The organism is Serratia sp. CoH_122_TC_1, from assembly GCF_058191755.1.
Genome location: NZ_JBXWLA010000012.1, coordinates 1 through 55612 on the forward strand (window position 1 = coordinate 1; position 55612 = coordinate 55612).

Genomic DNA, 55612 nt, shown 5'->3' on the forward strand with positions numbered 1-55612 from the left:
AAGTGAAACGCCGTAGCGCCGATGGTAGTGTGGGGTCTCCCCATGCGAGAGTAGGACACTGCCAGGCATCAATTAAAGCAACAAGCCCTACGTGAAAGCGTAGGGCTTTTTGTTTTGTCTGCGATAAATATTTGCCTAAATTCTGATCAGTTTTTATCCCAATCTTCAATACGCATCACATAAATCACGCTATATTCTTCGCCCGCTATTTGTTTTAGTTGTTAACCATGCAATAACAATTAAGTTACATTTAATCGGCGGGATGCTGACCTACGATTTATTAGGCTCGGAGAATATAAAATGACAGAAACAACCTCGGTTATTGTGGATGGGGAGGGCGCTGATCTGGTTGTCCAAGATAAAAAGAAGCGCATTTTCGCCATTGTTGGGGCATCGTCGGGAAACCTGGTGGAATGGTTTGATTTTTACGTCTATTCCTTTTGTTCTATTTACTTTGCCGCATCTTTTTTCCCAGCAGGTAATAGCACGACCCAATTACTGCAAACCGCCGGCGTATTTGCTGCTGGTTTCTTTATGCGCCCTATCGGTGGTTGGTTATTCGGTTATATCGCCGACAAGCATGGCCGTAAAAACTCGATGTTGATTTCAGTCTGCATGATGTGTGCAGGATCGCTGGTGATCGCCTGTTTACCGACTTATGAATCCATCGGTAGCTGGGCGCCCGCACTGCTGTTGATCGCACGATTATTCCAGGGATTGTCCGTCGGCGGTGAGTACGGTACCAGTGCCACCTATATGAGTGAGGTGGCAATAAAGGGGCGACGTGGATTCTATGCTTCTTTCCAATATGTGACGCTGATTGGTGGCCAATTACTGGCGCTGCTGGTTCTGGTTGCGTTACAACAAATCCTCTCTGCTGACGAACTCAAGGCGTGGGGGTGGCGTATTCCTTTTGCCATTGGGGCCGTATTGGCCGTGGTGGCGTTGTATCTGCGTCGCTCACTGAATGAAACCTCCGATGCCAAAACGCGTAATCATAAAGACGCCGGTTCACTGAAAGGATTGTGGAAAAACCGCAAAGCCTTCCTGATGGTACTGGGCTTTACTGCCGGTGGCTCGTTGAGCTTTTATACCTTTACCACCTACATGCAGAAGTATTTGGTTAACACCTCTGGAATGGATGCCAAGTTGGCCAGTGGCATCATGACTGCGGCGCTATTTATCTACATGCTGTTGCAACCGTTGGTCGGGGCATTATCGGACAAGATTGGCCGCCGCAGCTCAATGCTGATCTTCGCCTCGTTTGCGACCTTATTGACGGTGCCGATCCTGCTGACGTTGAAAAATGTCACTAATCCTTATGCCGCCTTCGGTCTGATTGTCCTGGCGCTGTTTATTGTGAGTTTCTATACCTCGATCAGCGGGCTGCTGAAAGCTGAAATGTTCCCGCCGGAAGTGCGGGCATTAGGGGTTGGACTATCCTACGCGGTCGCTAACGCAATGTTTGGTGGGTCAGCAGAATATGTGGCGTTGTCGCTGAAATCCTTCGGCGCGGAAAATGCCTTCTTCTGGTATGTTTCCGGCATGTGTCTACTGGCGTTGATCGTGTCACTTCGCTTGCATCGCAAAGGAAAAGAAATCCAACTGTGAATCAGCGAGTGGCGTGATACAGGCTATAACCGGTCGCGGCGCCCGCGACATCCCAGGCAAAGTCCTTCCAGCTCCAACCGGTGCCGCCTTCACGACTGTCATACAGTTCTTTGGCGGCACCGAGCCCAATTGAGAACATCAGGCCGAAACTACGGCTACGGGCTTCACTCCAGTTTTGATGATCGCCATACGCAGCACCGGCGGCAGCAAAGGCAGCAGAAGCAACAAAATGCTGCGCTTTGTCCTTACCGGTCCAACTGTCATTGGCCAAATGGGTGCAGCCGCTGGTGAAAAGTAAAAAGGGGAGTACGGCCAGGCTGCGGAGTGGGCGCATAATGAAAACATCCTGTTGTCATGGCATATAAAAAACCCCGACATTGGCCGGGGTCTGCGATAGCTGAATTATAGCGGGATTACAGTATACGGCTAATCAATCTGTCGATGCGGATACGGCGCAGACGACGGATCAGTTTGCGCACTTTAACCGGATACTGCTGAATGCTTTGTAATTCCAGATAGTGCCCCACCACGGTGGTGTGGGTACGGATGCATTCCAACTCTTTGTGTCGCTGCTCACGTAACTCTTGCTTAGGATCGTGAATGAGAATGGCATTCTCCAGATCCAATCGCCACGCCCGCGGGTTAAGGTTATTACCGGTAATCAACTGCCATTCATCATCTACCCACATGCCTTTCAGGTGATAGCTGTTATCGCCGTCTTTCCACAAACGAACAATCAGCTGACCGGTATCGACATAACGCTGCAGGCGACTCAGAAAGCGTCGCAGGTTGATTTCATACAGGTAAGGTAACGCACCGATAATTTTGAACGGCTGATCTTCCGGAATATAGAAGTCATTCGCGGTTTTATCGCCAACAATGATTTCTACCTGTTTGCCTTCGCGCAGCAGAGAAATGATATTGCGTACCAGTAACGCCGGGAGGTTGAAGTAAGGCGTACACAGCGTCAGTTTTTGATCGGCGCAGGACATCAGATGGTGAATCGTTTTATTCAATACGCTTTGCTTGCCCAGCCCAACCAGCGGCGTTACTGCAAGCTCGTCGTTACCTGCCTTATTGCGAAACTGATAGCCGGCGCGGCGCAGGCCAAAGCGGAAAAGGCGAGTTTCGTTTTTGATCTCAGGGCTTTTCGGACGATCGTCACGATCCAATCGTTGTACTGCACCAGCGGACAATAGGTGCTGTTTGATGTAATCGATCAGAGTATTCGCCAATTCGCCGTTGGTGATCAGCTGGTAACGGTCGTAACGGTATTTCTCATGTTGATGTAAGTAAACGTCGTTGATGCTGGCACCGCTATAAATCACGGTATCGTCAATCACAAAGCCTTTCAGGTGCAACACGCCCAAGGCTTCACGGGTATTGACGGGCACGCCATATATCGGCACGGACAGCCCTGGGTGCTGGTTTGCCATGGCGCAGTACCAGTCAGCGTTTGTATTGGCAGCCGCGGCGCCGATGCGCCCACGCTGGGCACGATGCCAGTCAACCAGAATGCAAATCTCCAGTTCCGGGCATCGCTGCTTCGCCTGATAAAGGGCGTTGAGGATATCGCGTCCGGCGTCGTCGTGCTCCAGATACAAAGCGACCAGATAAATGCGTTTGGTAGCGTGAGCGATTAAGTCCAGCAGCGTAGCGCGGTAATCAGACGGTGTGTACAAGGTACGTACATCAGCTACCGTCTGAGGGAATTTGGGCAGTTGTGCAAGGTGTTGTTGATGTTTGCTACGTTTAAATTTTGACAACATCACAGTGCGCTTCTTCTCTCATGATTAGATGGCCTGAACGCCAAATACGGAAAAACAATAAATCGAATAATCGGGCGATAATACCACTAGTTGCCCCGATTGTGCGTATGTTTTGGCGTTAAGTGGTGGATTCGTAGCGCATTGCGACATAGGTCACTGCGCATCCTCCGCTTGCAACGGCAGGGTCAAATTGACGATGCCATCCTCAAGTTGCACATCGATGCTAAAGCCCAGTCGCTGTGCCAGCCCGATCATTCCGCGGTTGTTTGGCATGGTGATCCCGGTCAGACGGGCCAGCCCGTGGGCGCGAGCATAGGCGATCATTTTCTCAAGCAGTTGGCGCCCCAAACCGAGTCCTTTCAGATCGGACCGAACCAACACGGCGAACTCCGCATCGATATTGTCTGGATCGGACAGGGCGCGCGTGACACCAATGATATGTTCATCGCGCACGGCAACAAAAGCCATCTCCCGATCGTAGTCGATCTGCGTCATGTTAGCCAAATCGTCATGGGTAAACTCGTTGATCTCGCTGAAGTAGCGATAATAGAGATCTTCTTTGGTCACACGATCGATAAAGTGTTTCAACGCCGGTTCATCCTCCGGCAAGATCGGCCTGAACAGACAGTGTGAACCGTCTTTCAATTCTATGGTTTCTTCCAGCTCGTGTGGATAAGGACGAATGGCCAGACGTGCCTGTGGATCGCCGGTAAAGGGCGCAAGTTGCATGGAGACATCGAGAAGGGTGAACTCGCTGCCGGAGGCCAATACCGGGTGGATGTCCAGCCGAGTAATTTCCGGGCAATCGAGGATCAGGTTGGACACCTGCACCAACAAGCGACTCAACCCTGGAATATCCAGCGGTCTCAGGGCACTGCGTCCGCGGATTTTGCCCCCTTTCACGGCCTGCAACACCAGATAGCGTGCCAGTGCCATATTTAATGGGGGGAGAGCTACAGAAACCTGATTTTCCTGCCGCCATTCAATCCCGCCCTCGCCAAGCATGATCAGCGGGCCAAAAATGGCATCTTGTTCTACAGCAATGCGCAGTTCCTGTGCCCCGGCACGATTCGCCATACTCTGTACCAACAGGCCGTGAATGCGGGCCTGCGGATAGGTGCGCTTCACGCGATCGAGAATGGCTTCTGCAGCCCGCTGTACTTCGGTCGCGGTGCGTAAGTAAAGCATGACGCCCTGAACTTCAGACTTATGGGGAATATCGGGTGAACGCAGTTTGAGCGCTACCGGGTAACCAATCTGTTCGGCAATATGCACTGCCTCGGCGCTGTCTTCGGCAATCCAGGTGGGTAAGGTTGTCAGATCATAGGCTTGCAGAATCGATTGTACTTCGTGGGTATCGAGCTGCGTTGCGCCTTCAGACAACGCCTGTTGAATCAGCCGGTGAGCATCTGCGGTATTGGCCGTCAGACCTATTGGCAATGCCGGGGTCTCTTTTAGCTGTTTCTGATTACGGCGATATTCCACCATGTGCATAAATGCGGTTACCGCACCTTCCGGGGTACGGTAGGTTGGAATACCGGCTTCGGTAAATAGCCGCCGGGCTTCCTGCGACGAATACTCACCACACCAGTTGGTAAGGAGTGTCATTCGTTTGCCGCGGGGGTGTTGGCGAATGGCTTCAATAATGCGTTCAGCGGTGATCGTACCTGGAGCCGCAGCGCTTGGCGCGTGGATCAGCAGTAAGGCGTCGTAGTCATGGCTGTCGAGCAGTGTTTTCACCGCAGCCAAATAACGTTGCGGTGTTGCGTCGTCGCGCAGGTCAATCGGGTTACCGGCAGGGATAAATTCGGGTAGCGCGTCGGTAAGCTGCGCCAGGGTCTCGTCTCCCAACAGTGCCAGCTTACCGTTGCGGCCCAATAATTCATCCAATGCCATCGCAGCAGGTGCGGCCCCGTTACTGACAATCATCAGCCGTTCTCCGCGCAGCGGGTGCATATGGCTCAGGGTTTCTACCGCGGAGAACAGCTCATGGGTATCCTGCACGCGCAATAACCCGGCACGTTGAATGGCCGCATCGTAGGCGGCATCTAACCCTTGCTGGCTGTTGAGCAATAACTGAGCTTGCTGACTGCGACCACTTTTGACGACCAGAATCGGCTTGTTGCGGGAAGCACTGCGGGATGCAGATAAAAAGCGACGTGCATCGCTGATGTTTTCCAGATACAGCAAGATAGCGCTGGTTTTACTGTCGCGAGCCAGAAAGTCCAGCAGGTCGTCGACGTCAATATCCAGGCTGTCGCCCAGCGCAATAAAATAGGAAAAACCGACTTCGCGCTGCTGTGCCCAGTCGAGGATAGTATTGGCCACTGCGGCGGACTGGGAAATGAACGCCAGCTTGCCCTTGAGGATCGGGACCGGCGAGAAACTGGCATTGATACCTTGCCAAGGGGCCAACAGGCCCAGACTGTTTGGTCCTAGCAGGCGCATTGAATAACGCTGAGCATAAGCCTTTAACTCGGCGAACTGCTCTGGAGGAGAAGAGAGAACAATGGCGGTTTTGCATCCGCGCTCACCCAGAGCCTGAATTAGTGCGAGGTTGCGTCGTGCATGGGTGCAAAGTATTGCCAGATCGGGGCTGATAGGCAGGCTGGCAACGTCCGGGTACGCCATTACCCCGCAGACGGCCTTGTAGCTTGGCGTGACGGGCATTACGGGCCCGTTGAATCCCCCCGCCAACAGGTTGCTCATCATCAGATTGCCGGCACGGCCAGGTTGTTGTGAAGCGCCGAGAACGGCAATCGATTTGGGACGTAAAAGCGCTTCTAACCCTCGCTGGCTCATGCACGACTCCTTGATGTCCTTCAAAATAACAGGGGGCGTTGGCTGCCGTTGCTGCTTTGTAAACTAAATGTCCTGGGGCATGTTCAGTTGTCAGCGGCCTGCATTTCGAATTATTGGCTATAGCTACGTTACTGCCTGATTCTAGACGTTTTGAGACGGCTTTGCTGTGACCGGTGCCTCCGGGCGCGTAGGTTTCCCTGCCAGATACTGTTGGCGGAAATAGCGAAAATGCTCGGCCAGCCCGTCTGCGGCGGCCGCATCACCGGCCTGTTGCAGCAGGGCAGTCGCAACTTCTGCTGTGCAGTGTTGCTCAGTACGGCTGGCTTCGCGCAGTTGGTAGTTCGACGCGGCGGTTACGTTGAGTGAGAACACCGGGAACTGATTGAGATACGGGCTTTTACGGAACATTTTGCTCGCCTCGGTCCAGGTACCGTCCAGCATAATAAACAGCGGCGGTTTGCCACCGGCAGGCAGCTCGCTGAATACCGGCCGTTCAGGCGCGGCATAAGACGCGGGGAACACCACATAAGGCTGGCGTCCGGGATCGTTAATGGCCGTCAACAGGGCTGGGTCAACCTCGGTGCGCGACCAAAGGAACGCCTGCGTTTCTGGCAGTATATCGGCGATCAAGCGGCCGGTATTGCTCGGCTTCAACGGCTCTGCACCAAACATGATTAAGCAGAAACGGCTGGTGGCGGGCTGTGGCTGAATAGTGTCGCACAGGCAGTTTTTTTGCGGCAGCAGGCAACCCTGACAACGCGATATGCGGTTGCCGCGCGCCAGAAAGGGGCGAGTAGAGCGTTCCAGGCGAAACTGGCGCAGGCGAAGTACGGCGTTGTCGGTCATAAGTATTCCGGCGAAAACCGCCATTGTAACGCAGAAAAAAGCCCGACGGGAGCGTTCGGGCTGGATTGCGTCACGGCGATGTCATCCACAATGGGCAACACCGCCTATACTTTCTGCGTTAAACTAGTTCATTGAGCCAGTTATCAAATGGCGCCTTTGGCATGGCGCCGTTGAGCATGTCGACCATTTTTCCTTTACGGAATAGCATGATGGTCGGAATGCTGCGGATGCGGAAGCGAGCGCTCAATTCTGGCTCTGCCTCGGTGTTCACTTTTACGAAGCGAACTTTGCCCGCGCGTTCTTCGGCAACGTCTTCGAAGATCGGCGCAAAACTGACGCAAGGGCCGCACCACGGTGCCCAAAAGTCGACCACGACCGGCAGATCATCCTGCAGCAGCGGGTCCAGTGTCGCGGCGGTGGCATTGATCACCTCACCGTCAAATAGCGCATGGCCGCAGCGGCCGCATTTCGCACCGTCAGCCACGCGTTCTTCAGGGACGCGGTTGGTGGCATTACAAGCTGGACAGACTGTATTCATGATGACCTCGGATACTGAGAAAGCATGACAAACCGCATTCGGGTTGCGGATATGTTTCTTTAATGCTGCTTATTATCGTTAAAAGTGCGGCAAGGAACAAAGAGGTTTGTTCAATGAATACGATAGTTGTTAGCTTTTAGCGCAAGTAGGTGGCTTAGCACCCCAACATCAGGTAATCTTCGCGCCCTGCGCGTTGGTGGAGAAGAAAATGAACGATTCATTTAGTGGCAAGAACGGTAAAGTTAAAGTGATGTACGTCCGCAGCGACGATGACAGCAGCAGCGACGACCGTAACAAGAATAAGCGTCCGGCCGGCAAAGGCCGTCCGGCAGACGGTGCGCGCTCTTCGGGCCGTACCGGTCAGGACAAACCACGTGGCAACAATGATCGCCGTGGCTCTGGTACTGATTCCCGCCGCAGTGAAAGCGATCGTCCTCGCCGTCCAGCGCGTACTGAAGACCGTGGCGGTTATGATTCGCCATGGAAAACCGTGTCACGTGGCCCGGAAGAAGAGCCGGCGTTCGATCACGGCGGTATCAGCGGTAAAAGCTTTATCGATCCGGAGCAGCTGCGTCGTCAACGTGCGGAAGAAACCCGTGTTTACGGTGAGAACGCCTGCCAGGCCCTGTTTGCCAGCCGCCCAGACGCCATCGTCCGTGCGTGGTTCGTGCAGTCGGTCACGCCACGTTTTCGTGAAGCCCTACGTTGGATGGCGGCGAACCGTAAAGCCTATCACGTCGTAGATGAAGAAGAGCTGGCTAAAGCGTCCGGCACTGAACACCATGGCGGCGTGTGCTTCCTGATCAAAAAGCGTCAGGGGCTGGATGCGCAAACCTATTTGAAAGAAGCACCGGCGAAAGACTGCGTGCTGGCATTGGAAGAAGTGGGCAACCCGCATAACCTGGGGGCTATCGTCCGTTCTTGCGCTCACTTTGGCGTTAACGGCGTGTTGCTGCAGGATCCTGCGTTGCTGGAGTCTGGTGCTGCGGTGCGTACGGCAGAGGGTGGGGCAGAGCACATCAAAGCGATTAGCGCTGATGACTTCCTGTCGGTGCTGGATACCTTCCGCAAGGCGGGTTATGCCATTGTGACCACCTCGAGCCACAAAGGTACCCCACTGGCGCAGGCTAAACTGCCGGCCAAAATGGTACTGGTACTGGGGCAAGAGCGCGACGGTCTGAGCGACAGCGCCTGGCAACAGGGGGATATGAACGTGTCTATCGGCGGTACCGGCAAGGTAGAAAGCCTGAACGTATCGGTCGCGACCGGTATTTTGCTGGCTGACTGGTGGCGTCAAAACCAGGCCTAATATACCCGTCGCCTTTCAAGCTGCAGCGTTGTTAGCTGCACTCAGTTATGTGGCCCGTCCATGGGCCACACCCCTTAGGGGCCGCTGCGGGCAGCGTTCAAATCTGCTCCCGGCAGATTTGTCACCCCAGTGACTGACTAGAGTAAGCGCCTGGGGATGAGTGAGTGGATCGCCTAGCTGCAACTTGAAATTCATAGGGTATACATAATGTTATAAAAAAACGGGCGCCCTGGGGCGCCCGTTTTGCTTTCTACTGTTTAGTGAGCGCCGCCGCCCCCGCCGCCAGAACTGAATGGCGGTTTCGCCACCCACACCAGTACCAGCAGGATCAGGAACACCCCAGCAGCCAACCAGAAAATCTCGTTGGCAGAGATGATCAACCCTTGCGCGGTGATCTCGTTGGCAATATAGGCCGACGCCTGCTGCTTGCTCATACCGATCTGTTCCAACTGTCGATACATTTCCTGCGACTGCGGACTGTATGGATTCACAAACTCCGTCAGCTGCGCGTGATGTTGCGATTCGCGCTGGGTCCACAGCGTGGTGGTGATCGACGTACCGATCGACCCCGCCAACGTACGGGTAAAGTTCGACAGGCTCGATGCCGCTGCCATACGTTCCGGCGGCAAGCCGGACAGCGTGATGGTGGTTAACGGCATAAAGAAGCAGGCGATGGCAAAGCCCTGGACAAACTGCGGCCAGGCCGAGGCACCAAAGTCCATTCCCGGCTCAAACGTATAAGCGCGCCAGTAAAAGCACACGGCATACATAATGAAGCTAAAGGTCACCAGCCTGCGCATATCGAGTCGGTTGCCGAATTTACCGATGATCGGTGACAGCAATACCGGTATCAACCCGATCGGTGCCGAAGCCAATCCTGCCCAGGTGGCGGTATAGCCATACACCTCCTGTAGCAGCTGCGGCAACAGGACGATAGCGCCGAAGTAGAGCATGTAGGCCAGACTGATGCACAGACAGCCGATGGTAAAGTTGCGTGACTTGAACAGCGACAAGTCTACCACCGGGTGGTCGTCCGTCAGTTCCCAGACCACCAGGAACAGCAGCGCCACCACCGCCACCACCGTCAGCACAATAATCTCGGTCGAGTTGAACCAGTCCAGCTCCTTACCCTGATCGAGCATCACCTGCAGCGAACCAATGCCGACAATCAGCAGCACCAGGCCAACGGTATCGATCGGTTTGATCTCGGTCTTGGTTTCTCTGCCGCGCAACGTCGACAGGGCTGCCATGATCACGAAACCGCCAATCGGAATGTTGATGAAGAAGATCCAGCCCCAGTGATAGTTATCACTGATATAACCCCCGAGGATAGGCCCGAATATTGGCGCGACGATCACCGTCATCGACCAGAGCGCCAGGGCCATCGCTCGCTTGGCGGGCGGATAGTTGTTCAGCAACAGGCTTTGTGACAGCGGGATCAAGGGCCCTGCGACCACCCCCTGGATCACGCGGAAGAAGATCAGCATGCCCAGGCTGTTGGAAATGCCACACAGCCAGGAAGCGAGCACGAACAATGCGGTGGACCAAAGGAACAACCGCACTTCACCGACGCGCTTTGCCAGCCAGCCGGTGATCGGGATGGAAATGGCGTTTGCCACGCCAAACGAGGTGATCACCCAGGTGCCCTGCGAGTTGGAAGACCCGAGGTTACCCGCAATTGTTGGGATCGCCACGTTGGCAATGGTGGAGTCCAGCACCTGCATAAAGGTCGCCATGGCGAGCGCGACCGTCATCCAGGCGAGCTGAGCGCCTTCAAGCGGTTTCTGTGCCAAGGTAGCCTCCCGCGCGCTTAGCCGGCATTCGCATGGATCACGTCAGCGATCATCTGGTTAACCGGTGCCAGATTCAACGCCAGCGCGTCGGTCTGGTACAGCGGTTTGTCTCGCACCACATCAGACAGCACGCGGCCATCCAGATTGGTGGTATCGACTTTTACCAGTGTGGATAAGCCAATGCGCAACGGATGATCGGCAATTTGTTTGGCGTCCAGCTCAATACGCACCGGCAGACGCTGAACCACTTTGATCCAGTTACCGGTAGCATTTTGTGCAGGCAGCAGCGAGAAGGCGCTACCGGTACCCATATCGATACCGACGACTTTGCCGTTATACACCACATCGTCACCGTAAATATCACTGACTACGGTAGCCGACTGTCCAATACGCATATTGGCAATTTGGGTTTCTTTAAAGTTGGCATCAACCCAGATGTGATCGGCTGGCACCACGGCCATTAGCGGGGAGCCGGCGGCGATTTGCGCGCCAACCTGTACGCTACGACGGGACACATAGCCGGTGATCGGGCTGATGATTTGAGTACGTTGCAATGCCAGCCAAGCGTCGCGTACTTGCGCGGCGGACTGTTGGATCGCGGGCTGCTGTTCCAGTGGGGTATTGAGCACCATCGCCTGATTGGCGTTGTATTGCTGTACGGCCACTTCTAACGCGGCCTTGGCGCTGTCGACCGCATCACGTGCATGTTGCAGTTCTTCACGGCCAATGGCGTCAACGCTACCCAGCACCACACGGCGCTTTAAATCACTCTCAGCTTTGCTCAAGTCAGATTTGCGCAGGGCAATATTGGCCTGATATTGCTTACTGTTAATGATGAGCTGGTGGGTTTGACGCACGCTGTTAGCCAAGCCGGTTTTGGCGCGTTCAAGCGCTTGCTCGGCATCGGTTGGATCGAGCGTGACCAGTACATCACCCTGTTTTACGTAATCTGTATTGTCGAAGTTGACGCGGTTAACGCTACCGTTCACCTGGGCCATGATCTGCACCTGGTTACCGGACACATAGGCGTCGTCCGTTTCCTGATGATGACGCAGCACCAGGAACCAATACACTAAATATGCCACCCCAATAACAACAAAAATAACCGTTAGCAACAGCAGCCAGAATTTACGCTGCTTCTTCTTACCGACCGGTTGCTGCGGGTTTTGAGTTTCCGCGCTTACACTCATGGTGTTCTCCAAGCTCTCTTTACCCTTCAGACTGAAGCGGCATCGGTATTGGCTCTGCTCACTCGCCCGATGCACTTACAGGAGTAAGTTCATGGGGCTCGTTCCCTTGCCGTCTCGATGCCGCGCCAATTATTTTGGGTCGTTTTATTATGCTTTTGAATCCGCTACGGCCGGAGCTTGATAGCCACCGCCCAGCGCACGGATCAGTCCTATCTTCGCCTGCAACAAGTTGCTGCTGGCATTCAGTTCCGCCTGCTGCTGCTGCAAGAGCTGCGTTTGGCTGGTTAACAACTGGTCGCGCCCGATAATCCCTGCCTGGTATCGAGCGTTAGCGACGCGGTACACCTGCTGCATCGATTGGGACGCGGATGCCGCCTGCAGCTGCTGTTGCGCAGTGCTTTGTTGGACGGTGATGGCATCAGCAGTTTCCTGCACGGCATTCAGGATAGTTTGGTTATAGGACTCGACGGCCTGGTCATACAGTGCAGACTCCTCACCCAGCTTGCTGCGCAGTGCGCCGGCGTGGAAGATCGGTAATGAAATCGCTGGCACCACATTCCAGGCTTGGCTGGCCGCTTCAAACAGGTTCGGGCTGGTGCCACTGGTATTGGTCGTGGTCAGGCCGGCAAAGGCTGAAATGGTCAGGCTAGGGTAAAATTCCTTACGTGCGGCGCTGACGCGTTGGCTGTAGGACTCCACCAACTGGCGCTGTGCGGCGATGTCCGGGCGTTTACCCAGCAAATCGGCAGTTAGCTCACCTTTTGGCGCCATCAAATTACTGGCAGGCAACGCGACTGGACGCAGGTGCTGCATCGCATTCGGGCCCTGGCCAGCCAGTGCGGCCAATTGGTGTCTAAGTTGTTCAATTTGCGACTGCAGTTGAAGGATCTGCTGTTTGGCGCCGTCAGCTTGTGCCTGGGTTTGTTGTGGAACATCAACACCCGTAATGCCGGCTTTATATTGCTGCTGGCGCAGGTCTGCCAGGCGTTGGTTGTTATCCACTTCCTGTTGCAGCAGTTTTTCCAGTGCAAAATTGCTTTGAAGCTGGTAATACGCCGAGGCCACGGAACTGGTCAGCGTCAGTGCCGCCTGTTCCTGTTCGGCGCGTGCCGCATCAACCTGTGCCTTGGCGGCGTTAACCTGATTGCGGTATTTGCCCCACCAGTCAAACTCATAAGCCAGATTCAGGCCCAAAGAGTTAGAGGTTTCATAGATCGGTTGGTGCGGGTAGCCCAGCCCCAGGTTAACGTTCTGTGGAATTTTCTGGCGGTTGCTGCTGGCGTTCAGATCCAGATTGGGGCCATTGGCGGCACTGGCTTCGCCTACGACACTTTGTGCTTCGCGCACGCGACCCGCTGCTTGTCTCAGCGTCGGCGAGCTTTGCAGCGTCTGGGTCATCAGGCTATCGAGCTGCGGGTCATTAAGCGAACGCCACCATTGCGGGCTGACATTCAGCGAACTGACTTTTGGCTGTGACAGTTGCAGGCTCTGCGGATCCATCAGGGTGGATTGCGGGGCAATATTATCGGTAGATGCACACCCGGCCAGCAGCAATACAGCGAACAGCGGGGTGAATCTCCAGTTAAATGGGGATCGCATAGTATGTTACCTGAACAGAAGTTATTGGGATAACTGTCCTGAAACTTCCATCTGGTCCAGACGCGTTAACAGTTTGCGCGTCAGCTTTTCAAGCTGCTGCTGTTCGTCATCGTTCAGCGTGGACCACAGGAAATGCAGACATTTGTGCTGCGGTGGCAGCAACTGGTTGAGAAATTCCTCTCCCTGCGGCGTCATGTGCAAATGCAGGCAACGACGATCATTGTCACTTTCACGGCGCTCAATCCAACCGCGCTTTTCTAACTCATCGGCAATACGTGTGGCATTAGTACGCGACGAACCTAGGGCAGAGCTTAGCTCAGAAGGCTGAATGCTGTGACTTTCCTGTGCATCCAGAGTAATCAGCGCCATAAACAATGTTTCGTTAATCCCTTGAGCTTTGAGCATTTTATTGCGGTTTTCCAGCAGCTTACTTTGCATGTGCATGCACAGACGGGTCAGCAATATCTCCTGATAAGGGAAATCTTTCTGACGTTTTGCGCGGAAATTAAGCATTTGTTCAATGGGAGTAAACGAGCTTTCCATAATTTGGGGCCTCATTAATTTCGTTCGAGATAGTAACGATAGTGATTAATAATGTAAATGTTCAGCCGTGCGAATAATTTAGCAATTCGTGTCATTTGTAAGTTGTTTGTCAATGACCCATTTTTGAGTAAGTGCTCAGAATGGGGATGACGGACAAAATCAAAGGCTGGCTGGGCCGAGAATCATAAACATTTTTAATGTGATGCCAAAGGCGACTGCGCCGATCAACGTCGACAAAATGATGCTCTTGCTGCGGTAGAAGCACAAACCCAGTGCGGCGAACCCGACCAGTGTTGGCCACAGCTTGTCGGGTTCACGCATCACCACCGGCGTGCTGGATACCACCAGCAACGCACAGATAGAGGCGATGCCGATACTGTCGAGCAGCAAGGCCGTTTTACCTCGCTTGATGCCGGGTTGGGCACGCGCTGGCGCCAGGCGTAATGGTAAGTAGCGGAACAGGTAATTAGCGCAACCCACAACCAGGCCAATGATCAGCACATCAGTGTTCATTGATAACCTCCTGCGTGGTGGGTTGGAACAGCGCGGCGATACAACCGGCACTGATACCCGCTAAAATGGCTACCGGGATGGAAAATAGCACTACGCCGAGCAGTGCACCGGCCAGAGCCGCGGCGATAGTCAGGCTTTGCGGGCGTTTGAATGCAGCAAGCAGGAAACTGAGGAACAGCGCCGGCAGCATAAAGGAGAGTGACGCCTCGATGACGGGATATTGCTCAAGAGGCCCGTTGCCGAAGAGTGCGCCAATCGCGGTGCCTGCGACCCACGACAGCCAGGAGCACAGCGAGATGCCGAGCATCCAGTTTTCGCTCCAACTGCGGTTATTGCGCATTAACTTGGCCGTAGCCGCGGCGAACACTTCATCGGTCAGGCCGAAGGCCCACAGTGCCGTTTTACCGCGCGACATGCGCGAAACGATGCGGTGTCGCAGGGCTGGGCCATACAGCAAATGCCGTATGTCCATGGCCATCACGGTTAGCGCGGAAACCCACAGTGACATACCGGCACTCAACAAGGCAGTGATCACAAACTGACTCGCCCCCGCATAGATAATGCAGGAAAAGAAGATGCTCTCTAGCGGGGAGAATCCCAGCTTAACGGCGCTCAGGCCGAATGCGAAAGCCACCGGCACATAGCCGATGACAATAGGTAAACTGTCGACGATGCCGTGGGTAAAGGTAGAGCTGACGGCAGGAGGATTGAGGTTTTCTGCAGCTTGGCTTTGCATTTTTATGAGTGTCGCAGGATATAGAGATCAATAGTTCATCTGCAGAACATTACCAGAGAGTGAGTAATGTTTATACCCTGCGGCGCTAATAAATTCCTGATATTACTATTCGCTTGCTAATCAGATTGTCGCTGGGCCTTGTGGGTCATGGTGCTTACCGTGCCACCAGGTCAGCAGGTTGAGGAGACATAAAACGCCCCCAGCAGCGGCGACGCCGGTCCAGCCTGCATGTTGGTAAGCGGTGGCTGACAGCAGTGAACCGAGTGCGCCACCGATAAAATAGCTGGTCATGTAGCCTGCCGTCAGGCGATTACGCGCTTCCGGCATGATGCGGTAAATCACGCTTTGATTGGTGACGTGTACGGCTTGCACCGCCAGGTCAAGGATCAGGATGCCGGCGATCAATGCCCATAGCGATTGTTTAGCGAAAGCGATGGGTATCCATGACAGTAACAACAGCACCAGGCCAACGGTGGTGGTTAAACCGGCTTTGCCTTGGTCCGCCATGTGCCCGGCACGTGAGGCGGCTAACGCTCCCGCAGCACCGACTAACCCGAACAGGCCGATGACGCCTTCGGAATAGCCAAAGGGCGGCGCGGCCAGCAGAAAGGCCATGGACGTCCACAGCACGCTAAAGTTGGCGAACGAGAGCGCACCCAGCACCGCACGGGTCCGCAGCAGTGGAGTCCCGCAGAACAGGGTGAAAATTGATTTCAGTAACTGGGGGTAATTCAGCCCTGAGTGCTGTTTATAACGTGGTAGTGCACGCCAGAGGATCAGCGCCATCAGGATCATTAACACACTGGCCACCCAGTAAATGGTGCGCCAACCGCCGAACGACGCAAGTGCCCCGGCGACGGTTCGTGCCAACAGAATACCGAGCAGTAAGCCACTCATGATAATGCCAACGGTTTTACCGCGTTTTTCCGGGTGTGCCAACGTAGCCGCCAACGGCACCAGGATTTGCGCCACCACCGAGAACAGCCCGGTGAGTGCCGTGCCGAGGATCATCATCGGCAAGGTTGAGGAACTGGCCGTGATCAGCATGCCCCCTGCTGCCAGCAGCGTCATAAAGACAATCAACCCGCGGCGTTCAAACATATCGCCGAGCGGCACCAGCAATAGCAGGCCTACGGCGTAGCCCAATTGAGCGGCGGTGACGATAAAACCGGCCTGATTCACTGACAGATCAAAGTTCTGGGCGATGGTTTCCAGCAATGGTTGCGCGTAATAGTTACTGGCGACCGCCAGACCGGTGGCGATGGCAATCAGTACGGTTAACGCTGGGCTTAGACCCGGCTGTGCGTGTTTTTGATTCATAGTTTTTAATCATAAGAAGAAGTGGGGCGAGTATCGTTCAGGACAGCGCGTTAAACCAATGTATAATTTTCATTTGATTAATCTCATTTTGCGATAGATGCCATGAACCTGAAACAAATCCGCTTTGCACTTGCGGTGGCTGAAGAACAGAGCTTTACGCGGGCGGCGCAGCGCTGCCATACGGTACAGTCTGCCCTTAGCCACCAGATTGCCAAACTGGAGGAAGAGCTAGGATGCACATTGTTTGAGCGTACCTCACGCCGGGTAAAATTGACGACTGCCGGCCAGGCATTTATTCAACCTGCGCAACGATTACTGGCGGCGAAACAGGCGCTGGTGGAGGAGGTGGTCGCGGCCAGCGGCACAGTGTCCGGTACCCTGACTATTGGCACCATTTCAACCATAAACGCGATTGATCTCACCGAGAAACTGGGTAATTTCCATCGTCATTATCCGGCGGTGAACATCCGGTTGTATGTGGGAATGAGCGAGGAATTGCTGGAGGATGTTCGCCAACAAAAAACCGACGTGGCGTTTGTCGGCATTTGGCCGGGGGATATCGATATGCTGCCGGTATCTCATCGGCAGCTTACCGATGAGCCGCTGGTGGCACTGGTGGCGACACAACATCCGTTAGCCAACCGCCAGCGAGTCAATCTGCAAACCTTGTCGGAAGTACCGCTGGTGGACTTTTACAGCGGTACAGGGGCCAGGCGCCAAACCGATCGCGCGTTTCAGGCTGCGGGGATTAAGCGGCACGTCAGTTTTGAAATTGATCATATTGAATGGCTGGAAAATTTGGTCCGACGCGGGCTAGCGACGGGTATCGTACCGATTTCGACGGCACAGCGTTTGAGTTCGCTGGTGTCAATTCCAATCGAGGATGGCCCACGGCGGCAGGTGTACTGCGTATGGCCGCAGTTGCTGTCCAGAACCGCCGAGCGTTTTTTGCAGTTTAGTGGGATAGATATTGTTGAATAAAGAGAGCAGGGGTGCAGTTGCCTGCACCCCTGTGTGATTATTTCTTCGCGGCCTCGGCGGCCGTTTTCACCCAGCCGTCAAAGGTGGCCTGATGCGCCTTGATCCAGCCATTAACGTGACGCTGGATATCGGCTTCAGATGCCTGACCCTCATGCATACGCAGGTTTTGCGCATTCACATCGGCAATGGGCAGCTTCATGATGGCGAACAGCTTGGCGGCAGCCGGGTTGGCTTCGGCCCACTGCTTGTTGGCGGCGATACGCATGGTGTTCACCGGGAAACCATAGTTAGCACCGTTTGGCAGCTTGGTATCCCTGTTTTTCATTTCGCCCGGCATGGCGGAAAATGGCACCTGCAACCAGACGACGTCGCGCCCCGGAACCAACACATCGCTCACCCAGTATGGCGTCCAGGTGTAGTACAACACCGGTTTGCCTTCTTTGTAGCGGGTAATGGTATCGGCAATCATTGCCGCGTAGTTGCCCTGGTTGTGCTCGACGGTCTTATCCAGACCGTAGGCCTTGATGTGGTGGTTAATGGCGGCTTCACAGCCCCAGCCCGGCGTACAACCGGTCAGATCCGCTTTGCCATCCCCGTTGGTGTCGAACAGTTTGGCGATCTTCGGATCTTTCAGCTGTTCCATGTTGGTGATGTGGTATTTATCGGCGGTTTTTTTGTCGATCAGGTAACCCTGTGCTGCGCCGTTGACGTATACCCCCTCGCGGTAAAACTTGGCGTCGCCACCGGCGGCTTTGTACTGATCGGCGTGCAGCGGATCCCAATTGACCGCAAGAAACGTCGCGTCACCGGAGGCGATTGACGTGTAGGCGACGTTATAGTCCACTTCGCGCGTGTCTTTCACGTCGTAGCCCAGTTTTTCCAACGCTTTACTGACCAGCAGCGTCTGGAAGGTTTCTTCGGAAATGGTGCTCTGCACCGGTTGCACCCTGATGCCTTTACCCGGCAAGTCCGCGGCAAAAACCGTCTGTGAGCTAATCAGTGTGGTAAGGGCAACGGCCCAGATTCCTGTAGTGCGCATAGTGAAATACCTTTTTATGTTATGAAGCCGGGATTTCCGGCACGTCGGGATTATTTCGCTGCTGCAGCAGCCGTATTGACCCAGCCATCGAAGGTGGCCTGATGGGCTTTAATCCAGCCGTCTACGTGGCGCTGTATATCGCCGGCACTGTTCTCACCGTTATGCATACGCAGGTTCTGTGCGTTCACATCTGACAATGGCAGTTTCATGACGGCGAACAGCTTGGCAGCTGCCGGGTTGGCCTGCGCCCATTGTTTGTTGGCGACAATGTGTTCGTTATTGACGAAGAAACCGTAATTTTTACCGTTCGGTAATGCGGTCTCTTTATCTTTCAATGACCCAGGGCTGGCGGAGAATGGAACGGTGAGCCAGACGACGTCGCGGCCGGGCACGAGCTCGTCGCTGACCCAATAGGGTGTCCAGGTAAAATACAGCACCGGTTTGCCCTGTTTATAGCGGGTCAGGGTATCGGCGATGATGGCGGCGTAGTTACCCTGGTTTTGAGTGACGGTGTTACTCAGGCCATAGGCCTTGATGTGGGTGTCGATCACATTGCTGCATGCCCAGCCCGGTTCGCAGCCAGCCAGATCGGCTTTGCCGTCACCGTCAGCGTCAAACAGCTTGGCCAGCTTGGGATCTTTTAGCTGGGCAATATCACTGATGTGGTATTTGTCCGCGGTTTTTTTATCGATCAGATAGCCTTGTGCCGCATTCGTGATATAGGCACCCTGGCGATAGAACGTCTTATCGCCGCCGGCGCTTTGGTACATGTCTGTTTGCAACGGATCCCAATTCACTGCCATATAGGTGGCGTCACCGGAAGCGATGGAGGTATAGGCGACGTTATAGTCCACCTCGGCGGTAGGCTTGACGTCATAGCCCAGCTGGGTCAACGCGCGGTTAACCAGTTCTGTCTGGAAGCTTTCTTCCGCAATGGGGCTTTGCACGGGGTTAACCGTGACGCCTTTGCCGGGAAGTTCGACGGCGAACGCCTGTGTGCTTAGCCATGAAGTCAGGGCAATAGCCCAAATTCCTGTCGAGCGCATAGTGGTTCCTTCGATTTTATGGGGACTGCCGATACCCCCGGCCAACGCCGGGGGAAGGCCATTAAGGCTTTTTGATGAATGGACGGGCGACTAACCCAATCGGGCCGTGAGCATACCAACGACCGATGCCTTTGCTGCGACGATCGCGCCCCAGAGACTGTGTGAGGCGGTCCAGAATAATCGCCAGGATCACGATACCGACCCCCCCAACGGCGGCCAGACCCATATCGAGGCGGCCAATGCCACGCAGTACCATTTGACCCAGCCCCCCGACGGCGATCATCGAGGCAATAACCACCATCGACAACGCCAGCATCAGCGTCTGGTTTACGCCAGCCATGATGGTCGGCATAGCCAGTGGCAACTGCACTTTAAACAGCAGTTGGCGCGGGCTGGCACCGAAGGATTCGGCGGCTTCGATCAGATCTTCTGGCACCTGCTTGATGCCAAGAATGGTCAAACGCACGATCGGCGGCAGAGCAAAGATGATCGTGACCACCACCCCGGGCACGTTGCCGATACCGAACAGCATGACGATGGGCACCAGATAGACGAAGGCGGGTGTGGTCTGCATGGCATCGAGCAGTGGCCGAATAACTTTGCCGGCATGTTTGCTGCGTGCCAACCAGATACCTAGCGGCAAGCCGATGACGATACAGAAGAACAGGGCCGTCAGTACCAGCGCCAGCGTTACCATGGCTTGTGACCAGGCGCCAATTGCACCAATGGCAATCAGCGAGACCAGCGTCGCAGCCCCCATGCCGAGGCTGGAAAGCTGCCAGGCAATCAATGAAAACAGCAGAATGGCGATCGGTGCCGGCATGCCAAGTAGCAATTGTTGGAAGCCACTGAGGATAACGTCGACGGGAACGCGGATCCCCTGAAACAATGGGCGAAAGTGCAGTACGAGCCAATCGATGCCATGCGTTACCCAGGAGTCAAATGGCACCCAGGTCTTGTGGAACGGGTCCAGCAAGTTGAAATGCTCAGGCTGTGCCGGTGCGCTGTTAAGCCAGTCAGCGCCCTGTGCAGCCTGATTAGCGGCGTCATGGGCGGCGGGTGGTGGTGCGCTGGACCAGGCATCACCCGCAGGCGCCGCTGAACTTGCAGCGTCAGTTGCCGGTAGGGTGCTGGGGTCGGTAGGCGCGGTGGCCCAGGGATCCTGTGTAGTATCACTCATTCGTTGGGCCCTCTTTATCTAAAGCCTGCAACAGCATGGCTTTGGAAATAATTCCGATATAGTTATTGTCTTCGCAGACCACGGGGACAGCACAAGGCGCCAGGGCGACCAATGAAATCAGTTCGCTCAGTGGCATATCGGCTGGCACTGGGGCCGGAGCTTCCAGCAGGGCGTCGTCCAACGTTTGATTGGCGGCGAGCGCGTGCTTGAGCGAATCTATCGACACAACGCCGATAAATTTCTTTCCACGTTCAACAACATAACCGTAATCGCGGTCTTCATCGCGCAGCAGCTGCAATGCCGAACGCGGACCAAAACCGGGGGTTTTACGAATAAGCGCGACGGGGCGACGCTTGGCAATATCCTTGGCGCTGAAGACATGGCTGATATCGACGCCGCGGAAGAATGTACGGACATAATCGTTGGCCGGATTATTTAATATTTCCTCCGGCGTACCGACTTGAATCACTTCTCCACCTTGCATAATGGCAATGCGATCGCCAATACGCATTGCCTCATCCAAATCGTGGGAAATAAAGACGATGGTGCGTTGATGTTGAGCCTGTAATTTGACAAGCTCATCCTGCATCTCCGTACGGATTAATGGATCCAGTGCCGAGAAGGCTTCATCCATCAATAATATGTCAGGATTATTCGCCATGGCACGGGCTAATCCCACGCGCTGACGCATCCCGCCGGAAAGTTCATCGGGATAGGAATGCGCATAATTCTCCAGACCGACCTGACGCAGGGCCTCCAGCGCTTTTTCCTGGCGCTCCTGCGGCGGAATACCGGCTAACTCCATACCGAATGCAGTGTTATTCAAGACATTCATATGTGGCATTAAAGCGAATGATTGAAACACCATGCTGATCTTATTTCGACGGACGGTGCGCAGTGCGCTGTCGGATATTTTCGATATATCCTCGCCGTCAATCAGCACCTGCCCGCGGGTGGGTTCTATCAGACGATTGAGAAGGCGTACCAGGGTAGATTTTCCGGAACCGGAAAGCCCCATGATGACAAATATCTCGCCTTCTTCAATGGCCAGAGAGGCGTCTTTTACGCCCAATGATAACCCGGTTTTTTCAAGCAATTGGTCTTTTGTCAGGCCTTTATCAATCAGTTTGAAAGCGCGATCCGGATGTTCGCCAAATATCTTATATAGGTTCTTTACTTCGAGTTTAATTGCCATGCAATTTGCTGTTTCCTCTGATGAATTATCAAACGATAAAAATATCCCAATAGAAAATAATAGTCCTCTATACCCTAACACAGTGAATATCTGAGACAACCCTCAATGTCCGATGAATAGGATATTAGCGATTTACATCAGGTTTTCGATTGGTTATGGTAGTGCGGTGAATATTCAATTATCAACACCTAATATTCCCCGTAACAGGTTGGTTTTAGGTAAAAATAATCCGTTCTGATTATCGCTATTATTTTCCGGTCAAGTTGTCTTCTTGGACAATAAAAAACCCGACCATAGGTCGGGTAAAAGTCATCAGTATTTCATCAGTTTTCAACGACAGGTGCCGATATCGAGGGGGATATCGTCGCAGGCATATTATCCCGTCATTATGACAGCCAGATGTCAGTTTAGGCTTTGCGATACAATCGACGCGGGTGGCCGATATTGCCGTACATCATCTCAACGCGTACAAACTGGGTGGCGACGCAGTATTCCAGATAACGTCGGGCCGTCGTTTTGCTAATACCGACTTTCTCGACAACATCTTCCACCGCGTGGGCAACCTCTGGTTGGTTGATAAACAGCGATTGAACCAGCTCTAACGTATTGGTTTCGATGCCTTTGGCACTGGGCTCGCTGGAAAACTGTTTGGATTGCAGGTTATAGAGTGCATCGACGTTGCTTTGGTCGATCACTTTGAACGTCCGCTGGGTTTGCACAAACTGCATAAAGCGTTCCAGCGAGTTGCGTAGGCGCTTGTAGGACACGGGTTTAATGATGTAATCGAAAGCGCCGTTACGGATCGCCTGGCTGCACGTGTTCATGTCACTGGCGGCGGTAATAAAGATCACGGAACAACCGGGGTTTTTTACCCCGGCCTCTTCCATAAGCTCAATCCCCTGGCCATCCGGCAGAAAGTTATCCAGTAAGATCAGGCGTGGCTGGTGTGCATTGACTTTGGCTCTGGCCTCGGCCAGCGTGGCGGCATAGGCCACCACGCGCAGGGCAAAGTTCTGCTCAATGAACTCGGCGTGCAGCGTGGCCAACTGTGGCTCATCTTCCACGATCAAAACGTCCAGTGCTTCAGGTTGCATTATTCGGGTGCTCAAGATTGTTTAGGGATAAACAAAGAAAAAATAGCGCCGTGTGGCTCGTTGTCCGACACTTCTATGCTGCCATGCGCTTGGGCCACATGGCTGGCAACCAAATGCAAGCCGATGCCGTGGTCACCTTTGTCATCTTTAGTAGTGATGCCTTGTTCAAACAGCGTATCACGGATCTCCGCTGCAATGCCGGTACCGCGATCGGCCACTTCAATCACCAGTTCATTGCTGTTATCACTGATATAGAGTTCTACGGCTTCATGTGGCGGGCCACAACGAAGAGTCGCATCAACCGCATTATCCAGCAAATTCCCGATGATCGACATCAGTTCGGTTTCATTCAGCGCGGCCGGGATTTGCCGCAGCTGACAGGCGGGATCGAATCGCAACTCAACGCCTTTTTCCTTCGCGCTGGCGTATTTACCCAACAGCAGACCACAGAGCGCCGCAGAGCTGAAACGCTGCGAGATAAAATCGAGAATCTCTTGTGCGCCTTCTGACTGCGCCTCCACATAGCGAATCGCCTCGTCGTAGCGTTGCATATGCAACAGCCCTGCGAGGGTGGCAGTCCAATTGAGTTGTTCATGGCGCATGATCCGCAAGTTGTCGGCGTAACGTTTAACCTGGCTGAGTTGGCTGCTCAGGGTATTGATGTCGTTCTTGTCGCGGAAGCTGATCACCCAGCCCTGCAGCTCTTCTTCCTGCATGATGCGGACGCGGCTGGCGATGACCCGTACATGGTTGAAACGGCAGACTTCATCGTGGGTATCCTGATCTAACTGCGCAGCGCCGAAAAAGTCAGGTTGAGATTGAATCACCTCACCGATTTCACGTCCCATCAGGGCACTGGCGGGTTGCCGCAAATCCAGTAACTCCCGCGCTGCGTGGTTGATGGTGATGATGCGACTTTGGGGATCGACGGCAATAACGCCCTCATAAATCGCCTCCAGCAAGGCTTTTTGCTGGCGCACCAATAATGCAATTTCTTTCGGCTCCAACCAGAACATCTGACGTTTTAAATTCTTGGATAACAGCCAGGAAAATACAAATAGCGCAATTAAGAGCAATACAATCGATCCTACGATTTGCGTTAGCGTTCTCGCATTCAGGTTGTCGATATGTGATTTAAGGTAGCCGACCGAAACAATACCGATGACATTATTATTTTCATCCATAATGGGTGCTTTGCTGCGCAGTGAAACACCAATGCCGCCTTTGCGGATAGAAATAATGCTTTTCCCTTCCAACACTTCTTTGTTATCACCGCCGACCATGGGCGTTCCAACAATATTGGGGTACTCGGAATGATAAAGATGCCGGGTTTGTTTATCGCCGATAACGATATAGCTGGCATCGCTGCTGGCGCGTATTTTCTTCATCAAGGCGGCAATGTTCACCGGATCATGGTTTTCGACCGCGGTGACCAACGACGGGATCAGGGCAATCTCCCGCGCCTGTACCTGTGCGCGGGCACCAAGGTCTCGGTGTAGCTGGGCATCGAGCTGATAGTAGGTGTAAGCACCAATAAATGTCAGCAGCAGGCAGGAGAAGGCAACCAGGCATAGAAAAAGTTTGATTTGAAATGAGAGTTTTATGCGCATGGCCTGGGGTTCACCCTGAGAGATCCTGAGTGCTTACCCTATCATGAGTCGCAGTTAATGTAATATTGCGCCGGATCAACTTGTGATCGCAGCCACGGGATTATCCTTATCTGGCAGACCGCGGGGCAGTTACAATAAAATGGACAATCCTTGAAGTAAAAATAACATTAACACCATTAAAACCACGCCATATTTTACATAATGACTATTAACACCATAGAAACCATAACCACCATTAAAAACCCTTTTTAATTTTGAACAAAATCACAGCAGATAATCAGTGCGTTTCTCTATGATGGCCGAACAAACTAATAAGAGGCCAGATTATGAGCACAACAGATGATTCTTTCCTCGCTGCCAAAGATAAAACCGCTGAAATACCGTTGCGGGAGAAATGGTGGCAGATACTGGACAATTACAAGGTAGGGATTATTCCGTTGCCGTTCTTTGTTCTGGCCGGCGTACTTATTTTATTGGATTGTCTGGAAGGGAAATTACCCAGCGATATTGTGGTGATGGTTGCCACACTGGCCTTCTTTGGTTTTGCCTGTGGCGAGTTTGGCAAGCGCTTGCCGCTGATCGGTAAAATGGGGGCAGCAGCGATTTGCGCCACCTTTATCCCTTCTGCATTGGTGCACTATGGGCTGTTGCCGGATGTGGTGGTGGAGTCGACCACCAAATTCTATAAGTCGACCAATATCCTTTATCTCTACATCTGCTGCATCATTGTCGGCAGTATTATGAGCATGAACCGACAGGTATTGATCCAGGGCTTCCTGCGTATTTTCGCGCCAATGCTGTGCGGTGAAATTGTCGGCATGTTGGTGGGGATGGCCGTCGGTATGGCATTGGGACTGGAACCGTTCCAGATCTTCTTCTTTCTGATCTTGCCTATCATGGCCGGCGGTGTCGGTGAGGGCGCTATCCCGCTGTCGATGGGCTACGCGGCAATCCTGCATATGGATCAGGGCGTGGCGCTGGGCCGTATTCTGCCGATCGTGATGCTTGGCGGCCTGACGGCGATTGTACTTGCCGGTTTGCTGAACCAACTGGGCAAACGCTACCCGCACTTGACCGGTGAAGGCAGCTTGATGCCGAACAAACAAGGCAATAGCGAAGTGAGCGCGGTGGAAAAATTCAGTGGCAAGGTGGATGTCAGCACCATTGCTTGCGGCGCCTTGCTGGCTATCTTGTTGTACATGGTTGGGATGTTGCTGCACCGCTTGATTGGCCTGCCTGCACCTGTAGGTATGTTGTTTGCCGCGGTGGCGGTGAAGCTGGCACACGGCGTGTCTCCGCGTATTCAGGAAGGTTCTCAAGTGGTTTATAAGTTCTTCCGCACCGCGGTGACTTACCCGATTCTGTTTGCCGTCGGTGTGGCAATCACCCCATGGCAAGAGCTGGTTAATGCCTTCACTCTCCAAAACCTGGTGGTGATTGTGAGCACCGTTAGTGCGTTGGTGGCGACCGGGTTCTTTGTGGGTAAGAAAATTGGTATGCACCCGATCGATGTGGCAATTGTGTCCTGCTGCCAGAGCGGGCAGGGCGGTACCGGTGATGTTGCCATACTTACCGCGGGCAATCGCATGTCGCTGATGCCGTTTGCCCAAATCGCTACCCGTATTGGCGGTGCGATTAACGTCTCCCTCTCATTGTTAGTGCTGGCCAAATTCTTCGTATAACGTAAAAAAGACCTTAGTTTTCTTTGCCTTTCCCCGCCCCCGCGGGGATTTTTTTTGCCTGTGTCATGGCCCCGCGGGCAGGTTCAGCGTTTTGCGTTAATACTTAGCGCTGCTGAATTTACAATTAAGGAGTTGTTATGCACTGGAAACACTACCTGTTGGGAGCGGCGTTGGCCGTCATGTCACTGCAGGTTTCGGCCGCTGCGCCGCAGGTGAAAAGCCCCGCGCCAGGCTTCTATCGCATTATGCTGGGCAGTTATGAAATTACCGTATTGTCCGATGGCATCATTCGTTTGCCAGCGGATAAATTGCTGTTGAATAGCTCGCCAAAACAGATTGAAACCGCGTTAGCCGAGCATCACCAGAGCCTGCCTGTCGCCACTTCGGTGAATGCCTATTTGGTCAACACCGGCAGTAAGTTGATTCTGATTGATACCGGTGCCGGCACGTTGCTGGGGGATGGATTGGGCAAATTGGTCGCCAACCTGAAGGCTGCCGGCTATCAGCCGCAGCAGGTGGACGAAATCTATCTGACCCATATGCACCCGGACCATCTCGGTGGCCTCACGCAAAATGGCGTGGCGATGTTCCCGAATGCGGTGGTGCGAGCCAGTCAGCAGGATGTCGATTTTTGGCTGAGCGAGAGCCGATTGAAGCAGGCGAAGACCGAAGACAAGGCGTCGTTCGAAAGAGCGATGGCGGCGATAAAACCTTATCAGGCTGCCGGGCACTTTACACCGTTCAACGGCGACGGTGAGCTGTCTCCGGGGATCAGGGCATTTGCAGCTCACGGCCACACGCTGGGTCACAGCATTTATCAGGTCGATAGCAAAGGAAAAAGTCTGCTGGTGATTGGCGATCTGATCCATGTGGCGGCAGTGCAGCTCCCTCATCCGCGCGTGGCCATTCGCTTTGACAGCGATGCAAAGGCCGCGGTGGCTGAGCGCCTGCGCGTCTTCGGTGATAGCGCCCAGCAGCGTGTGCTGGTGGGCGGGGCGCATCTGTCGTTTCCGGGGTTAGGCTATCTCAATAAACAAGGCGACGGATACGACTGGGTACCGCTGGACTATGGTGCTCTGTAACTTGCTGGCCGCCTTAACGGGCGGCTTTTTAGCCATTGCGCGCGGCAAATACCTTGCTGAACCAGTCGATAAATACCCGGACCCGAGGCGAAAGTTGACGGTTACGGGGATACAGCAGTGAAACCGGCATCGGCGTGGAAGGGAACTGCGGCAACAGCGGCAGCAGGCTGCCCTCGGCAAGGCTGTCGCGCAGGTGATAGCGCGGTACCTGAATAATGCCCAACCCCCTGTGTGCCGCTGCGACCAGACTTTCTGCTGCACTCACCGATACAGTACAGGGCAGTGTTACCTGGTGGGGGTGTCCAGCGACAGTAAACTCCAGGGGCATGATTGTGCCGCTGGCCGAAGAACGGAAACCGACCATTCGGTGCCCGTCAAGTTGGTCGAGGCTCAGTGGCGTACCGAAGCGTTGCAGATAGTCAGGCGCCGCGCAGGTAACCTCTTCCAGCTCACCCAAACGACGTGCCACCATATCACTGTCTTTTAGCCTGCCGACGCGCACCACGCAGTCGATGCCCTCCCGTACCGGATCAACCAGCCTGTCACCTTCGCTCATGAAAAATTCGATGTCTGGGTATTGCGCCAGAAAATCGGGTAGGTCCGGCAAGAGAAAATGACGCGCTAACGTGCCGTGGACATCGATGCGCAGTAACCCACGCGGCTTGGCGCCGGCAAAAGCCATCTCGGCATCTTCTACATCCGCCAGAATGGTCAGGCAACGCTGATAGTAGGCTTCCCCGTCCAGCGTCGGGCTGACATGGCGGGTGGTGCGTTGCAGCAAACGCACTTGCAGCCGGGCCTCCAGTTGTTTGATGGCGTCGGTCACCGTCGAGCGCGGCAGGCCCAGATCCTGCGCAGCCTGCGTAAAGCTACGTTGTTCCACCACGCGGGTGAACAGGCGCATGGCGTCAATTCTGTCCATGAGTATTGTTCGTTAAAATCGGATAGTGATAACGAAGAGTAGGGGATTATTCGCCATAGCGAAAGGTGCATGATGATCCGACGCCGGCAAGCCGCAGGCGTATACCTGATGAGGATAGATAAGATGAACACCACTTCACAACGCGTCGCCATCGTAACCGGCGCATCACGTGGCATCGGCGCAGCCATTGCCGAACGCCTGGCTGCCGATGGTTTTACCGTGATCGTCAACTATTCGGGTAATCAGACCTTGGCGGATCAACTGGTGCGTAACATTGAACACAACGGTGGGCGGGCGCTGAGCGCCAAAGCCGACGTCAGTGATGCCACGGCCGTTGCCCAACTGTTTGATCGTGCGGAGCAGGCGTTTGGCGGCGTCGATATCCTGGTGAATAACGCCGGGGTGATTGCATTGGCGCCGGTTGCTGAAATGAGCGACGCCGAGGCTGACAGGCTGATTGATATCAATCTGAAGGGGACGTTCAATACCCTGCGAGAAGCCGCGAAACGGCTGCGTGATAACGGCCGTATCATCAACTTTTCTTCCAGTGTGGTCGGGCTGTTGCAGCCAAGCTATGGCATGTACGCTGCCACTAAGGCCGCGGTTGAGGCATTGACCAGCGTGCTGGCGAAAGAGCTTCGCGGCCGTAATATCACGGTGAATGCCATCGCGCCGGGGCCAACGGCCACCGGATTATTCCTGGACGGGAAAACGCCGGAGCTGATCGCGCGCCTGGCGAACATGGCACCGCTAGAGCGCCTGGGCCAGCCGCAGGATATTGCGGCGGCGGTCTCCTTCCTGGCCGGTGCCGACGGCGCCTGGATCAACGGTCAAACCCTGCGTGCCAATGGCGGTATCATCTGATCGCGTGGGGGCGGTTTCTCTGACGGCAGGATCGGGTATCCTGTTGTCAGACATCCACCGGAGGAAAGCGTCCCATGGTAGGCCGCAGCAGAAGAAGAAAAACCCGCAGTCAAATAGACGACGGTGTCCGTTCGCCCTGTAATAACGTTTGCCAGATCGACACCGATAAATCGTGGTGCCGTGGGTGTTGGCGCACGTTGGATGAAATCGCCGCTTGGTCGAGCGCAGATGACGAGGAAAAACGGGCTATCTGGCAGCGCATCCGACAGCGTGCTGGAAATATCTAAACACCAGGGGCGCGGCATGCTGCGCCCGTTCACCGGTTATCGTTATAGGGCGAAGTTATTCGCCCCTGCATTACGCTTAGAAATCCCAGTCGTCATCTTCGGTATTGACCGCTTTGCCAATCACGTAAGACGAGCCAGAGCCGGAAAAGAAGTCGTGGTTCTCGTCGGCATTCGGTGACAGCGCCGACAGAATAGCCGGATTGACCTCAGCCATTGATGGCGGAAACAACGCTTCGTAACCCAGGTTCATCAATGCCTTGTTGGCGTTATAGTGCAGGAAGGTTTTCACGTCCTCGCTCCAACCGACGCCGTCGTATAACTCCTCGGTGTAACGCACTTCGTTGTCATACAGATCCTGCATGAGATCGAACGCGAAGTTTTTCACCTGTTGACGGCGTGCCGCGTCAACGTTCTCCAATCCCTTCTGGAACTTATAACCAATGTAATAGCCGTGTACCGCTTCGTCACGAATGATCAGACGGATCAAATCGGCGGTGTTGGTCAGTTTGGCACGGCTTGACCAGTACATCGGCAGATAGAAACCCGAATAGAACAGGAATGACTCGAGGAACACGCTGGCGACCTTTTTCATCAGCGGATCGTCACTGCGGTAGTGGGCCAGAATGATGCTGGCCTTTTTCTGCAATGCGCGATTCTCCTCGCTCCAGCGGTAGGCATCGTCAACGTCTGGCGTTTGGCACAGCGTGGAGAAAATCGAGCTGTACGAACGTGCGTGCACCGCCTCCATAAAACTGATGTTGGAGTACACCGCTTCTTCGTGCGGTGTGATGGCATCGGCAATCAGTGCCGGTGCCCCGACGGTGTTTTGAATGGTGTCCAGCAGCGTCAGCCCGGTGAACACCCGAATGGTCAGTTGCTGCTCCTTTGGGGTCAGCGTTGCCCACGACGGAATGTCGTTCGACAACGGCACTTTTTCTGGCAGCCAGAAATTGGAGGTCAGGCGGTTCCACACCTCCAGGTCCTTATCGTCTTCAATGATATTCCAGTTGATTGCGCGTACCAAGGGTGACGGTTTAACGGTATTCATAAGTTGCCTCACAGCGCACAGGACACACAGCCCTGCACCTCGGTGCCTTCCAGCGCCATCTGGCGCAGACGGATGTAATAGATGGTTTTGATACCTTTACGCCAGGCGTAAATCTGTGCACGGTTGATGTCGCGCGTGCTGGCGGTATCACGGAAGAACAGCGTCAGCGACAGCCCTTGATCGACGTGCTGGCTGGCAGCGGCGTAGGTATCAATGATCTTTTCTGGCCCAATGTCATAGGCATCCTGGTAATACTCCAGATTGTCGTTGGTCATATAAGGCGCGGGATAATACACACGACCGATTTTGCCCTCCTTGCGGATCTCGATGCGCGACACGATCGGATGGATGCTGGAGGTGGAGTTATTGATGTAGGAGATGGAGCCGGTCGGTGGCACCGCCTGTAGGTTTTGATTGTACAGCCCGTGCATCATCACCGACTGGCGCAACGCCAACCATTCTTCGCGACCGGGAATGGCAATATTGGCGTCGGCGAACAAGGCACGTACCCGCTCAGTCTGTGGCAGCCATTCTTGTTCGGTGTACTTGCTGAAATACTCGCCGGAGGCGTAGGTGGAGTCCTCAAAACCGCCGAACGCGCTGCCGCGCGCGATCGCCAGCTGGTTAGAGGCACGAATGGCGTGGTAAGCAACGGTGTAGAAATAGATATTGGTGAAATCGATGCCTTCTTCAGACCCATAGAAGATGCGTTCACGTGCCAAATAACCATGCAGATTCATCTGGCCCAGGCCGATAGCGTGGGAGCTGCGGTTACCCTCGGCAATTGACGGTACAGAACGAATGTCGCTCATGTCGGCCACCGCCGTCAGTGCGCGGATCGCGGTGTCGATTGCTTTGCCGAAGTCCGGCGCATCCATGGTTTTGGCGATGTTCAGCGAGCCAAGGTTGCAGGAAATATCCTTGCCTACCTGGTCATAGCTCAGATCGTCGTGATAAGTGCTGGCGCGGTTAACCTGTAAAATCTCCGAACACAGGTTGCTCATATTGATGCGCCCGGCGATCGGGTTTTCGCGGTTGACCGTATCTTCAAACATCATATACGGATAACCGGATTCGAACTGGATCTCCGCCAGCACCTGGAAAAACTCGCGCGCATTGATGCGTGATTTGCGGATGCGTTTGTCATCCACCATCTCGCGGTATTTTTCGCTGACGCTGATTTCCGAGAAAGGTACGCCGTACACCTGTTCGACGTCATACGGCGAGAACAGGTACATCTCTTCGTTATTCTTCGCCAGTTCGAAAGTGATATCCGGGATCACCACCCCCAGCGACAGCGTTTTGATGCGGATTTTCTCGTCGGCGTTTTCACGCTTGGTATCGAGGAACCGTAAAATATCCGGGTGATGAGCGTTGAGATAGACCGCACCCGCCCCTTGGCGTGCGCCAAGCTGATTGGCATAAGAGAAGGCGTCTTCCAGCATTTTCATGATCGGTATCACGCCGGAAGACTGGTTTTCAATGCGCTTGATGGGGGCACCGACCTCCCGGATATTGGTCAGCAAAAATGCCACGCCGCCACCGCGTTTCGACAGTTGCAGTGCAGAATTTACCGCCCGGCCGATCGACTCCATGTTGTCTTCAATCCGCAGCAGAAAGCAGGACACCAGCTCACCACGCTGCTGTTTGCCGCAGTTGAGAAAGGTCGGGGTTGCAGGCTGAAAACGCCCGGAAATCATCTCCTCCACCAGATCTTGCGCCAGCGTGGTATCACCTGCCGCCAACGTCAGCGCCACCATGCACACCCGGTCTTCATAGCGTTCCAGATAGCGTTTGCCGTCAAACGTTTTCAGCGTGTAGCTGGTGTAGTACTTGAAGGCACCGAGGAACGTCTCGAAGCGAAATTTTTTCGCGTAAGCTTGCTGGAACAGCTGCTTGATAAAAGCGAAGTCGTATTGTGCCAGTACGCTCTGCTCGTAATAGCCCTCTTCTACCAGATAGCGCAGCTTCTCTTCCAGGTTGTGGAAGAACACGGTGTTCTGATTCACGTGTTGCAGGAAATAGTGCCGCGCCGCCAGCCTGTCCTTATCAAACTGGATATGGCCTTCAGCATCATAAAGATTGAGCATCGCGTTGAGCGAATGGTAATCCAGCGCGCTCGTGGCGGGTCTGGTCAGTTCTGTCGTTGCCAAAATGCGGTTACTCCCTGTCGAACGTTTGCAACGTCTTGTGTGGTGCCGAGCAGCTCAAAACGATAGAGAAAAGGCACCTGACATTTCTTGGCGATGATGTCGCCGGCAATGCCGTACGCTGCGCCGAAGTTGGTATTCCCGGCGGCAATCACGCCGCGCAGAAACGCGCGATTCTGTGGAACGTTGAGAAAGCGGATCACCTGGATTGGCACGGCTCCCACGGCGCTACCGCCGCCATAGCTGGGCACAATCAGAATATAAGGTGTTTCCATTAGCAGTTTGCTGCGGGCGCCGGCGATCGGTATGCGCATCGCCGGTAATCCCAACTTTTCAACGAACCTGTGGGTGTTCTCCGAACTGCTGGAGAAGTAGACCAGCGGGTTCATGGTTGACCTCAGGATGCAAGGGCGTGAGCCAGCGCGCCAATTTTATCGGGCCGGAAACCGGACCAATGATCGTCACCGGCAATAATCACCGGAACCTGCTGGTAGCCAAGGGATTTCACATGGATCAGCGCCTGTTGATCCTGGGTGAGGTCGATCACCTGATAACCAATCCCTTGCTTATCAAATGCGCGATAGGTGGCGTTGCACTGGACACAGTCCGGTTTACTGTAAATAATAATGCTCATGATTCGCATTTACCTTTTGTGTTGAAGGAAAGGCGGACAGGTCAGATAACGGAGCATTGAACGGCGTTTCTGACGGCGTTACCGACCGCGACATGTTCCCTGCGGTTGATGGAATAAATACTATATGTTGATATTTAATTTATCAACCACGCTATATATGGTGTTTTGGTGGATTTTGCGCGGAGGCCGCAGCGGGGCTGGAAATGCGGTGAGGAAAATTTTTTTGCGGGCGGTTATCGGTGAAAATCCCCTCTCGCAGCAAGAGGGGAAAGCGCATTTTTATCACTGGCGCATGCTGACGGCCAAGCGGTTAAAGGCATTCATGATGCTGATGGCGAAGGTCAAATCGGCAATTTCTGCGTCGCTGAAATGCGCTTTTAGCGCTTCAAACGCGCTGTCTGGTGCGCCGGTTTCGGCGATCAGCGTGACAGACTCTGCCCATTCCAGTGCCGCACGTTCGCGTGCGCTGAATTCATGGCTGACACGCCAGCCTGCCAAGGTATCCAGTTTAGCGTTGCTAACACCACTTTCACGCAGGGCCTTGCCGTGCATATCCAGGCAGTAGGCACAGCCGTTGATCTGCGATACACGCATGAACATCAGTTCAATTGTTGCCTTGTCCAGGGCACCCTTTTCCAGTGCCATAAGGGCGTTCACCATGCCTTTGTACGGTGCAGGAGAGAGTTCGGAATAGTTCAAACGTTGCTTAATCATGGTCAACCTCGGTTAGCGAGTAGCAGAATCTTGGTGCTACTTTAAGGGCAATATGGACTATGCTATAGGGCCATAAAATGATTATTTAATCAGGCCATGATGCGTCAGTTTCTTTCCTCCCTGCGGCTGGACAGCCAGCTTGCCGATCCTTTGTACCGGCAGATTTATCTGCGAATTAAAGACGCCATTACGCAGGGCACCTTGCAAGCCGGCAGCCGATTGCCCTCGGTGCGTGGGCTGGCGAGCGATCTCAGTGTGGCACGCGCCACGGTGGAAAACGCGTATGGCCAACTGATCGCTGAGGGGTTTGTGCAAAGTCGGGGGCAGGCGGGTACTTATGTTTCGCCACAGGTGCAGAACTTGCCTGTGCGGGCAGCATCGACGGCGGAGCCTTTACCGGCGGTGACGGCGAATCCGTTGCATCCCAATGGGGCTACTCAGCCGTTTCAGTTGGGGTTGCCGGCGCTGGATGTTTTTCCGCGTGCGCTATGGCAGCGGATTGTTGGTCGCCAATTACGGACGAGCCCGCTGGCTTCGCTGGCGCATCCGTCAACTCAGGGTTTGCCTGAACTCCGCGCGGCGATTGTCAATTATTTGCAACTTTCACGTGGCATCAACTGCCGTCCAGAGCAGGTCTTTATCTGCGCCGGGTATCAGGCATTGCTGGATCTGGTGATCGGTACCTTGCTTAAGCCGGGCAATGAGGTGTGGTTGGAAGATCCGGGCTACCCGGTGACGCTGCCGCTCTTCCAGGCCGCGGGTATGCGGCCGGTAGCGGTACCGGTTGATGAAGAGGGAATGGACATTGCCGCCGGCATGGCGAAGGCGCCTTTGGCAAGCATGGCAGTATTGACGCCGACTCACCAAAGCCCACTAGGGGTATCACTCAGCCTGGCGCGGCGTATGGCCTTGCTTGAGTGGGCACAGCAGCAGGCGGCATGGATCCTTGAAGACGATTACGACAGCGAAGTTCGCTATCATGGCCGTCCGCTACCGCCATTGAAAAGCCTCGATCGCCAGGGGCGAGTGCTCTATGCCGGAACCTTCAGCAAAACGCTGTTTCCGGCGCTGCGCATGGCTTATTTGGTCGTGCCCGTTGGGCTGGTGGAGGTTTTTGGCCACGGCAGCCGGCTGCGGGGCTGCGGTTGCCCACCACTGATGCAGGCCAGCGTGGCAAACTTTATTAATCAGGGGCATTTTTATCGCCACCTGAAACGGATGCGGCCAATCTATCGTCAGCGACGTGCGTGGTTGGCGCAGGCGCTCGAGCAACAATTGGCTGAGCACTTGGCGGTGGTCTCACAAGCGGGTGGCATTCAGTTGCTGGCGCGGTTAGCGGAGAATGGGCAGGACCGGCGTTTGGCGGAGGAGGCCTGGCGGCGCGGATTGTCGGTACAGGCGTTATCGGACTGGCAAATCACAGGACCAACAAGCTCTGGCCTGCTCATGGGCTTTGCCAATTTTACTCAGCAGGGTGAAGCCGAACAGGCGGTGGCCAGGTTGGCTGAATTGTTCAACAGTGGACATTAAACGGCCCGCGGTTTCCCGCGGGCCAGACGCACATCTGTTTTATCTTTATGACTGCAGGGGGTGTTAACGCCGGGCCAGCAGAACGCCAAGGACGATGCCAACCGCGGCCCCGATTCCTACGCCCTGCCAAGGTTTTTCGCGCACGTAGCTATCGGCGTGTTCGACGGCATCGCGAGCATGCTGTGTCAGATTAGTGGAACCATTGAAGCGTGCCCGGGCATCACGTAATACACCTTTTGCCTTACTGTGCAGCTCTTTCAGTTCCTCTTTGGTCTTGTCACCGGACTCCCGTAACACTTCGTCCAGCGTATCGGCCAGAAGGGTAACGTCTTGATCGATGTCGCGTTCTACTTTTTCTGATCTCTTAAACATTCGATTCTCCGTTTCGACACATGTCTATTAAGTGTAGACCATTTTTCAAACTGTGTTGGCGATCACGGAAAAAACTGTCATTAAGCGCTGTTTTCGCGGCGGATAGCGACGCAATAGAAGCCATCAGCAACCGGCGGCAATAAAGTCGCCGTTGGCGCTCACCGGGATGACTGAATTGAACAGCACCAATGCGAACAGGATCAGCAATATCCCCCCTAAAATAACGGCCAGTCGTGATACCTGCGCCAGGCGTTTACCTGTCAAATGGTCGTTGGCAGCGATAAATTTTTCACGTGCATGGTGTACCAGGGTGGCGAGAATCATGATCGACAGCGCCGTTCCCAGCGCCATGCTGAGTGCGGAAATCACGCCCCAGGTGAACATGCCAACGGCGTTGGCAAACACCAAGATGAGGATCGCACCGCTGCAGGGGCGGATACCGATAGAAACGATAAGCCACAGTGCATTGCGCCAGCCCCCCGTCAGGGCTGTTGCATCAGGCAGATGCCGATGGCCGCAGCCACAATCGTCTTCTGGGCTGTGCTGTGTGGTTGTTGTTAACGGCCTCAGCGCCTTGAACGCCAGTCGCTTGCGCTGGGGTAGCCCCACGGCGCGCAGGATCACCACCAGGCCGAACGCGGCGATAAACAGTGCGCTGCCTTTTTCCAGCCAGTAACGGCTCAGGCTCAGATCGCCCATCGACAAATTCAGCGCGATTGCCAGCACCAGCACGAAAAGGATCGCCACAACGCCTTGCATCAGGCTACCGAGCAAAGTGATCAGCCGGCTGGCGTTCAATTGTCTACGGTGGGTCGCCAGATACGTGGTGATAACAAACTTGCCGTGGCCCGGGCCGACGGAATGCAGGAAACCATAGATAAAGCTGCACAACGCCAGCATCACACCACCGCTGTACTGATGATTGCGCTGTTGCAATAAGTACAGCACCAGATAACGGTGCATATAGATCTGGGCATTGATGCAGTATTGGACGAACTCCGCCCAGTGGCGGGCGAACAGATAGAGCATAACCAGCAGCAACAGAACACCGGCGCCCAGACCGGCAACGTTTGCCGGTGTGACTTTCATCGTTGAGGTTTTCATGGCGCTGCCAGCCTGTAGCAAAAGGGGATCTTCAGCTTCCAGCATAGACTTGTGTACAGGGTTCACAAGCGCTGTACATTTGGTTACTCGGCGAAACCAATCACTCACGGAAGCGGTTCATCGATTCCTCTAGTATCTGCTTCAACGGCCCAACGGGGCTTACTGAAAAAACACTCTGAGGAATTAAAGATGAAAAAAGTATTAGCCCTGATCGTTGCTGCTACCATGGGTCTGTCTTCTGTTGCTTTCGCTGCTGATGCAGTAGCTCCAGCAGCAGCACCTGCTGCAACTGCAACCACGACTACCGCTGCGCCAGCTGCTGCTGAGAAGGCTCCTGCTAAAGCGACTCATCATAAGAAGACGCACCATAAAGCAACCAAGAAAGCCCCAGCACAGAAAGCTCAGGCCGCTAAAAAGCACCACAAAGCGACCAAGAAAGCCCCAGCACAGAAAGCTCAGGCCGCTAAAAAACACCACAAAGTGAGCCACAAAGCCCCAGCACAGAAAGCTCAGGCTGCTAAAACTCACCACAAAGTAAGCAAAAAAGCGCCAGCTCAAAAAGCTCAGGCCGCTAAAAAGCACCACAAAGCGACCAAGAAAGCCCCAGCACAGAAAGCTCAGGCTGCTAAAAAGCACCACAAAGCGGCTAAAAAATCAGCAACTCCAGCTGCTTAATTGAGTGACAAATGCGGGGCCTGAGGGTGCCGCATCATCCAGACGCGATGCAAACACCCGGTTTTTCCGGGTGTTTTCTTTTGAGGGCTAGCTCATGATGATCAATCGTTATTTGTTCGAAGTGATTTTCAGCGCCGTCACCTTATGCGGACTGATTGTTGCCTGGGAACTGTTCCTGGCAGACGGCTTTCTCTAATGCCTGATTATTGGGCCAGTGTGGTTTCGTGCAGATGCCGCCAACCCAGCCCAGCCTGGGTCTGCGTAAACACCACGGTAGAGTTACGCAGCGTTGCCCCTTGTCCTGGCAGCATTTGCTTTTCGCGATAGCTAACCACCGCCCCCGTTGGCCATTCGGCCACTAACGTCATTTCTTCTATTGTGATAACCAGCCCCGGTTTAACGGCACGATTGGCATGGAAGAATGCGCTAAGCGCAGCGAAATCCAGCCGGTTACCGTTCAGCGCGATCATGCTGAATGCGGGATCAAAACGCGCCAGCAGCGTCTGTTCTTCCCCTGTACCTTTTTCCAGCCAGTTTTCAATGGCGACATGAGCGTCGATCACTTCGGTAAAATATTGATTCATGAGAGGTCCTGTTGAGTCTTAAGGTGGCGCACAATTGCGCGGTTAGCGATGCGCAGGCATAGCAGTAGTGGAATTAACGTGCTGGCGGCGGCCAGGTAGAAACAGCTTTTATAGGCAACGGCCGGGGGAAAATGCTCAAGCAACAGGTTCAGCACTAAGCTGAGCAGGGCGACGCCCAGGCAAAAGCTGAGCTGCCGATTGATGTTCCATAGCGCACTTGCGTCTGCCAATTGTTCATCGGCAATATGCAGAAAGGCGCTGCTCTGCGCTGTGCTGCTGCACAGGCTGCCGCCAAACCCCATAAGGGCGAAAGCCGCTACCTGCAACCCATACTCCCCGGCGTGCGCAATCTGCGATAGCGCCAAAATACCCAGCCCTTGCAGCAGACAGCCGACGATAAACAGGGGGCGTGGGCCAACGCGATTAAATTTTTTGCCGGTTAGCGTGATGGCCAGGAATGAGGCCAAAGACCAAGGTACCATCAGGCTGCCGACTTGCGCGGCACGCATTCCGAGTTGATTTTGCAAATACAACATGGCAACCAGGCTGACTCCGATAAAGACACCCGGTATGCATTGGTAAATGATCATCGAGGTGCGCAGCAGCGGCTCTTGCACCAGTCGCAGGTTCAACAAAGGCTGCGCGATACGCAAACTGCGCCGCAGGTAATAGGTCAGTGTTAATGTCCCTGCGGCCAGCAATAAGAAGCCCTGTAGCAGGCCGTCGGTTTCACCCAGCCGCGTGAGGCCAAGCAGAATCAGTGTCAGGGCCGTGCAGGCGCAGAGCAGCCCGTTAACGTCGAGTGGCCTGGGTTGGGCGTCTGGTGCTTGCGGACGTAACCACAGTGCTGCCAGCAAGAGCGCCAGCGCTGCCAATGGCAAGTTAGCGAAGAAGACCCAGCGCCAGTCAAGCCGATCAACAATGAGTCCACCCAGTGCAGGTGATAACGCGGGTGCCAGCAAGCCGACCAACATAATGGCGGCGGAAAGCCCCGCACGTTCATGGCTTCTGTACAGTTGATAGGTCAATGTTTGGCCTATCGGGATCAGCAAACCGCCCCCCATGCCTTGCAACACACGCCAGCCAATCAGTTCCCCGATTGAACCCGCATTACCGGCTGCGGCCGTCGCCAGCATAAACAGTGTCAGAGAGACCAAAAATACGCGTTTCCCACTAATGCGTTGCGCCAGCCAGGCGCTGAGTGGGATCACCAGCGTCAGGCCGAGAATATAACCATTGCTGACCCACGCCAATTCACCGACTGAGGCATGAAAGGTATGCCCGATAGACGGGTAAGCGACGTTAGCGATAAACATGTTGATCAGATCGACGAAAAAACCGAGCAGATAGACGATTGCGACTTTGATGCGATAGGGCATGGTGCCTCCGGTTGAAGGCGAGCAGTGTAGCGGGCGGGAAAGTGCGGATAAATCGGCTGCGAGCGATTACACTGTCAAAATAATTTTGACAATAAAGGGCGGTAACATGCTTAACCTGCAGCGTTTGGCTATCTTTGTGGCGGTGGTGGACGCCGGCAGTTTTACCGCTGCTGCGGTAGCGCTCGGGCAAACCAAGGCGGTGGTGAGTTTCAACGTCAAACAGTTGGAAAGTGAGCTAGGCGTATCCTTACTGGTGCGTAGCACCCGGCGGCTGGCACTTACCGATGCAGGTGAACGGTTTTATCAGCGCTGCTTGCGCTTGTTGCAAGATGCCGAGAATGTGTTGGACGACGTACGCCGCGATCACCACGGGTTAAGCGGTGTCTTACGTATCACAACCACGCCTGAATACGGGGCTCAGGTCGTGGTGCCGGCATTGGCGGCATTTTCCCGCCTGCATCCGCGTTTGCGCATTCAACACGTTTCCTCTTCTTATCATGCCGATTTGATTTCAGAGCGCTTTGACGTGGCTATCCGCCTGGGGCAATTGGCAGATTCTAGCCACCGGGCGGCTCTGCTGGACAGTTTTGCCATCTTGCCGGTTGCGTCGCCGGACTATCTGGCGCGACATCCTGTTGAGTCATTAACCCAATTGGCGCAGGCGCAGTGGATCGCCCACAGTCGCCTCAGCTCGCCCTTGAGCTGGCAGGTTGTGACGCCAGAACGGCAAGCGGTGTTGTTCAAAGTTGAAGACACTGCCACGCTAATGGGCGACAGCGCTTCTGCGCTGCTGGCGTTTTCCCTGCATGGCGCTGGAGTGGCACTGCTGCCGGCGTGGCTGGTACAGCCGGCAATAGCATCAGGAAAACTGTGTCATTTGTTGCCAGATCACAGCTTCCCTGAACAGAGTATTTATGCCCTGTACCCCAATACCCGCCATGTGCCGGAAAAGGTACGGGCGTTTATTGATTTTCTGCGTGAACAGGTAACCAGGGGTGAATAAAGCTCAGAATGCTAGCCACCGTTTGCTGGTGTACCCATTCGCGTTGCGCGTTGGAAGAAGCGCATAACACCTCCGCATCTTTCTCTTCTTCTGCCAGGATTTGACGTCCATTGGGCTGGCAAAGCGGAGTAAAATCGAAATGATTGCCTCTGGACAACAGTAGTGCGTGAATCGGTTGCTGCCCCGCCTCTTTGGCCAGCGCGGCACCGCCAAGGCCGGGGATCTGGCCGTCTGGCTCGAAACGCTGAGGTTCGACGATCAATAAAGGGGCGCTGAGCTGATGCAGGCTGGCAGGCAGCAGATAAGGCACCATACCGGGATCGAGGGCGACGGCAAAGCGGATGCGCGGGTCGGTATAGTCTGCATCAAATTGCTGGGTGGAGAGGGTCCCCAGATCAACCTTGGCCCGAGTATAAAACTGGCAGTTGGGCGAGCGTGGCGCTTGCTGGCAACCGCGAATGAAATCGGTGAGCTGGACTCGACCACCGATGATGGCAATCGCACTGTAACCGCCCTTCGAGTGGCCGATAACACCAATGGCTTTATGATTAATGGCCTTAGCCCAGTGGGGATCTGCCGTGATGGCGCTAATCAAGGCAGAAATATCGTCGGTCTGTAACCACAGCTTGGCGGAGCGTGCGGGGATTGAGTCACCGGTGGTGCTACCGGGATGATTAGCCGCCACCACGACCACGCCTTGCTCGACAAGAGCGGCTGCCAGCCAGGCCTGGCTGCTGTTATTACCACCGCTACCGTGACTGATCACGATCAGCGGAAAGCGCCCATTGGCTATACGTGCATCAGGCTGGCTTTGAATGCCGGTAAAGACCGGATTCGCACCGATGAGCTGGGGGGAACCTGTCTCGGTGGTGGGGTAGTAAATTCGGCTGGTCAACGTACGTGGACCGTCCTGAAAGACGTCATCCCGGGTGGCAACCTGGTAAGGGGCGGCGCTCGCGGCACCACATAAGACCCACAATAACAACAATGCTCTTTTCATTTTCACTCCTCAATGTATCAACGTCGAGAGAGTGACATTGGCGGGGCTGCCCGGCGACCTCGATCGCGATCCGGGTCGTTAAATGATTGTTTTAACAGTACACTGTCGGTTCTGTGTAAAGACAACAAGATGCTGACGATGCCGCTTATTCCGCTCACTTTTCTGTTTGGTTTATTGTGCCTGGGGCTGCTGTATCGGCTGGGGCGACCACATGCGCAACGCTGGGTCTTTCAGTTATTGCTGCTGTTGTGTGCTTGGCAAAGTGTGCTGGTGGGCATCCGTTACGGCTACGGCCTGGCTCAATTAAATGGGTTGCAACCTTTGAGCGCAGTGGCGATCCCCACGCTAACGTATTTGGCTTTTTTGGCCAGTACCCAAGGCAGGCTAAGGCGGCGAGAACTGTGGCACCTGATGCCACTGTGCCTGACGTTGTTGGCGAGTTTGGCCGCGCCTTTTTGGTTGGATACGTTGATCGTTGGCACTGACCTGGGCTATGGCGTGGCGCTGCTGTATGCGCTGCGGCGTGGTGAGAACAGCCTGCAGCAGGTGGCGCTGGCGGACAGTTGGCTCAGTTATCGGTTGTGGCGCGGTTTGGGCATGTTACTGATCGCGGTAGCGATAGCCGATCTGGTGATCACACTCGATTTTTCACTGTTTGATGGGCGACATGCCGGTTGGATGGCCACCCTCGTTAATGTGCTGGTGGCATTGAGCCTCTGCCTGGTGTTGGCCCGCAGCCGACCCTCGGAAAGCCCGGTGGATGCACTGCCAGAGCCCACGGAAGATGCCGCAGAGGATGAAGAACGGTTGGCCGAGTGGTTTGCGCAGGTACAGCAACGGCTGCGACAGGATGACCTTTATCTGGAACCAGAGCTGAATCTGGCGCGGCTGGCGCGAAAAGTTGGCTTACCGGCACGCCGTGTGTCACAAGCCATCAATCGGCATGCGGGCATGAATGTGTCGCAATATGTTAATCAACTGCGTATTTGCCAAGCGGCGCAGTGGTTGCTTGCCGATGACCGTTCGATCACCGAGATCATGCAGGCTGCGGGCTTTACCACCAAGTCGAACTTTAACCGTGAGTTTTTACGCATTTATGGCGTCAATCCGAGCGAATGGCGCAGGCAACAAACGCGTAGTTAAATAATAATTCGTTATAACTCTCACATTTATCATCAGATCCCATCGGGGTATGCTGAACGCTGTTGCCTACCCCGTTCGATGCGAGCCACCGTTGATGACCGCAATCAGTTCCAAAGAAAACAATCTCCAACTGAATAAACGTATTTTGTCGGTCGTGATGTTCACCTTCGTTTGCTACCTGACCATTGGCCTGCCGTTGGCGGTGTTGCCTGGGTTTGTACATAACGATTTGGGGTACAACTCGGTGCTGGCCGGTCTTATCATCAGCGCCCAATATTTCGCTACCTTGTTTAGTCGACCGCATGCCGGGCGCTATGCCGATCAGCTTGGGCCGAAAAAAGTGGTGTTGTTCGGGCTGGCTTGCTGCGGGGTGAGCGGTCTGTTTTATGCCCTGGCTTTTTGGTTCGGCGGGGTGCCGTTGTTGAGTTTAATCCTGCTGTGCGTCGGCAGGGTATTTCTCGGTGTCGGCGAAAGCTTTGCCAGTACGGGGTCTACGCTGTGGGGGATTGGCCTGGTGGGGCCGCTGCATACCGCCCGGGTTATCTCGTGGAATGGGGTGGCAACGTACGGTGCGATGGCGGCTGGGGCGCCGCTCGGTGTTTACCTCAACCAGCACTGGGGATTGGCCGGGGTAGCGGCGTTAATCGTGTTGGCGGTGGCGGTTTCACTGTGGCTGGCGAGCGCTAAACCCACCGTTTCAATCACTGCCGGTAAACGCATTGCCTTTAGCGCGGTGTTGGGGCGTATTTGGACCTACGGCGTGGGGCTGGCGATGGGCACCGTGGGGTTTGGGGTTATCGCCACCTTTATTACCCTCTACTATGCTGATAAAGGTTGGAGCGGTGCCGCGTTCTCGCTGACGTTGTTCAGTGGTGCTTTTGTCGGCATTCGTTTGATTTTCAGTAATACCATCAATCGTCACGGTGGGTTAACGGTGACGTTGGTGTCATTCCTGATTGAGATTGCCGGGCTGCTGCTGATTTGGCTGGCGACGGATCCACTGATGGTGCAGGCCGGCGCGTTGCTGGCAGGAGCCGGTTTTTCTCTGGTTTTCCCCGCGTTGGGCGTGGAGGCGGTGAAGCAAGTGCCACAGCAAAATCAGGGCACCGCACTGGGTACTTACTCCGCGTTTCTTGATTTGGCGCTGGGGATCACCGGGCCATTGGCGGGTTTGTTGATGAGCCATACGGGGGTGCCATCAATCTATCTGGCGGCTGCGTTGATGGTGTTTATGGGCGCTCTGCTGACGCTGCGTTTGCTGCTGCTAAACCGGCAAAATATATAGTTAAGGATTATTCCTAAACCCACATTCATACCGAAAAATTTATTGTTTCATCTCATGATTGCGGTAAGGTCGCTCAGCGGTCCAGAACGAGAGGAGAAATCGATGTATTTACGGCCGGATGAAGTGGCTAGAGTGTTGGAGAATACTGGCTTTGAGCGTGATTATGTCACCGACCAGTCTTATGGTTACCGCAAGGGTGAGCACTACGTGTATGTGAATCGTGAAGCGCGGATGGGCAGAACCGCGTTGGTGATCCACCCTGCACTGAAAGAGAAAAGCGTGCATTTCGCCACGCCGACCTCGCCGGTGCGCACCAGCGATCAGTACCTTGAGTTTCCCCTGGATTTAAGCAGTGATGCCCCGAGTGCGCGCTACGGCATTCCACACGGCTTCAGCTCGCGTGATGCGCTTTCGCGCTATATCTACAGCATGTTTCAGTAATGCCTCCCCCGCCTGCGGGGGACACTTTCACCCATTCGCGATAGCGTCCTGATTAAAACGCTCGTTGTACGCGCGGCGAAACTGCGCCAATTCGAAGGCGTCTATATCCAGTTCGGTAAAGTAAAACAGGGCGGCTTCAGTGTGTTCGGCATGCAGCTCTGGCGATAGTCCTGCCCGCATCAGCGTTTCCCGCCACAGGGCAATCTGGTGGTCATCCGCCTGTTTGATAAAGGTCAGATAGATAAACAGCAAATAGGCTGCCTGGTGCATCTCTTCGGTGTAGCCGTTGTTTAAAACGCGGATAAAGATTTGGCTGTTACGGCTGCCCATCTCCTGAATCATCGATTCAACCAACATCGGTTTTACTTTCAGCAAGTGGGCCAGAGAGTCGATGGCTTTGCGCGTATCGGAAGTCAAAATGCGGTAACCAATAATAAATACAACGATCAGGGCAGCGATGATGATCCAGGTCATTTATGATTTATTACACTCTCAGAACGCCAGTATTTGGCAGGAGGCGCTGTGCGACAGCGCCCGGTGTCAACGCTGTTCGCCGCTGAAATTGTCGGCTGCCCGCTGTTGATTGCGCAGGTGGTGGTTGAAGGTGGCTGCATCCTTGGCCAGTGCATCCAGATGGGCGCCCAGCATTTTGATTTGCTTGACCAACGCGTGCTGCTCCGGCACGGAGCTGGCGGTGCTCAGCTTGCGCACCAGCTGCTCATTTTGCATACGTAATGCAACTTCGCGTTGTTTAGCTTCTTCCAGCAACTGCTGCAGTGCCTGATAGCTGTGCTGCCATTCACGGTGCTGCCTTTCGAAGCTGGCCTGCAACTCGCTCATGGCATTTTGAAACTGGGTTTCCAGCTCGCGCATTTTCATGGGATCGATCCTTTGCGGCACTCAATAATGGTTTAGCAGTATAACGAAAACTGCACAGAACCTCACCCGTTGACGACAATTGCGGAAAATTCCCGGCTTGCAACTGGGGTGAGGCGTTTTACAATCAGGGTCATCCCAAGCGTTGAAGGCTTAGGTCCAAGAGTGGCAGTGAGATGAGCAAACAAGACAAAGACTTTTTTGAACAGGCGATGGCGGATGTGACGCCGTTATCCAGCACTTCCCAGACGCTATACCTTAAGCCGCTGGAGAAGACGGACAAAAGTGTGCGTCGTGAAGAGCAGGCGCTGCGACAGGAAAACTTTCTCAGCACCGGCTTTCTCGAACTGATCCCCTGTGAGCTGCCGTTGGAATACAAAGGCGAGGGCATTCAGCAAGGCGTACTGGATAAGCTAAGCCATGGCCGCTACCCACCGCAGGCCAGCCTTAATCTACTGAAACAGCCGGTAGAGGCGTGCCGAGAAGCCCTGTTCCGTTTTATTTTGCAGGCGGAAAAGCAAAACCTGCGTTCGTTGCTGATTGTTCATGGTCGTGGGCGGGGGAATGAGAGCCACGCCAACATAATCCGCAGTTTTATCGCCAAATGGTTGGCGCAGTTTGAACAGGTACAGGCTTTTTGCCGAGCGCTACCGCGTGATGGGGGCGACGGGGCTTGTTACGTCACATTGCGCAAGTCAGCGCAGGCCAGGCTTGATAACTTCGAACGTCATGCCAAACGCAGCCGCTAGCGTGGGAGTTGAGGAGGTGGCAGGAACAACCGGCAGCGTTGCGGCTGCCGGCTGAAGAAAATTATTTACCAAAGAACTTATAATCCAGTGAATAACGCCCGGCACCGGTGACGGCCAGTAACAACAGCCCGCCGATTATGCTGATATTTTTGAAGAAGTTTATTTCATTGCCCATCATTTCCATGCCGGTCATTTTCCAGAAGGGGTGACCGATAAATGCGGTACCGAGGACATAGACAGCAAAAATAACCGCGATAGGACGGGTAAATAACCCGAGAATAAGTGCGATGCCAAAAAAGAATTCAACGACTACAGCGATAATGGCCGCCAAATAAGGCATTGGTGTGCCATACCCTTCCATTGACGTAACGCTTGCACCAAAGTTGGTTAACTTCATCCAGCCGAAAATAATAAACAAAATCATCAATAATATTCGGGATAGCAGAATAACGCCGTCTTTTGAACTTTCACCCATTTTGAACTCCTTAGCCACTGTCAAAATTATGTCGTGTTACTGATTAAATAGTAGACTAATATCAGATTTGTTCTAGACCCGTCATCTTTCAAGTTGCAGCGTTGTTACCTGCACTCGCTTACCCCAGTTACTTACTCAAGTAAGCGCCTGGGGATGAGCGAGCTGGCCGCCTAGCTGCAGCTTGAAATCTATAGGGTATAAATTTATGTATTTTTAAGATGGGATAAATTTATGGATTTTGAAATTCTGGCAGATGAGAAACGTTTCTATATAAACGATCCGCAGGGAAAAATGATCGCAGAGATATCCTTTGTGCCGAGTGGGGATAAATTAACGATTATCGATCACACCTGGGTGGACGAGGTGTTGAAGGGCCAGGGCGTGGGTAAAAAGCTGGTGGCATTGGTGGTGGCGAAAATGCGCGCGGAAAACCGTAAAATTATTCCGTTGTGCCCGTTTGCCAAACACGAGTTCGATACGACCCCCGAATACCAGGATATCCGCGCGTAACGGCCTTGCTGGTGTAAACCTGTCTTGAGCGTTGTGGTGGTTGGCAGAATAATCGTTATATATTATGTTATATAGCGATTATTAAAACAGGGAGATAACACGATAATGCCGGGACTATTGATGTTCTATGTGGGCGGCACGGCGCCGGGCGCCAATATCGAACTGCACGATGTGCAGTTTGTCGCAGCAGACCAGCCTGAAGAGGCTCACCCTTTACTGCGAGAAAAATGGTTTGGGGATAAGAGCAAGGTGCATATTGATGGCTATGCGCGTATTGAATGGGCGGATGGCTACGACGTAATGTTGCATCCAGCCCCCTTTAACGGTCCCGAGAAGCTGTTCTTTGTCAATGTGGGGGGCTACCGCAGTGACGAGCTGGCTGAGTTGCATCAGTTTGGCTTGTTTGTGGCACACAATGCCGATGAGGCCAAAGAAAAAGCCAAGCAGGTGCTGCTGACCGGCAGTTTCCAACAGCATAAGGATGATTTGGCGGACGTCGACGACTGCCTGCTGCTGCACTCACTACAGGGGTACCATGTTCATCTGCAGGCCAATGCGCAAGGGGAACCGGCACGGCCGCTGTGGCAGGGATATTTGCCAATAGGCGCATAATGCCACCTGGGGAGGATCTCATGGGGGAGGTGACCTCCCCATATTGGATAGAGTAAGCATTTATGCGGTGCCGGGTAATTATGTGGGCTTATGTGCGGCGAGAATAAAGAGCATCGGGCGCTCTTTCTCTTCGTCGAGCGCCGGGTTTTCTGCTATTTGCTGCGCCGAAGGGCCCCATTCATTGAGGTAGGTGACGACAAAACCTTGTTGTACCAGCAGATTAATGTAGCTGCCGAGCATACGATGCTGTTTGATCACACCTTCCGCCAGCCAGTTTGAGATCCGTTGGCCCTCTTTCTGATAACCATTGACCGGCCAGGATTTCTGCCCGTTCTGATCCACCAACCAGCCCTGATGCTGCGGCGCAGTATAAATGGGGTGTTCGGCGGTGAAGACAAACTGACCACCGGGCACCAGTGCCTGATAGACCGTAGCAAACAACCGGGCCAGATCGTCTATGTAATGCAGCGTCAGTGAGCTGTAGGCAAAATCGTAGGAAGCAGGGGGAAGTTGAAGCTGCTCCAGATCCTGCTGGCAGTATTCAATGCCGTCATCCTGTGTCAATGTCCGTGCCTGGTTAAGCATTTTTTCCGATAGGTCCAAGCCCAGGACGCTGGCAGCGTTCTGTTCACGGGCACTGCGGCAAAACCAGCCATAACCACAGCCCAGATCGACCACTTTCTTTCCGTGTAAATCCGGCAATATGCTGCGGATGGTCGGCCACTCCGGCGCACCGTCCAAGCCGTTCACGGAACGGTTAAGCTGTGCATATCCATCGAAAAATGCCTGATTATCATAAATATTTTGAGCCATTACGATTCCTGTATTGGGGTTGTGCCTCCGCCATGGTATGCGCTGATGGCGTTGTTTTCCAATATAAACGGGTGTTAAAACAGAGGCATTGCTGCATAATTTTAAACCGACCAGATAATGAAAAATAACAGGTGTTGAGATGGACATTATTTCGGTGCGTCAGTCACCCGAATTTAAACAACAGGCTATTCGCTACTTCCAGCAACAGTGGGCGTCGGAGGAGACCTTGATAATGTATGAGGATGCTATCTCCCGCTGTATTGGTGCAGCCAACCCGTTACCTCAGTGGTATTTGTTAATGGAAAAGACTGAGATCCTTGGCTGTGCGGGGCTGATCACCAATGATTTTATCAGCCGGGGCGAACTCTATCCTTGGCTATGTGCGCTGTATGTGGAGGACGCGCACCGTGGGTGCGGTTATGGCACATTGTTGATTAATCATGTGGCCGCGGAGACGCACAGACTGGGGTTTCAACAGTTACATTTATGCACCGATCTGGAAGGTTATTACGAAAAGCAGGGTTTTGCCTTTAACGGGCTGGGTTATCACCCCTGGGGGGAGGCGTCGAGGGTGTATACGCGGACGCTGTGAAGATAGGGCCACCTTTATTGAATAGCAGGGTTTTCATCGTGATATAAGGTAATGGTGGTGGCAGTTTTCTTAGATCAAACGGTGCTCGTGTAGTTTGATGGTGTCCATGATGCTGTCCATCAATACTTGTACCCGATGAGGCAACACACCCCGTTGGCGGTAAATGAGATAAGCCTGCATATCGATGCACCGCTTACGTTCAGTACAAGGTAGCAATGAACCGGACTCCAATGCCGAGGCCACTGAGTAATAAGGGGCATAAATAATGCCCAATCCCTGCTTGGCTAACTCAATGGCCGGCAAAATATTGTCACAGATGCTGGCACCGTTGACCGTCACTTGCACTAACTGACCTTGTGAATCATAGCTGCTCCAGGTGTTGCGGCTTCCGCCTAACACCCGCAAAGTAATACAGCGATGCTGCGTCAGTTCCATCGGCTCGGTAAGCGGTGAATGAGCAATGTAATCCGGTGATGAAAACAACCCGACGCGAAAACGGGTCAATGGCCGGGCAATCAGGTTCTCGTTTTGCGGCTGGAATAGGCTGATTAACAGATCACAGTCGCTGTCGAAAACGGCGCCATATTTCTTCTCACGTTCATCCGGATTACGGGTCACTAAATCAACGATCAGTTCTGGAGATTCACGTAACAGGGGCGGCAATAGATAACGCGTCAGGAATGAATGAATGCCAATGGGCGCCCCAAGCGTCACCGTGCCGTTCAGGCTGCGTTTATAGGTGCCGGACATGTCGAGCAAGTCGTTATGCTCATCGAGTAAAAAGGCGGCGCGACGTAAAAACTGCTCACCGAACTCGGTTAAAGACAGCGTTCGCGGGCTGCGCAAAAAGATTTCCAGACCAAGCCGCCGCTCAAGTGCCGTCAGCGTGCGTGACACATTGGATTGCGGCATATCCAACAGCTGTGCCGCCTTGCTGACGCTGGCGGTTTCGGCGATTAAGCGAACAATCCTGAGTTCGTCTATCTTGAAGTCTTTTGCTTTCACGCGGTGAACCATTCTTGGTTTGTATATCAAAAATGATATACATTTTTGCCGGTATTGTCATATGACTTATCACTGAGCGGCGGGTATTCTTTTGGTCAATTATTTGCTATGCATTAAAATTGACATGGAAGATTATTATGAAAATAACCTGCGCGATAATTTTACCCGTGACGTTAACGTTGACCGCCTGTTCATCATCGGTCACTGAAAAAGAGAAATACTCGACGTTTCTGCCAAATTATAATGATATTACCAAGAGCCAATCGGCGTCTGGCAAGGATGTATTATATTGGAAGGATAGCAACGTTGATTTTTCCAAATATAAATATCTGGTTTACCAGCCGATGATCTACTTTCCACGACCAAAACCTAGCGAGATGGTGAGCCAGCAGGCGCTTGATAATATCCTCCGATACACCAACAGACAGTTCAAGCAGGCAATGGGCTCTCACCTCATTTTAGAGGATGTACCGCGCGAAAATACGCTGATTTTCCGTGGGGCGATCACGGCGATAGACACGCAGAAGAAGGGGCTACAGGTGTATGAGGTACTGCCGATTACGCTGCTGGTTGCCGCAACGCAAAGCGTGACTGGCCACCGTACCATGGAAAGCGCCGTTTATATGGAAGGTGAGTTTATTGACGCCTCAACCCACCAGCCGGTAATCAAAGTGGTGAGGAAGGCGTCCGGAGAAAATCTGAATAATGAAAAGTCGCAGTTAAAAGTGGCCGATGTTAAAAATGCCATAGATACCATTGCCAATGATATTAAATCCTATAAGACGTCATAGACGTCGGTAATTAGTTTAGCCTTATTAACCAGGGTTTCGCATGTTTCTAGATTACTTCGCTTTAGGCATATTGATCGCCGTGTTTTTAATTCTGTTTTACGGTGTGATCATTATTCACGATATTCCTTATCTGCTGGCCAAAAAACGCCAACACCCGCATCAGGATGCCATTCATGTGGCGGGCTGGGTAAGCCTGTTTACCCTACATGCCATTTGGCCACTGTTATGGATTTGGGCGACCTTATACCGGCCGGAACGGGGCTGGGGAATGGGGGATAAGGTTGAACAACCTGACGCTTTGCAGGCGCGAATTAACAAGCTTGAAAGCGAGTTGCAACGTATGCAGATGCAAGTGGCGGATCAACGTTTGCCGTCTACGAAAGGTTGAGAAAACAGTATGGATCTCTTAATTATTCTCAGCTACGTCGCGCTGAGCTACGGCGTATTCAAACTGTTCCGTATTCCTGTCAATAAGTGGACGGTACCGACCGCAGTGCTTGGCGGTATTTTTATTGTGGGTGCCTTAATCTTGGGCATGAACTATAACCATCCTTATACCTACCGGGCACAGAAGATTGCGGTTTCTGTCCCGATCGTCCCGCAGGTTTCGGGAATGATTGTTGAAGTCACCGATAAAACCAACGTGTTATTGCGTAAAGGGGAGGTTCTGTTTCGTCTTGATGATACCCGCTACCGCGCCCGACTGAACAAGCTGCAGGCAGAACTTGCTGGCGCACAAGCGGATGTACGAGTACGTCAGGCAACATTGAATGAGTCCGCAGCAAATGTTCAGCGTGTGAATGCTGAGTATGAGCGTGCTCGCAAGGATTATCAGCGCTATGCCAAGGGCGCGACCATGACGGTCAATCCTTTTTCTGAGCAAGACATTAGCCATGCACAACAACAATATCAGGCACAATCTGCCGCATTGCAGGCCGCCAAGGCCCAGCATCAACAGGCGCGGGAACAACTTTCAGGCCACTATAAGGGCGAAGATACCCACATCGCCAGCCTGAAATCGCAGATTGCAGAGGCAACGTATAATCTGGAACAAGCCACGGTACGTGCGCCAAGCGACGGTTATGTGACGCAAGTGTTGGCCAGACCGGGCACTACGGCGGTACGGCTGCCTTTCAAGCCAGTGATGATTTTTATTCCACAGCAAAAGCGGCAAGTGGTGGCGGTATTCCGTCAGAACTCGATCCTGCGTTTAACCGAGGGCGATAAGGCCGAGGTGGTATTCAACGGTTTGCCAGGCAAGGTTTATGGTGGTTTGGTGACGCGGGTACTGCCCGTCGTGCCTGACGGCAGCTATCAGGCCAGCGGTGCATTGCAGGGATTAAATGTCGGTGCAATGCAGGAAGGGGTTTACGTGATGATCGATCTGGCACCTAGCCCAGAACTCGACAAACTCCCCGACGGTGTGACGGCACAGACTGCGGTCTATACCGAGCACTTTGAGCATCTTTCCATCATGCGTAAGGTTCTGTTACGCATGACCAGTTGGCTGCATTATCTGTATTTGGATCACTAGCGGTGAGTTGTTTGGCGGGTTAGCGCTGCCGATAAGAAAACCCGCAACCTGGGTCGCGGGTTTTTCGTTATTGTCACCCGATCTATCATCACTTTCAGTGGTGCAGCATATCGTCGACGACCTGTTCCGTTGTCAGTTGGAAGGGGTAGTAAGTCGGCCAGTTATCCATTTCCGCCAGCAATGCTTCCTGGGATGTATTCCCCATAAATATATGGAAATGGGCCGATTTGCGTGGCGCGATGGTGTGATCGCTGAATTGAACATATTTCGGCGCTTGGCTACCGGCATCTTTACATTCAAACAGGTAGCGAACCCCTTTTTTGCCCGAGGTGTAAGTCAGGATTTTATAGCCGGCATAGTCGTACTTGCAGGAGCTCTCTTCGTTGCCTTTATGGAAGGCCATAACGCCGTTTTCAATCCCAATAGTGTCTATATCGCCAGCGTACCCTTTGCGGTAATACGCTTTGATCTGTTCGAAGGTTTTACCCGGTTCTTTTTCTGCCTTCTTCTTGAACACCGGATCAAGGTCCCCATTTTGCAAATAAGGATAAACCGACTGCCATACGCCATCCCAATCCGACAGGCTTCTATCCTTCACGTTCTTATCATCGAAAACACCGACAGCGGCCTTCTGCTCGATGTCCGTCAAAGGTTTGCCATGCGAATGATTGCCATGGGCTGACGCGTAGCCACACACCAAGAACGCACCCAGCGCCAATGAAAGTTTGCCAATATAACGTCCCAAAATATCACTCTCCTTAGGATTGCAAAAAAACAAAACGTTACAATATAACATAACAATTATTGATTCAATGCGATCTTCAATCACCTGAGGCATCCCTCCACAAAGACGCGTTTTCCAACGAATCCATCATCAGTATTTTCCGAGGGGCGATTTTAGAATCCGGCATCAGCAGGTAACGCCTCATTGCGCTGATTTCTGGCAAGAGTCATGGGGGGATGGCCCATTTCAATTATCATTATTGTCAGTAACGGGGCTAAAATGAAGGTGTCTATGAATACCCTTCATAAGTTCTCTTTGGGGGGCGATGCTTGAACAAGGAAATAACAATGCTCAAAGAAAACTTCAATGAACTCCAAATCTTTCTCGTGGTGGCAAGAGAGCGAAGTTTTACCAAAGCTGCTGGTAAGCTTGGTGTTTCCCAGTCAGCCCTTAGCCATGCCATGAAAGCTCTGGAAGAACGGCTGAATCTCCGTCTTTTAACCCGAACCACGCGAAGCGTTGCCCCCACAGAAGCCGGCGAGAGAATTATTGCCTGCCTTGAACCTCGTATTGCCGATCTTGAGCAGGAGCTGGAGTCGCTTGTGCAACTGAATGGCAGAGCCTCCGGCAACATCCGTTTATCTGCGGGAGAACACGCTGCGCGGAGTCTGGTATGGCCGAAGCTAAAACCCTTTCTCAAGGAATATCCGGAAATCAATGTCGAGTTGTTGGTCGATAACGGCTTCGTCAATATCGTCGATGGCCGCTTTGATGCCGGGATCCGCCTGGGCGAAAGCGTGGATAAAGACATGATCGCTGTGAAGATTGGTCCGGATATGCGAATGGCCGTGGTGGGCGCACCGTCATATTTTGCAGCTAACCCTGCGCCTGAAACGCCGCATGAGCTACAAAATCATCGCTGCATCAATATGCGCTTGCCGACTGCCGGTGGCCTTTATCACTGGGAGTTTGAGAGAGAAGGGAAGCCGCTGCGTGTGAGAGTTGAAGGACAGGTAACGTTTAATCTGCTGGCGGAAAGGATCGATGCGGTGCTATCGGGTTTTGGCATCGCCTGTGTTCCTGAGAATGTGGTTCAGGATCATGTAAAGTCAGGAGAACTTATTCAGGTTCTGCAGGACTGGTGCCCTTCTTTCCCCGGATACTACCTTTATTACCCCAGCCGCAAACAGCACCCACCTGCTTTTGCGCTGATGATCGATGCGCTTAGGTACTCGCAATAGCGGCCCCGCAATGTGCAGCGGACCCGCCTGAGTTTTAACGAAGCGCCATGTAACCGAATCCAGAGATACACGGATAACATTTTTTGCATTCAATAAGCGCTTCTTTTGTCCTGGCTTAAACGTCGAGTTTGCGGCCAGTCAGCCATTCAACCATGGCTGGATCGCGATGAGAAAAGAATGCGCTGGTGGCTGTATCAAGAGCGGCAATCTGCAGCATATCTGCAGAGTTGAGTTCAAAATCGAGAATATTGATGTTCTCTTCCATGCGTTCTTTTCGCACTGATTTTGCCAGCGAAATGATGCCGCGCTGGTATATCCACCGCAGAACAACCTGACCTACACTTTTTCCGTATTTCTGACCAATCGCCGTTAACACGGGGTGTTGGAACAGACCATTTTTACCCTCCGCAAAGGGTGCCCAGGCCTCCGGCTGAATGCCACGGCTTTGCATCCAGGGAGCGGCATGCAATTGTTGGTTGAAGGGGTTTACTTCAATCTGGTTGACCGCAGGGACCACTTTGTTAAAGGCGATAAGATCGGCGAGCCTGTCAGGGTGGAAGTTACTGACGCCGATTGCACGAATTTTGCCTGCCTGTTGGAGTTCTTCCATTGCACGCCAGGCACCATGCACATCACCGTATGGCTGGTGAATCAGGTACAGGTCAACATAGTCCAGTTGCAGTCGGTTCAGAGAACGTTCGAACTGCGCTTTAGCACCTTCGTAATGGGTACCCTGTAGCCAAAGTTTAGTGGTAACAAAGAGTTCGTTACGTGCGATCCCGCTCTGTTTCAGTGCGTTGCCGACCTGGGTTTCATTCTGGTAAGACGCGGCGGTATCGATCAGGCGGTATCCTGTATCGATGGCGTCAATAACGGCTCTTTCGCATTCGGCGGCATCAGACATCTGAAACACGCCAAAACCCAGCAGGGGCATTTCAATGCCGTTATTCAGTTTTACAGTTTGCATGACGTTATCCTTCAGCTGTTGTGTAGGAAAGCATAACGCAAAGCGGTTTATTCGATTAGATGGGGTAATTAACTAGGGTTTATTAGACATATTCATTAATTATGCCGACG

General features: G+C 53.6%; 57 protein-coding genes. 20 read left to right on the top strand and 37 right to left on the bottom strand.

Annotation, left to right across the window (positions count from 1 at the left end):
* Nucleotides 1-300: 300 nt before the first annotated feature.
* Complete coding sequence (locus tag AC2FC2_RS16055) at nt 301-1611, top strand: MFS family transporter (RefSeq protein ID WP_209640409.1); 1311 nt, start codon at nt 301-303, stop codon at nt 1609-1611.
* A gap of 1 nt (nt 1612) precedes the next feature.
* On the opposite strand, the gene AC2FC2_RS16060 is transcribed toward AC2FC2_RS16055, so the two are convergent.
* The 5 genes from AC2FC2_RS16060 to trxC all read right to left on the bottom strand — a co-directional run bounded on the left by AC2FC2_RS16060 (nt 1613) and on the right by trxC (nt 7566).
* Nucleotides 1613-1945 (bottom strand): YfiM family lipoprotein, encoded by a 333-nt coding sequence (locus tag AC2FC2_RS16060; RefSeq protein ID WP_209640406.1) that lies wholly within the window; start codon nt 1943-1945, stop codon nt 1613-1615.
* 79 nt (nt 1946-2024) lie between these two features.
* Nucleotides 2025-3380 carry a CDP-diacylglycerol--serine O-phosphatidyltransferase gene (gene pssA / locus AC2FC2_RS16065; RefSeq protein WP_265557048.1) on the bottom strand — a complete coding sequence of 452 codons (1356 nt, stop codon included), beginning with the start codon at nt 3378-3380 and terminating at the stop codon, nt 2025-2027.
* Nucleotides 3381-3533: 153 nt separating this feature from the next.
* On the bottom strand, nt 3534-6182 hold the full coding sequence (locus tag AC2FC2_RS16070; RefSeq protein ID WP_490659527.1) for a bifunctional acetate--CoA ligase family protein/GNAT family N-acetyltransferase: 2649 nt from the start codon (nt 6180-6182) through the stop codon (nt 3534-3536).
* 141 nt (nt 6183-6323) lie between these two features.
* On the bottom strand, nt 6324-7028 hold the full coding sequence (locus AC2FC2_RS16075; protein ID WP_209640398.1) for a tRNA-uridine aminocarboxypropyltransferase: 705 nt from the start codon (nt 7026-7028) through the stop codon (nt 6324-6326).
* A 118-nt stretch (nt 7029-7146) separates the two neighbouring features.
* Complete coding sequence (trxC, locus tag AC2FC2_RS16080; RefSeq protein ID WP_490659528.1) at nt 7147-7566, bottom strand: thioredoxin TrxC; 420 nt, start codon at nt 7564-7566, stop codon at nt 7147-7149.
* Nucleotides 7567-7774: 208 nt separating this feature from the next.
* On the opposite strand from trxC, the gene AC2FC2_RS16085 reads away from it, so the two are divergent.
* Nucleotides 7775-8875 carry a tRNA/rRNA methyltransferase gene (locus AC2FC2_RS16085; protein WP_061808384.1) on the top strand — a complete coding sequence of 367 codons (1101 nt, stop codon included), beginning with the start codon at nt 7775-7777 and terminating at the stop codon, nt 8873-8875.
* 257 nt (nt 8876-9132) lie between these two features.
* On the opposite strand, the gene emrB is transcribed toward AC2FC2_RS16085, so the two are convergent.
* The 7 genes from emrB to AC2FC2_RS16120 form a co-directional block, all read right to left on the bottom strand.
* The gene (gene emrB / locus AC2FC2_RS16090) at nt 9133-10668 is read right to left on the bottom strand and encodes a multidrug efflux MFS transporter permease subunit EmrB (protein ID WP_209640393.1); all 1536 of its coding nucleotides are present in this window, start codon (nt 10666-10668) and stop codon (nt 9133-9135) included.
* A gap of 17 nt (nt 10669-10685) precedes the next feature.
* Nucleotides 10686-11858: a multidrug efflux MFS transporter periplasmic adaptor subunit EmrA gene (gene emrA, locus AC2FC2_RS16095; RefSeq protein WP_209640392.1), complete on the bottom strand. Its 1173-nt coding sequence runs from the start codon at nt 11856-11858 to the stop codon at nt 10686-10688.
* Nucleotides 11859-12005: 147 nt separating this feature from the next.
* Nucleotides 12006-13457, bottom strand: coding sequence for an efflux transporter outer membrane subunit (locus AC2FC2_RS16100; protein WP_209640390.1), 1452 nt, complete (start codon nt 13455-13457; stop codon nt 12006-12008).
* 21 nt (nt 13458-13478) lie between these two features.
* Complete coding sequence (mprA, locus tag AC2FC2_RS16105; protein ID WP_037422292.1) at nt 13479-14000, bottom strand: transcriptional repressor MprA; 522 nt, start codon at nt 13998-14000, stop codon at nt 13479-13481.
* A 159-nt stretch (nt 14001-14159) separates the two neighbouring features.
* Nucleotides 14160-14513 (bottom strand): L-valine transporter subunit YgaH, encoded by a 354-nt coding sequence (ygaH, locus tag AC2FC2_RS16110; RefSeq protein ID WP_209640388.1) that lies wholly within the window; start codon nt 14511-14513, stop codon nt 14160-14162.
* Nucleotides 14503-15249 carry an AzlC family ABC transporter permease gene (locus AC2FC2_RS16115; RefSeq protein ID WP_404760666.1) on the bottom strand — a complete coding sequence of 249 codons (747 nt, stop codon included), beginning with the start codon at nt 15247-15249 and terminating at the stop codon, nt 14503-14505. The genes ygaH and AC2FC2_RS16115 overlap by 11 nt, the downstream gene beginning before the upstream one ends.
* Before the next feature lie 120 nt (nt 15250-15369).
* Nucleotides 15370-16569: an MFS transporter gene (locus AC2FC2_RS16120; protein WP_209640382.1), complete on the bottom strand. Its 1200-nt coding sequence runs from the start codon at nt 16567-16569 to the stop codon at nt 15370-15372.
* Between the two features lie 102 nt (nt 16570-16671).
* On the opposite strand from AC2FC2_RS16120, the gene AC2FC2_RS16125 reads away from it, so the two are divergent.
* Complete coding sequence (locus AC2FC2_RS16125; RefSeq protein WP_209640379.1) at nt 16672-17550, top strand: LysR family transcriptional regulator; 879 nt, start codon at nt 16672-16674, stop codon at nt 17548-17550.
* 37 nt (nt 17551-17587) lie between these two features.
* On the opposite strand, the gene proX (AC2FC2_RS16130) is transcribed toward AC2FC2_RS16125, so the two are convergent.
* The 6 genes from proX (AC2FC2_RS16130) to AC2FC2_RS16155 all read right to left on the bottom strand — a co-directional run bounded on the left by proX (AC2FC2_RS16130) (nt 17588) and on the right by AC2FC2_RS16155 (nt 24714).
* Nucleotides 17588-18589, bottom strand: a complete 1002-nt coding sequence (gene proX, locus AC2FC2_RS16130; RefSeq protein WP_490659529.1) for a glycine betaine/L-proline ABC transporter substrate-binding protein ProX — start codon at nt 18587-18589, stop codon at nt 17588-17590.
* A 50-nt stretch (nt 18590-18639) separates the two neighbouring features.
* Entirely contained in the window at nt 18640-19635 is a 996-nt protein-coding gene (gene proX, locus AC2FC2_RS16135) for a glycine betaine/L-proline ABC transporter substrate-binding protein ProX (protein WP_209640374.1), read from the bottom strand.
* A 61-nt stretch (nt 19636-19696) separates the two neighbouring features.
* A complete protein-coding gene (gene proW, locus AC2FC2_RS16140) occupies nt 19697-20815 on the bottom strand; it encodes a glycine betaine/L-proline ABC transporter permease ProW (RefSeq protein WP_265557053.1) in 1119 nt (372 codons plus the stop codon).
* Nucleotides 20808-22010: a glycine betaine/L-proline ABC transporter ATP-binding protein ProV gene (gene proV, locus AC2FC2_RS16145; protein ID WP_209640368.1), complete on the bottom strand. Its 1203-nt coding sequence runs from the start codon at nt 22008-22010 to the stop codon at nt 20808-20810. Before proV ends, proW begins: the two co-directional genes overlap by 8 nt.
* Before the next feature lie 407 nt (nt 22011-22417).
* Nucleotides 22418-23104: a response regulator gene (locus AC2FC2_RS16150; RefSeq protein ID WP_490659530.1), complete on the bottom strand. Its 687-nt coding sequence runs from the start codon at nt 23102-23104 to the stop codon at nt 22418-22420.
* Nucleotides 23105-23115: 11 nt separating this feature from the next.
* Nucleotides 23116-24714, bottom strand: coding sequence for an ATP-binding protein (locus AC2FC2_RS16155; protein WP_490659531.1), 1599 nt, complete (start codon nt 24712-24714; stop codon nt 23116-23118).
* A 326-nt stretch (nt 24715-25040) separates the two neighbouring features.
* Between AC2FC2_RS16155 and AC2FC2_RS16160 the strand changes: the two genes are divergently transcribed.
* Both AC2FC2_RS16160 and AC2FC2_RS16165 read left to right on the top strand, forming a co-directional pair.
* Nucleotides 25041-26396, top strand: coding sequence for a 2-hydroxycarboxylate transporter family protein (locus tag AC2FC2_RS16160; RefSeq protein ID WP_209640358.1), 1356 nt, complete (start codon nt 25041-25043; stop codon nt 26394-26396).
* Nucleotides 26397-26533: 137 nt separating this feature from the next.
* Entirely contained in the window at nt 26534-27478 is a 945-nt protein-coding gene (locus AC2FC2_RS16165) for an MBL fold metallo-hydrolase (RefSeq protein ID WP_490659532.1), read from the top strand.
* 28 nt (nt 27479-27506) lie between these two features.
* Here AC2FC2_RS16165 and AC2FC2_RS16170 read toward each other — a convergent pair whose 3' ends face one another.
* Nucleotides 27507-28400 carry a LysR family transcriptional regulator gene (locus tag AC2FC2_RS16170; protein WP_490659533.1) on the bottom strand — a complete coding sequence of 298 codons (894 nt, stop codon included), beginning with the start codon at nt 28398-28400 and terminating at the stop codon, nt 27507-27509.
* Nucleotides 28401-28523: 123 nt separating this feature from the next.
* Between AC2FC2_RS16170 and AC2FC2_RS16175 the strand changes: the two genes are divergently transcribed.
* Complete coding sequence (locus AC2FC2_RS16175; protein WP_209640349.1) at nt 28524-29264, top strand: SDR family oxidoreductase; 741 nt, start codon at nt 28524-28526, stop codon at nt 29262-29264.
* Here the strand turns inward: AC2FC2_RS16175 and AC2FC2_RS16180 are convergent.
* The 6 genes from AC2FC2_RS16180 to AC2FC2_RS16205 form a co-directional block, all read right to left on the bottom strand.
* On the bottom strand, nt 29231-29569 hold the full coding sequence (locus AC2FC2_RS16180) for a hypothetical protein (RefSeq protein WP_490659534.1): 339 nt from the start codon (nt 29567-29569) through the stop codon (nt 29231-29233). The two genes, AC2FC2_RS16175 and AC2FC2_RS16180, sit on opposite strands and share 34 nt — an antisense overlap.
* 58 nt (nt 29570-29627) lie before the next feature.
* A complete protein-coding gene (gene nrdF, locus AC2FC2_RS16185) occupies nt 29628-30599 on the bottom strand; it encodes a class 1b ribonucleoside-diphosphate reductase subunit beta (RefSeq protein ID WP_209640343.1) in 972 nt (323 codons plus the stop codon).
* A gap of 8 nt (nt 30600-30607) precedes the next feature.
* Nucleotides 30608-32752 carry a class 1b ribonucleoside-diphosphate reductase subunit alpha gene (nrdE, locus tag AC2FC2_RS16190; protein WP_490308317.1) on the bottom strand — a complete coding sequence of 715 codons (2145 nt, stop codon included), beginning with the start codon at nt 32750-32752 and terminating at the stop codon, nt 30608-30610.
* Nucleotides 32734-33138 carry a class Ib ribonucleoside-diphosphate reductase assembly flavoprotein NrdI gene (gene nrdI / locus AC2FC2_RS16195; protein WP_209640336.1) on the bottom strand — a complete coding sequence of 135 codons (405 nt, stop codon included), beginning with the start codon at nt 33136-33138 and terminating at the stop codon, nt 32734-32736. The genes nrdE and nrdI overlap by 19 nt, the downstream gene beginning before the upstream one ends.
* Nucleotides 33139-33146: 8 nt before the next feature.
* The gene (gene nrdH / locus AC2FC2_RS16200) at nt 33147-33383 is read right to left on the bottom strand and encodes a glutaredoxin-like protein NrdH (protein WP_209640333.1); all 237 of its coding nucleotides are present in this window, start codon (nt 33381-33383) and stop codon (nt 33147-33149) included.
* A 282-nt stretch (nt 33384-33665) separates the two neighbouring features.
* Nucleotides 33666-34097, bottom strand: a complete 432-nt coding sequence (locus AC2FC2_RS16205) for a carboxymuconolactone decarboxylase family protein (RefSeq protein ID WP_209640331.1) — start codon at nt 34095-34097, stop codon at nt 33666-33668.
* 96 nt (nt 34098-34193) lie between these two features.
* Between AC2FC2_RS16205 and pdxR the strand changes: the two genes are divergently transcribed.
* Nucleotides 34194-35627 (top strand): MocR-like pyridoxine biosynthesis transcription factor PdxR, encoded by a 1434-nt coding sequence (gene pdxR, locus AC2FC2_RS16210; protein ID WP_490659535.1) that lies wholly within the window; start codon nt 34194-34196, stop codon nt 35625-35627.
* A 63-nt stretch (nt 35628-35690) separates the two neighbouring features.
* On the opposite strand, the gene AC2FC2_RS16215 is transcribed toward pdxR, so the two are convergent.
* On the bottom strand, nt 35691-35999 hold the full coding sequence (locus tag AC2FC2_RS16215; protein WP_209640324.1) for an ElaB/YgaM/YqjD family protein: 309 nt from the start codon (nt 35997-35999) through the stop codon (nt 35691-35693).
* A gap of 123 nt (nt 36000-36122) precedes the next feature.
* The gene (locus tag AC2FC2_RS16220) at nt 36123-37103 is read right to left on the bottom strand and encodes a nickel/cobalt transporter (protein ID WP_209640418.1); all 981 of its coding nucleotides are present in this window, start codon (nt 37101-37103) and stop codon (nt 36123-36125) included.
* A 189-nt stretch (nt 37104-37292) separates the two neighbouring features.
* Between AC2FC2_RS16220 and asr the strand changes: the two genes are divergently transcribed.
* Nucleotides 37293-37778, top strand: coding sequence for an acid resistance repetitive basic protein Asr (asr, locus tag AC2FC2_RS16225; protein ID WP_490659536.1), 486 nt, complete (start codon nt 37293-37295; stop codon nt 37776-37778).
* Between the two features lie 203 nt (nt 37779-37981).
* Here the strand turns inward: asr and AC2FC2_RS16230 are convergent, their stop codons facing one another.
* Entirely contained in the window at nt 37982-38362 is a 381-nt protein-coding gene (locus AC2FC2_RS16230; RefSeq protein ID WP_209640318.1) for a DUF4440 domain-containing protein, read from the bottom strand.
* Nucleotides 38359-39741: an MFS transporter gene (locus AC2FC2_RS16235; protein ID WP_490659537.1), complete on the bottom strand. Its 1383-nt coding sequence runs from the start codon at nt 39739-39741 to the stop codon at nt 38359-38361. The genes AC2FC2_RS16230 and AC2FC2_RS16235 overlap by 4 nt, the downstream gene beginning before the upstream one ends.
* Nucleotides 39742-39847: 106 nt before the next feature.
* Here AC2FC2_RS16235 and AC2FC2_RS16240 point away from each other — a divergent pair, with 106 nt between their 5' ends.
* A complete protein-coding gene (locus tag AC2FC2_RS16240; RefSeq protein WP_209640312.1) occupies nt 39848-40744 on the top strand; it encodes a LysR family transcriptional regulator in 897 nt (298 codons plus the stop codon).
* Here the strand turns inward: AC2FC2_RS16240 and AC2FC2_RS16245 are convergent.
* Nucleotides 40704-41744: an alpha/beta hydrolase family protein gene (locus AC2FC2_RS16245; protein ID WP_490659538.1), complete on the bottom strand. Its 1041-nt coding sequence runs from the start codon at nt 41742-41744 to the stop codon at nt 40704-40706. The two genes, AC2FC2_RS16240 and AC2FC2_RS16245, sit on opposite strands and share 41 nt — an antisense overlap.
* A 129-nt stretch (nt 41745-41873) precedes the next feature.
* Here AC2FC2_RS16245 and AC2FC2_RS16250 point away from each other — a divergent pair, with 129 nt between their 5' ends.
* From AC2FC2_RS16250 to AC2FC2_RS16260, 3 genes are all read left to right on the top strand, one after another.
* Nucleotides 41874-42887 carry a helix-turn-helix domain-containing protein gene (locus tag AC2FC2_RS16250; RefSeq protein ID WP_265557064.1) on the top strand — a complete coding sequence of 338 codons (1014 nt, stop codon included), beginning with the start codon at nt 41874-41876 and terminating at the stop codon, nt 42885-42887.
* A gap of 94 nt (nt 42888-42981) precedes the next feature.
* Complete coding sequence (locus AC2FC2_RS16255) at nt 42982-44172, top strand: MFS transporter (protein ID WP_265557065.1); 1191 nt, start codon at nt 42982-42984, stop codon at nt 44170-44172.
* Between the two features lie 102 nt (nt 44173-44274).
* Nucleotides 44275-44613, top strand: coding sequence for a DUF2002 family protein (locus tag AC2FC2_RS16260; RefSeq protein WP_037422190.1), 339 nt, complete (start codon nt 44275-44277; stop codon nt 44611-44613).
* Nucleotides 44614-44640: 27 nt separating this feature from the next.
* Here the strand turns inward: AC2FC2_RS16260 and AC2FC2_RS16265 are convergent, their stop codons facing one another.
* Both AC2FC2_RS16265 and AC2FC2_RS16270 read right to left on the bottom strand, forming a co-directional pair.
* A complete protein-coding gene (locus AC2FC2_RS16265) occupies nt 44641-45087 on the bottom strand; it encodes a DUF1198 family protein (protein ID WP_265557066.1) in 447 nt (148 codons plus the stop codon).
* 66 nt (nt 45088-45153) lie between these two features.
* Nucleotides 45154-45492, bottom strand: a complete 339-nt coding sequence (locus tag AC2FC2_RS16270) for an MbeD/MobD family mobilization/exclusion family protein (protein ID WP_209640299.1) — start codon at nt 45490-45492, stop codon at nt 45154-45156.
* A gap of 173 nt (nt 45493-45665) precedes the next feature.
* Here AC2FC2_RS16270 and smrA point away from each other — a divergent pair, with 173 nt between their 5' ends.
* On the top strand, nt 45666-46238 hold the full coding sequence (gene smrA / locus AC2FC2_RS16275; RefSeq protein WP_209640296.1) for a DNA endonuclease SmrA: 573 nt from the start codon (nt 45666-45668) through the stop codon (nt 46236-46238).
* Between the two features lie 61 nt (nt 46239-46299).
* On the opposite strand, the gene AC2FC2_RS16280 is transcribed toward smrA, so the two are convergent.
* A complete protein-coding gene (locus AC2FC2_RS16280; protein WP_209640293.1) occupies nt 46300-46713 on the bottom strand; it encodes a DoxX family protein in 414 nt (137 codons plus the stop codon).
* A gap of 231 nt (nt 46714-46944) precedes the next feature.
* Here AC2FC2_RS16280 and AC2FC2_RS16285 point away from each other — a divergent pair, with 231 nt between their 5' ends.
* On the top strand, nt 46945-47223 hold the full coding sequence (locus AC2FC2_RS16285; RefSeq protein ID WP_265557067.1) for a GNAT family N-acetyltransferase: 279 nt from the start codon (nt 46945-46947) through the stop codon (nt 47221-47223).
* Nucleotides 47224-47328: 105 nt separating this feature from the next.
* Nucleotides 47329-47835 (top strand): DUF1543 domain-containing protein, encoded by a 507-nt coding sequence (locus AC2FC2_RS16290; protein ID WP_209640287.1) that lies wholly within the window; start codon nt 47329-47331, stop codon nt 47833-47835.
* A 78-nt stretch (nt 47836-47913) separates the two neighbouring features.
* On the opposite strand, the gene AC2FC2_RS16295 is transcribed toward AC2FC2_RS16290, so the two are convergent.
* The gene (locus AC2FC2_RS16295) at nt 47914-48648 is read right to left on the bottom strand and encodes a class I SAM-dependent methyltransferase (RefSeq protein ID WP_209640284.1); all 735 of its coding nucleotides are present in this window, start codon (nt 48646-48648) and stop codon (nt 47914-47916) included.
* Between the two features lie 139 nt (nt 48649-48787).
* Here AC2FC2_RS16295 and AC2FC2_RS16300 point away from each other — a divergent pair, with 139 nt between their 5' ends.
* On the top strand, nt 48788-49240 hold the full coding sequence (locus AC2FC2_RS16300; RefSeq protein ID WP_490659539.1) for a GNAT family N-acetyltransferase: 453 nt from the start codon (nt 48788-48790) through the stop codon (nt 49238-49240).
* 69 nt (nt 49241-49309) lie between these two features.
* On the opposite strand, the gene AC2FC2_RS16305 is transcribed toward AC2FC2_RS16300, so the two are convergent.
* Entirely contained in the window at nt 49310-50257 is a 948-nt protein-coding gene (locus tag AC2FC2_RS16305) for a LysR family transcriptional regulator (protein WP_490659540.1), read from the bottom strand.
* Between the two features lie 125 nt (nt 50258-50382).
* Between AC2FC2_RS16305 and AC2FC2_RS16310 the strand changes: the two genes are divergently transcribed.
* From AC2FC2_RS16310 to AC2FC2_RS16320, 3 genes are read left to right on the top strand one after another with little or no spacing between them, the layout of a single operon-like run.
* Nucleotides 50383-51036 carry a DUF3313 domain-containing protein gene (locus tag AC2FC2_RS16310; RefSeq protein WP_490659541.1) on the top strand — a complete coding sequence of 218 codons (654 nt, stop codon included), beginning with the start codon at nt 50383-50385 and terminating at the stop codon, nt 51034-51036.
* Nucleotides 51037-51076: 40 nt separating this feature from the next.
* Complete coding sequence (locus tag AC2FC2_RS16315) at nt 51077-51424, top strand: DUF3302 domain-containing protein (protein WP_490659542.1); 348 nt, start codon at nt 51077-51079, stop codon at nt 51422-51424.
* Nucleotides 51425-51433: 9 nt separating this feature from the next.
* A complete protein-coding gene (locus AC2FC2_RS16320; RefSeq protein ID WP_490659543.1) occupies nt 51434-52570 on the top strand; it encodes an HlyD family secretion protein in 1137 nt (378 codons plus the stop codon).
* A gap of 94 nt (nt 52571-52664) precedes the next feature.
* Here AC2FC2_RS16320 and zinT read toward each other — a convergent pair whose 3' ends face one another.
* Nucleotides 52665-53366: a metal-binding protein ZinT gene (gene zinT, locus AC2FC2_RS16325; RefSeq protein WP_490659591.1), complete on the bottom strand. Its 702-nt coding sequence runs from the start codon at nt 53364-53366 to the stop codon at nt 52665-52667.
* Between the two features lie 275 nt (nt 53367-53641).
* Here zinT and AC2FC2_RS16330 point away from each other — a divergent pair, with 275 nt between their 5' ends.
* The gene (locus AC2FC2_RS16330) at nt 53642-54535 is read left to right on the top strand and encodes a LysR family transcriptional regulator (protein ID WP_490659544.1); all 894 of its coding nucleotides are present in this window, start codon (nt 53642-53644) and stop codon (nt 54533-54535) included.
* A 115-nt stretch (nt 54536-54650) separates the two neighbouring features.
* On the opposite strand, the gene AC2FC2_RS16335 is transcribed toward AC2FC2_RS16330, so the two are convergent.
* Nucleotides 54651-55502 carry an aldo/keto reductase gene (locus AC2FC2_RS16335; RefSeq protein ID WP_490659545.1) on the bottom strand — a complete coding sequence of 284 codons (852 nt, stop codon included), beginning with the start codon at nt 55500-55502 and terminating at the stop codon, nt 54651-54653.
* Nucleotides 55503-55612 lie beyond the last annotated feature (110 nt).

Bases quoted from the DNA above. Each gene is read 5' to 3' on its own strand.
- AC2FC2_RS16180 (WP_490659534.1), bottom strand. From the start codon at position 29,569: ATGCCGCGCCCCTGGTGTTTAGATATTTCCAGCACGCTGTCGGATGCG.
- ygaH (WP_209640388.1), bottom strand. From the start codon at position 14,513: ATGAACACTGATGTGCTGATCATTGGCCTGGTTGTGGGTTGCGCTAAT.
- AC2FC2_RS16295 (WP_209640284.1), bottom strand. From the start codon at position 48,648: ATGGCTCAAAATATTTATGATAATCAGGCATTTTTCGATGGATATGCA.
- AC2FC2_RS16290 (WP_209640287.1), top strand. From the start codon at position 47,329: ATGCCGGGACTATTGATGTTCTATGTGGGCGGCACGGCGCCGGGCGCC.
- AC2FC2_RS16100 (WP_209640390.1), bottom strand. From the start codon at position 13,457: ATGCGATCCCCATTTAACTGGAGATTCACCCCGCTGTTCGCTGTATTG.
- AC2FC2_RS16235 (WP_490659537.1), bottom strand. From the start codon at position 39,741: ATGCCCTATCGCATCAAAGTCGCAATCGTCTATCTGCTCGGTTTTTTC.
- AC2FC2_RS16315 (WP_490659542.1), top strand. From the start codon at position 51,077: ATGTTTCTAGATTACTTCGCTTTAGGCATATTGATCGCCGTGTTTTTA.
- pssA (WP_265557048.1), bottom strand. From the start codon at position 3,380: ATGTTGTCAAAATTTAAACGTAGCAAACATCAACAACACCTTGCACAA.
- AC2FC2_RS16265 (WP_265557066.1), bottom strand. From the start codon at position 45,087: ATGACCTGGATCATCATCGCTGCCCTGATCGTTGTATTTATTATTGGT.
- pdxR (WP_490659535.1), top strand. From the start codon at position 34,194: ATGATGCGTCAGTTTCTTTCCTCCCTGCGGCTGGACAGCCAGCTTGCC.
- AC2FC2_RS16160 (WP_209640358.1), top strand. From the start codon at position 25,041: ATGAGCACAACAGATGATTCTTTCCTCGCTGCCAAAGATAAAACCGCT.
- AC2FC2_RS16230 (WP_209640318.1), bottom strand. From the start codon at position 38,362: ATGAATCAATATTTTACCGAAGTGATCGACGCTCATGTCGCCATTGAA.
- proX (WP_209640374.1), bottom strand. From the start codon at position 19,635: ATGCGCTCGACAGGAATTTGGGCTATTGCCCTGACTTCATGGCTAAGC.
- AC2FC2_RS16155 (WP_490659531.1), bottom strand. From the start codon at position 24,714: ATGCGCATAAAACTCTCATTTCAAATCAAACTTTTTCTATGCCTGGTT.
- AC2FC2_RS16310 (WP_490659541.1), top strand. From the start codon at position 50,383: ATGAAAATAACCTGCGCGATAATTTTACCCGTGACGTTAACGTTGACC.
- AC2FC2_RS16270 (WP_209640299.1), bottom strand. From the start codon at position 45,492: ATGAAAATGCGCGAGCTGGAAACCCAGTTTCAAAATGCCATGAGCGAG.
- AC2FC2_RS16055 (WP_209640409.1), top strand. From the start codon at position 301: ATGACAGAAACAACCTCGGTTATTGTGGATGGGGAGGGCGCTGATCTG.
- AC2FC2_RS16320 (WP_490659543.1), top strand. From the start codon at position 51,434: ATGGATCTCTTAATTATTCTCAGCTACGTCGCGCTGAGCTACGGCGTA.
- AC2FC2_RS16125 (WP_209640379.1), top strand. From the start codon at position 16,672: ATGAACCTGAAACAAATCCGCTTTGCACTTGCGGTGGCTGAAGAACAG.
- AC2FC2_RS16120 (WP_209640382.1), bottom strand. From the start codon at position 16,569: ATGAATCAAAAACACGCACAGCCGGGTCTAAGCCCAGCGTTAACCGTA.
- AC2FC2_RS16255 (WP_265557065.1), top strand. From the start codon at position 42,982: ATGACCGCAATCAGTTCCAAAGAAAACAATCTCCAACTGAATAAACGT.
- AC2FC2_RS16215 (WP_209640324.1), bottom strand. From the start codon at position 35,999: ATGTTTAAGAGATCAGAAAAAGTAGAACGCGACATCGATCAAGACGTT.
- AC2FC2_RS16175 (WP_209640349.1), top strand. From the start codon at position 28,524: ATGAACACCACTTCACAACGCGTCGCCATCGTAACCGGCGCATCACGT.
- AC2FC2_RS16060 (WP_209640406.1), bottom strand. From the start codon at position 1,945: ATGCGCCCACTCCGCAGCCTGGCCGTACTCCCCTTTTTACTTTTCACC.
- AC2FC2_RS16075 (WP_209640398.1), bottom strand. From the start codon at position 7,028: ATGACCGACAACGCCGTACTTCGCCTGCGCCAGTTTCGCCTGGAACGC.
- trxC (WP_490659528.1), bottom strand. From the start codon at position 7,566: ATGAATACAGTCTGTCCAGCTTGTAATGCCACCAACCGCGTCCCTGAA.
- AC2FC2_RS16150 (WP_490659530.1), bottom strand. From the start codon at position 23,104: ATGCAACCTGAAGCACTGGACGTTTTGATCGTGGAAGATGAGCCACAG.
- AC2FC2_RS16205 (WP_209640331.1), bottom strand. From the start codon at position 34,097: ATGATTAAGCAACGTTTGAACTATTCCGAACTCTCTCCTGCACCGTAC.
- AC2FC2_RS16170 (WP_490659533.1), bottom strand. From the start codon at position 28,400: ATGGACAGAATTGACGCCATGCGCCTGTTCACCCGCGTGGTGGAACAA.
- asr (WP_490659536.1), top strand. From the start codon at position 37,293: ATGAAAAAAGTATTAGCCCTGATCGTTGCTGCTACCATGGGTCTGTCT.
- AC2FC2_RS16250 (WP_265557064.1), top strand. From the start codon at position 41,874: ATGCTGACGATGCCGCTTATTCCGCTCACTTTTCTGTTTGGTTTATTG.
- zinT (WP_490659591.1), bottom strand. From the start codon at position 53,366: ATGTTATATTGTAACGTTTTGTTTTTTTGCAATCCTAAGGAGAGTGAT.
- AC2FC2_RS16240 (WP_209640312.1), top strand. From the start codon at position 39,848: ATGCTTAACCTGCAGCGTTTGGCTATCTTTGTGGCGGTGGTGGACGCC.
- AC2FC2_RS16280 (WP_209640293.1), bottom strand. From the start codon at position 46,713: ATGGGTGAAAGTTCAAAAGACGGCGTTATTCTGCTATCCCGAATATTA.
- nrdI (WP_209640336.1), bottom strand. From the start codon at position 33,138: ATGAACCCGCTGGTCTACTTCTCCAGCAGTTCGGAGAACACCCACAGG.
- smrA (WP_209640296.1), top strand. From the start codon at position 45,666: ATGAGCAAACAAGACAAAGACTTTTTTGAACAGGCGATGGCGGATGTG.
- AC2FC2_RS16260 (WP_037422190.1), top strand. From the start codon at position 44,275: ATGTATTTACGGCCGGATGAAGTGGCTAGAGTGTTGGAGAATACTGGC.
- proX (WP_490659529.1), bottom strand. From the start codon at position 18,589: ATGCGCACTACAGGAATCTGGGCCGTTGCCCTTACCACACTGATTAGC.
- AC2FC2_RS16245 (WP_490659538.1), bottom strand. From the start codon at position 41,744: ATGAAAAGAGCATTGTTGTTATTGTGGGTCTTATGTGGTGCCGCGAGC.
- proV (WP_209640368.1), bottom strand. From the start codon at position 22,010: ATGGCAATTAAACTCGAAGTAAAGAACCTATATAAGATATTTGGCGAA.
- AC2FC2_RS16070 (WP_490659527.1), bottom strand. From the start codon at position 6,182: ATGAGCCAGCGAGGGTTAGAAGCGCTTTTACGTCCCAAATCGATTGCC.
- proW (WP_265557053.1), bottom strand. From the start codon at position 20,815: ATGAGTGATACTACACAGGATCCCTGGGCCACCGCGCCTACCGACCCC.
- AC2FC2_RS16300 (WP_490659539.1), top strand. From the start codon at position 48,788: ATGGACATTATTTCGGTGCGTCAGTCACCCGAATTTAAACAACAGGCT.
- nrdH (WP_209640333.1), bottom strand. From the start codon at position 33,383: ATGAGCATTATTATTTACAGTAAACCGGACTGTGTCCAGTGCAACGCC.
- AC2FC2_RS16305 (WP_490659540.1), bottom strand. From the start codon at position 50,257: ATGGTTCACCGCGTGAAAGCAAAAGACTTCAAGATAGACGAACTCAGG.
- AC2FC2_RS16330 (WP_490659544.1), top strand. From the start codon at position 53,642: ATGCTCAAAGAAAACTTCAATGAACTCCAAATCTTTCTCGTGGTGGCA.
- AC2FC2_RS16115 (WP_404760666.1), bottom strand. From the start codon at position 15,249: ATGCAAAGCCAAGCTGCAGAAAACCTCAATCCTCCTGCCGTCAGCTCT.
- AC2FC2_RS16220 (WP_209640418.1), bottom strand. From the start codon at position 37,103: ATGAAAACCTCAACGATGAAAGTCACACCGGCAAACGTTGCCGGTCTG.
- mprA (WP_037422292.1), bottom strand. From the start codon at position 14,000: ATGGAAAGCTCGTTTACTCCCATTGAACAAATGCTTAATTTCCGCGCA.
- emrA (WP_209640392.1), bottom strand. From the start codon at position 11,858: ATGAGTGTAAGCGCGGAAACTCAAAACCCGCAGCAACCGGTCGGTAAG.
- AC2FC2_RS16085 (WP_061808384.1), top strand. From the start codon at position 7,775: ATGAACGATTCATTTAGTGGCAAGAACGGTAAAGTTAAAGTGATGTAC.
- AC2FC2_RS16165 (WP_490659532.1), top strand. From the start codon at position 26,534: ATGCACTGGAAACACTACCTGTTGGGAGCGGCGTTGGCCGTCATGTCA.
- AC2FC2_RS16335 (WP_490659545.1), bottom strand. From the start codon at position 55,502: ATGCAAACTGTAAAACTGAATAACGGCATTGAAATGCCCCTGCTGGGT.
- AC2FC2_RS16285 (WP_265557067.1), top strand. From the start codon at position 46,945: ATGGATTTTGAAATTCTGGCAGATGAGAAACGTTTCTATATAAACGAT.
- nrdF (WP_209640343.1), bottom strand. From the start codon at position 30,599: ATGAATACCGTTAAACCGTCACCCTTGGTACGCGCAATCAACTGGAAT.